This is a genomic window from Ardenticatenales bacterium (assembly GCA_020634515.1).
Classification (GTDB): Bacteria; Chloroflexota; Anaerolineae; order Promineifilales; family Promineifilaceae; genus JAGVTM01.
This window is the reverse complement of the sequence record JACKBL010000008.1, coordinates 230,685-288,355: the sequence shown is the minus strand read 5'-3', so window position 1 is coordinate 288,355 and position 57,671 is coordinate 230,685. Positions and strand designations below refer to the sequence as shown.

The following is a 57,671-nucleotide window of genomic DNA, read 5'->3' as shown; positions in this document are numbered from 1 at the left end:
TCATTAATTACTGTAAAATGGGTATGCTTTCGGCGGATGGTTACTGCAAAACATTCGACGCCGGCGCGGATGGCTTTGGCGTTGGTGAAGGGTGCGGCGTCGTCGTATTAAAGCGATGGTCTGACGCTGTAGCGGCGGGGGATCATGTGCTGGCATTGATCCGTGGTTCAGCCATCAACGAGGACGGGCGGAGCAACGGGCTGACTGCGCCAAATGGCCTATCGCAGCAAGCCGTTATCCGGAAAGCATTGGAAAATGCCGGCATCTCCCCCACTCAAATTAGCTACGTCGAAGCACATGGTTCTGGCACCCCGCTGGGCGATCCCATTGAGATAGAATCCATACAAGCCGCGCTGTGTCAAAGTCGCCCACCAGAACGCCCCCTCCTTGTTGGCACAGTCAAAACCAATCTGGGGCATCTCACAACCGCCGCGGGCATGGCCGGTTTGATCAAAACAGTCCTCAGCTTACAGCATCAGGCCATTCCTCCTCATCTGCATTTGCGCCAACCGAACCCTTACATCACCTGGAATGAACACCAATTCCAAGTGCCCACGCAACTTACCCCCTGGAAGCCTATCAATGGCCGTCGTCTCGCCGGCGTCAGCTCATTCGGCTGGGCCGGCACAAATGCTCATGTGGTTTTAGAAGAAGCCCCTACCCCGCAAGCAACGCCAGCCGACCCCCATTCACGCACGCCCTTTCTGCTTCCTTTGTCAGCCCGAACAGAAACAGCATTGGCCCACGCCACCGGCAATCTGGCTACCTATCTACAGACGCACCCAAACGCGCCGCTGTCCGATATAGCCTACACCTTGCAGGTTGGGCGTGCGGCTTTTGACTTCAGACGGATCGTGGTGTGCCACTCGGCACAAGAAGCCATAACGGGTTTGGAAAACCCAACAGCACGAAACGTCTTAAGCAGCGTCGTTTCGTCTCACTCTCGCCCGATAACGTTCATGTTTCCAGGATTGGGGGACCAGTATATCAACATGGCGGCGGGTTTGTACCACAACGAACCCCTCTTCCGGCAAGTGATTGATCACTGTTGTGAGGTATTGCAGCCCTATCTGGGAGTTGATTTACGCCCTCTGCTATTTTCCCAGAATGGCGGCGGCAAAGAAACATCCGTCGGACAAATGGATCTGGATTTACGGCAGATGCTGGGGCGCGCCAATAAGAAAGACGTTTCAGGATCGCTCAAACAGACCTCACTGGCACAGCCCGCTTTATTTGTCTTGGAGTACGCGCTGGCGCAACTGTGGATGTCCTGGGGAATTCAGCCACAGGCGATGATCGGGTACAGCCTCGGGGAATACGTGGCAGCCTGCCTGGCCGGCGTTTTTTCTCTTGAAGATGCGTTGCAACTGGTTGCGCGAAGAGCGCAAATGATTGATGCCCTGCCCGCGGGAAGCATGTTGGCCGTCGCTCTACCAGAAGAATCCATCGCCCCTCTGCTTTCTGAGGCCGTCTCGCTTTCCGGGATCAACGGCCCAACGATGGGCGTCGTAGCCGGATCACCCACGGCCATAGCAGACCTGGAACAAACGCTTATAGCCAGAGGGATTGCCTGTCGCCCGGTATCGACCACCCACGCTTTCCATTCGCGGGCAATGACACCAATCATGGACGAGCTGACCCAACTTGTCGCGCAATTCGAGCGGAGACCACCACAAATCCCCTATATTTCCAACGTAACGGGAACGTGGATTACTGACGAGCAGGCCGTTGACCCGCGTTATTGGGCTACCCATATGCGCCAACCTGTGCGCTTCGCGGATGGGGTTCGTGCGCTGTGGGAAAAGCCGGGAAATATCCTGGTCGAGGTGGGCGTAGGGCAGATGTTGGGTAGTATGGCTATGCAGCACCCGGCCAGGGCCAGCGCCAATGATCCAATTGTTCTGTCATCTCTACCCTCCGCGCACGACGCAACTTCAGACCAGGCGTTTATGGTGCGTTCGCTGGGTCAACTCTGGCTGAGCGGCTGCGCCATAGATTGGTCAGGCTTTCACACCCAGGCTTCTCGCCGCCGGCTTCCTCTTCCCACTTATCCCTTTGAACGTCAGCAGTACTGGACTCACCATTCTCGGCCGGCCAGCCCTGAGTTATCTCTGCCGCCAGCCCCGGCGCAAACGAGCATGGCGAAGCAAGAAATGGACGATTGGTTCCATCTGCCGACATGGCAGCGCGTCCCGCTGCTGCCCCCCAACAATGCCCCGGAAACGCGGCCGCAGAATTGGCTTTTGTTCGCGGACGCTTTGGGGGTAGGTACGGCACTGGCGACGCAATTGCGGCAGCGAGGGGATCAAGTCATCGTCGTCACGGCTGGCGACGCTTTCCAACGGCTCCAACAAGGATTCTATACGATTAATCCTCAACTGAGTCAGGAGTACGAAGACCTGCTGCACCATCTTTCTCTACTCAACCTTGCACCTGATCACATCGTTCATTTGTGGAATGTATGGACTAAGGAGAGGGTAGTGGTTGATGAAGACAGCGTTACCCAGGCGCAGGAACTTGGTTTTTATAGCTTGCTTTTTCTGGCGCAAGCTCTGGGAAAGCAGCAAACGACTACGCCCATTCAACTGCACGTTATTTCCAACAATATGCAGGACATGTCTGGCGGGGAAGCGACGTGTCCCGAAAAAGCAACGATGTTGGGAATGATCAGGGTTATTCCCCAGGAGTATCCCCACATCCGGTGTCAGAGCATTGACGTGGCGTTGCCGGCAGAATCCAGGGCCATCGCCATGCAACTTTTGCCAGAACTATCAGGCGATATTGCGGAAACCGTGGTTGCCTATCGCGGTCGTTCTCGGTGGGTACAGTCATTCGTGCCGGCAAAACTAACTCACAAGCAATCCGGTCTGGACTTGCTACGCCAACGCGGCGTTTACCTGATTACCGGCGGCTTTGGAGGCATCGGCTTTGCGCTGGCGCGATCTCTGGCGAAGAAATTTCAGGCCAGACTGATATTGGTCGGGCGGTCCCCCCTGCCGCCGCGCACGGCCTGGTCGTCACTGCTTGTGGACGAGAATGCGCCTGTTTCCACGCGGAACCGCATTCGCCAGATCCTGGCGTTGGAGGAGTCAGGGGCCGAAGTATTGGCTGCCACGGCGGATGCTGCGGACAAAGCACAAATGCAACAGGTCATCGCGGAAGCGCACGCCCGTTTCGGTCACATTCATGGCGTGTTTCATGTGGCCGGCGTGCCCGGAGAAGGATTGATCCAGGCCAAAGCGCCCGATGTAGCCGCACAAGTGCTGCGCCCCAAGGTGCAGGGTAGTGTCATGCTGCACAATATCCTGCGGCAAACACAACAAACCCTTGACTTCATCGTTTTGTATTCGTCCCTGGGGGCCGTTATGGGTGGGCTGGGAGAAGTAGACTATTGCGCGGCCAACGCTTTCCTCGGTGCGTTTTCCCACTATCTGCAAAGCCACCATGGAATCAACGCCGTCACCATTGATTGGGGGCTGTGGCAATGGGACACGTGGCAATCCAACATGGCAGCGGATGTTCCCGGCGTCTATGAGCAGATACGGCAAATACGCCAGACTTATGGGATTAGTTTTGCTGAAGGAGAGGAAGCACTCTGGCGTGTTTTGGCGACGCCGCTGCCCCAGGTGCTGGTATCTCCCCTGGATTTGCAGGCCACAATGGCGCGCCAATACTCGTTTACGATCACGGATTTTCTGCAAGATGTATCCCGAACACGGCAGCAAACAACCCACCCGCGCCCCAATCTACGCAATCCCTACGTGGCGCCCAGCAATGAAACAGAGAGGGCCATAGCCGCTATCTGGGCCGATGTGCTGGCCATGGACAGCGTGGGCATCCATGACCATTTCCTGGAATTGGGGGGCAACTCGTTGCTTGGCATGATGATCATCGCCCGTTTGAAGCAGGCGTTTGGCATCGCCCTCTCCGCGGCATCCTTATATGAAGGGCCTACAGTGAGCGAACTATACAAACTCATTTCCCCTAATGAGGAAACCGACAAAACGTTGTCGGCCAACAGAGAACGGGGGCAAAAACGCAAAGAACGACGTCAGAGACGAGGTCTCGCCCGTTCATAAGGGCGCATCCGTTTATAAGTCCGAAAGTGACGGATGCGCGGCAAGGGTTCTCACTTATCGGATAGTCCAAAGTTAATTGCGCGCGAACCCTGAGGCTCATTCTAAGAAAAACAACCCCGGTTTCTTCATGAAGGCCGGATAGTTCCAACAGGTAGGAACAGTGGAAAATCTAAAGATGCCTGATCTGAATCTTGACAATACAGCAAACGACATTGCCATTATTGGCATGGCCGGGCGCTTCCCTGGGGCAGCCGATATACGCCGGTTTTGGCAAAACTTACGCGATGGGGTGGAATCAATTACCCAATTCTCTGATGAGGATGTGCTGCGGGCCGGCGCCAATCCATCCGTGCTGAAGGACCCTAATTATGTCAAAGCTGGCGCCATTTTAGATGATATTGAGATGTTTGACGCTTCGTTTTTTGGCCTGACGCCGCGCGAAGCGCAAATCATGGATCCCCAGCAACGATTATTCGTGGAAGCGGCCTGGAACGTTCTGGAACACGCTGGCTATGATCCGGGACGTTATGCCGGCTCAATTGGCGTTTTTGCCGGCACGGGCATTAGTTCCTACTTGCTCAACAACCTGTATCCTAATCAAGAACTACAGGAATCCGTCGGCTTGTTGCCCCTCATTCTGGGCAACGACAAGGACTCCTTGACTACCCGCGTGGCCTATTTCTTGGATTTGACCGGGCCTTGCTACACCGTCCAAACATACTGCTCCACATCGCTAGTAGCCGTCAGCGTCGCTTGTGAGAATCTATTGTCTGGCGTTTGCGACATGGCTTTGGCCGGCGGGGTACATATCAGCGTCCCGCAAAAGATCGGCTACACCTATCAAGAAGGAGGAATTGCCTCGCCGGATGCGCGCTGTCGCGCCTTTGATGCTCGCGCCAAGGGGGCGCCGCTAGGAAATGGCGTCGGAGTCGTCCTATTGAAGCGCCTGACGGACGCCATTGCGGATGGGGACACGATACATGCCGTCATCAAAGGGTGGGCAGTCACCAATGATGGCGCGATGCGCGTCGGGTACACCGCCCCCGGCGTGCGCGGGCAGGCGGGCGTCATCCTGGAAGCACTGGCCAGCACGGACATCGATCCGGAAACCATCACCTATTTTGAAGCGCACGGAACCGGTACCGCTCTGGGAGATGCCGTTGAATTCGCGGCCATGACCAAAGCCTTCGCCGAATATACGGACAAGCGTGGTTTTTGCGCGGTTGGGTCCGTTAAAACAAACCTGGGCCATCTGGATCGGGCGGCGGGCATTACCGGGCTGATTAAGACGATCCTGGCGCTGCAACACAGACAAATCCCCGCAACCCTCCATTACGAACAACCTAATCCCGAAATTGACTTCGGCCAGACGCCTTTCTATGTGAACACCACCCTGCGCGATTGGGTTGTTGATGAAGATATGCCCCGGCGGGCGGGCATCAGTTCATTCGGCATGGGTGGCACAAATGCCCATGTCATTGTTGAAGAAGCGCCCCAAATTCCAACCAGCGCGCCGCGACGCCCCGCCTTTCTACTCCCCCTGTCCGCCAAGACGCCAACCGCCCTGACGACCCTGGCGCGGAATCTGGGGCGTTATTTGCACGAGGAGCAGGTAGAGAATCTGGCCGACGTCGCTTACACGCTGCAAATGGGACGCAGCGCCTTTGCCCATCGCGGGTTCCTGATTGCGCAAAACAGAGAAGAACTCCTGCGCCTGCTGGCCGAGGGCGGCGAACGGCTGTCCCGCGCCGTCAATCCAACCCAATCACGCCCTGTTACATTCATGTTTGCCGGCATTGGCGATCATTACCCCAACCTGGCTCGTGAACTGTATGAGGTGGAACCTGTTTTCCGCCAGACAGTAGATACCTGTTGCGACCTTTTACAGCCCATTTTGCAGTTTGACCTGCGCCAGCAACTGTTTACGGGAGAAGCTCCCGCCCCCGCGGAAAAGGGCTTTAGTTTACGCCAGATGCTGGATCGCAACAGACTTCAGGAGAATGCCCGGCTCAACCGCACGGATGTGTCCCAGCCGGCCGTTTTTGTCGTTGACTACGCCCTGGCTCAACTTTTGCTGTCATGGGGTATCGCACCAGACAGTTTGATCGGACACAGTCTGGGCGAATACGTGGCTGCTTGCGTCGCTGGCGTACTTTCATTGAAAGATGCGTTGACGCTGGTAGCGCGTCGGGCGCAGATGATCCAGAACTTGCCGGGCGGGCGTATGCTGGCAGTTTCCCTGTCCGTGGCGGACGTACAGCCTTTCTTAAGCAGCGCTGTTTCTCTGGCATTGGTTAATACAGCGGAAACCTGCGTGCTGGCGGGCAACCCAGAGGCAATCGCGCAGATTGAGGCGAAGTTAGCGGAGAAGGAAGTGGCAACGCGCCTTTTGGAGACGACGCACGCTTTCCACTCCCATATGATGCGCTCACTGGTAGATGATTTTACGGTGCTTCTGCGGCAATTCACCCTTAAGCCTCCCCAGATTCCTTACCTCTCAAACGTGACCGGTACGTGGATTACAGATGAAGAAGCGACCGATCCTGCCTACTGGGTGCGTCATCTATGTGAAACAGTGCGGTTCGATAAAGGTTTAGCCGCGCTACTGCCCGATAAGAATCGCATCTTGCTGGAGATCGGCCCTGGGCAATCGCTCAGTTCTTTTGCCAAACAACACCCTTTATGTCAACGAGAGCAGTTGTCGTTAATCCTGCCCACGTTGCGCGCCGCTTTCGACACCCGTTCCGATGTGGCTTTCCTTTTGGAAACAATCGGTAAGTTGTGGCTGACGGGCTATGCGTTTGAGTGGCAACATCTCTACAAGGAAGAACGCCGTCAGCGTATCCCGCTGCCTACCTATCCGTTTGAGCGTGAGCATTATTGGATTGAGCCGCTACCTAATAGTTTTGCCTCCCCGGCAAAGCAGGAAGATCCACGTAACGGCAAACGAGACGAGCCTGCCGACTGGTTTTATGAGGAGGTGTGGGAGGAGTGGCCTTTGCTCAATGCAAGCAATGCGGAAATGGCCGATCCCTGGCTGCTCTTTGTGGACAAGGTGGGTTTGGGAGCCGCGCTGCAACAGCAACTGCGACAACGGGATGTTACTGTTTTTTGCGTGGAGGCGGGCGAGACATTCGCGCAAATAGATGATTTCACATTTGTGGCGCGCCCTGATGAACGAGCAGACTATGAGCTTGTTTTGGCGAAATGCCGGCAGCAATCAGGCGCCATCCCCTCTCGTATTGTGCATATGTGGAGCGTGGACCAGACAGAAATCGACCTGAGTAACCGTAACCATTTCCAGGAAGCGCAGCGGCGCGGGTTTAACAGCCTGCTTTATCTGGTGCAGGGGCTAGGCGAGCAACGGGATGCCCAGGCAGTTGAGCTGACGGTCATGACCAACCAGGCGCAACCGGTGGCCGGCTATCCACTCAATCCGGCTCAGTCACCGGTCTTGGGCTTGTGTCGCGTTATTCCCCAGGAATACCAAAACATTCGCTGCCGCGTGGTAGACGTAAGCGCCGGACCATCTGTGCCGGCAAATCCACAAACCGTTGTCCAACCACTCTTAGCCGAACTATGCGCTCCACTGACAGAAGTTGCCGTCGCCTTTCGTGGCGACGCGCGCTACGTGCAACGGTATATCCCCAAACGGCTTACAACCTCAATCGTTGATGCCCCCCTGCGCCCCCATGGCGTCTATTTGCTGACGGGCGGCTTGGGTCACATTGGACTGACCCTTGCCTTAGAACTGGCGCGGCGCACACAGGGAAAACTTGTTTTGACCAGTCGCTCTGCTTTGCCGCCTCGTGATGTCTGGAACGACTGGCTGCGGCACCAACCGCCCGATGATCGCACCAGCCAGCGAATTCGACAGGTGCTGGCTATTGAAGCAGCCGGCGCCGAAGTCATGGTAGCGCTGGCGGATACGGCCGATGAAGCGGCCATGCGCGCCTTAATAGACGACATTTATCAACGTTTTGGGCAACTAAACGGCATTATTCATACGGCTGGCGTCACGACGCCTGATGTATTAAAGGGGTTGCAGGATACAAATGAACACGTTTATTCCACCCATTTCGGGGCGAAGGTTGATGGCGTCTACGCTCTGCACAATATCCTGACGGACAAAGCGATTGATTTCTGCTTCTTGTTCTCCTCACTTTCCGCGGTATTAGGCGGCCTAAGTTTTGGCGCTTATGCGGCGGCGAACGCATTCATGGATAGCTTTGCCCAGGCGCAAAACAACCAGGGGGGCGCCACGCGGTGGAGCAGTGTCAATTGGGATACCTGGCAGTTTTCGGCTATGTCGGCGGTTGATACGCCTTTTGCCACTACGACCGTCTCGCAGTTCGAGATGTCACCCGCGGAAGGCACAACCGCTTTCCTGCTGGCGCTCTCCAGTGGTGAGGCTCACCTGATTAACTCAACGGGGGACCTGGAAGAGCGCTTCCGGCAATGGGTGGCGCTGGAAGCCTTGTTACCGCCACCCGGCAGCGTACATACAATCCATACACGGCCTGAACTGACAACTTCCTATGTTTCGGCTACCAATGAGTATGAAAAGCGTATTGCCGCAATCTGGGAAAATGTCCTCGGTATTGAAGGAATTGGCATCCACGATAATTTCTTTGATCTGGGCGGCAATTCCCTGATCGGTCTGCAAGTCATCCGGCAGATGCAAAAAGCATTGGACATTCAAGTGCCGGCAGTGGCTCTGTTTGAAGCGCCCACCGTGAGCGCCATGGCGCGATATTTGCGGCCGGTTGGACCAACCTTGCAAGAGGACCACGAAAAGGCGGCGCTAACGGAACGGCGCAAGCAAGCGCGCAAACACATTGAGCATGACGGTATTGCCATTGTCAGTATGCATGGCCGCTTCCCTGGCGCGCGAAATATCGCTGAGTTCTGGGACAATTTGTGCAATGGCGTGGAAACCATCTCCTTTTTCAGCGATGAAGAGCTGATCGCTGCCGGCACAAACCCCAAGCTGTTGGAAGCCTCCAACTTCGTCGCGGCGCGCCCCATTCTGGATGATATTGACCTGTTTGATGCCGCCTTCTTTGGGTACAGTCCCAGAGATGCGGAAATGATGGATCCGCAGCACCGCCTATTCCTGGAATGCGCCTGGGAATCGTTGGAGTTAGCCGGGTATGCCCCAGATAAATACAAAGGATTGGTGGGCGTTTTTGCGGGAGCCAACATCAGCACCTATTTGCTTTCCTGGTATCACAATCCCGATATTCAAGAGACAGTCGATCTCTACCAGATGGTCATTGGTGGAGACAAGGATGCCTTACCCACGACAGTTTCGTACAAACTAAACCTGAAGGGGCCTAGCTTTGCCGTCCAGACGTTTTGCTCCACTTCCCTGGTAGCAACGCACCTCGCCTGTCAGAGTCTGCGCAGTGGTGAATGCGACATCGCCCTGGCGGGCGGCGTTTCCATCCGGGTACCCGCGAAACAAGGGTATCTCTTTCAAGAAGGGGGAATGGGGTCCTCTGATGGGCACTGCCGCACGTTTGATGCGCGCGCCAATGGGACATTGTTCGGAGATGGCGTGGCAATCGTTGTGCTTAAACGCCTGGAAGATGCTTTAGCAGACGGCGACCAGATTTACGCCGTTATCAAGGGGTCCGCCGTTAACAATGACGGCTCGCTGAAGGTAGGTTATACGGCTCCCAGCGTAGCGGGTCAGGTAGAAGTGATTGCCGCGGCTTTGGAGAATGCCGGCATTCATCCGGAAACCATCGGCTACGTTGAAGCGCACGGAACGGCCACCAAACTGGGTGATCCTATTGAAGTCACTTCACTAACCAAAGCTTTTCAGCGCCAGACAAACAAGAAACATTATTGCGCGCTCGGCTCTGTAAAGACCCATGTCGGCCACCTTGACCGTGCTGCCGGCGTCACCGGCTTGATCAAGGCCGCTCTCTCCGTCAAAAACGGCGTCATACCGCCTAACCTCCATTTTGAAACGCCCAATCCCGAAATAGACTTTGAAAACAGCCCCTTCTTCGTGGTGACGCAATTGACACCGTGGCAACGAGAAAACAGTGCGCCGCGTCGCGCCAGCGTCAACTCCTTAGGATTGGGCGGCACTAATGTGCACCTGATTATTGAAGAACCGCCGCCGGCAAAGCATTCCGAACCAACCAGACCCTGGCAGTTAATTCCGCTGTCGGCGCGAACGGAGACCGCTTTAGAACAGAGTACGACCAACCTGGCCCACTACCTGCGGCAAAACCCTGGAGCCGACCTGGCTGACACAGCCTACACGCTGCAAACAGGACGTTATAGCCTGGAATATCGACGCATGTTGGTCTGCCAGAATGTGTCAGACGCGACCCAAATCCTGGAATCAGGCGATCCAACTCAACTCTTCACCCGTCACCAACCAGACGTGAACCGTTCCGTCGCCTTCATGTTTGCCGGTGTGGGCGATCAATACGCCAATATCGCCCGCGAGCTATACGTGGCGGAACCGGCTTTTCGGGAAGTCATCAATCATTGCGCCGGGTTCTTGCGCCCGATTCTTGGCCTTGACCTGCGCGAAATTCTCTACCCAGCCGCTACGGATAACGGGACGGCAAACACGGGCGTTGATCTGCGCCGGATGCTCAAACGTGCGGGAAATGCACCGACGGACTCAGAAGCGCCACTCAATCGCACCGACATCGCCCAGCCCGCCGTGTTTGTGATTGAGTACGCTCTGGCCCAATTGCTTTTGCAATGGGGAGTCAGGCCGGAGATGCTGGTTGGTTATAGCCTGGGCGAGTATGTCGCTGCTTGCGTTGCTGGCGTGTTGACGCTAGAAGACGCGCTTACGCTGGTCGCCCGTCGCGCCCAAATGATCCAGGAATTGCCGGCAGGATGTATGGTCGCGGTATCCATTTCGGAAGCGGCGGTACAACCTTTTCTGCACGATGAGATTGCCTTAGCCGCCGTGAATGGGCCACAAAACTGTGTTCTGGCCGGTCCGCCAGCAGCCATTAGCGATCTGGAACAGCAGCTCGGCCAGCGCGGCTACACCTATCGCCGCCTGGAAACGACTCACGCATTTCACTCAACGATGATGGCCGCGATATTGCCGGCATTTACCAGGCTGGTAGCTACCGTCAAGTTGCATCCTCCCCAAATCCCCTATCTTTCTAACGTCACCGGGCAATGGATCACGCCCGAAGAGGCCACCGATCCCGAATACTGGGGACGCCATTTGTGCCAGACAGTACGGTTTGGGGATAGCCTTTCAATTCTGCTGCGGCAGGACGATCTGTTCTTGCTCGAAATCGGGCCAGGGCAGTCGCTAGGCTCTTTTGCCAAACAACATCCAGATAGCCAGCGCAAACACCTGAACGTCATTGCCCCTACCTTGCGCCACGCCTATGACCGCCATTCCGACATCGCTTATCTGCTTAAGAGCCTGGGGCGCTTATGGCTGAGCGGGTACGAACTGGATTGGACGGCCTTGCATGGACACACCTATCGACGCAGGTTAGCGCTTCCCACCTACCCGTTTGAAAGGCAACGGTTCTGGATTGACCCTGAACCGGGGTTGCTGGCGGCCGGACCGCAACCGACGGTCGCCACCCAAAGAAAGGAAAACATTGCAGACTGGTTCTATTTGCCGGCATGGACGGAAACCCCGTTAGCGACACAAAACAAACGGGCCGTGGAAACCTGTCTTCTCTTTGAAGATAGCGTGGGGCTGGGTTCTGACCTGGGAACACACTTACAACGGCAGCAAAAGCGGGTCATTCGAGTCACGGCTGGAGAACAGTTTGCGCAGCAAGCCGCGGACCGGTTCTCACTCCGCCCTGACATAACGGCGGATTATCAGGCGTTGTTTGCCGCCCTACAACGCGCTAATGCGCTACCGGACACTATCATACACGCCTGGAGCGTCACCCCACTGTCCCCCCCCGCTGCTCAAATCGACCAATTCCAGGCCGCACAGAAAAATGGTTTCTACAGTTTGTTGGCATTGACAAAAGCGATGACGGAGGCGATGGACGTCTTCGCGCAACCGCAGATCTTCGTGCTGTCCAACAACATGCAGCCGGTTGCCGGCACGTTCCCTCTCTACGCCGAAAAATCGACTATCCTGGGGCCTTGTCGCGTTATTCCCCAGGAGATTCGCTCGGTTCGCTGCCGCGCCATAGATATGGTAATGCCGGCAAATGGCCTGGAGACCGAGGCACTGATTAACCAGTTGCTTGCCGAAATAAACACATCCGTTCCAGACGTGACCATTGCCTACCGTGGGCAGACGCGATACGTGCAAACATTCACCCCGGAAACCCTTGTCGCAAAACCAACCGAGAAGCAAATACGTCCTGGAGGCGTCTACTTAATCACCGGCGGTTTGGGCGGGATCGGACTGGCCCTGGCGGACTATCTTGTCAGACAATATCAGGCTCGATTGGTGTTGACCAGCCGGTCAGGATTGCCAGCGCCAGATACCTGGGATACGTGGCTGGCGGCACGGGGCAAGGATGATCCGACCAGCCGCAAGATTCAAAAGGTGCGGGCGCTAAAAGCTTTGGGCGGTGAGGTACTCGTGTTGGGCGCTGATGTGAGCGATGAGGCGCAAATGCAAGCCGTCATTGACCGGACCCGTACCCATTTTGGGGCATTGAATGGCGTGGTTCATGGCGCGGGTCTGGTCAGTCTGGATGCGGTTAAGGTGATCCAGAACATGGACACCGCGACGTGCGAAGCGCACTTCCGTCCTAAGGCGCACGGCTTGTATGTGTTGGACAAGGTGTTGGCGGATTGCGACCTGGACTTTTGTGTTTTGCTCTCGTCTGTTTCCTCCGTTCTGGGCGGGTTGGGATTTGTGGCATACACCGCCGCCAACATATTCATGGACACCTATGCACACGCCCGTGATTATGCCGGCAAAAACAGATGGACAAGCGTCAACTGGGATACCTGGCGCGTTGGACTGCATGATTCAGAACTATTTGCCAACGCCACCGTAGCCGTTTTTGAAATGACGCCCGAAGAGGGCACGGAAGCCTTTGCCCGCGCCATCGCCAGCAGCAAAACGCAACTGGTTAATTCTACGGGCGATCTGCAAGCCAGGATCCGACAATGGGTTCTCTTTAGCGACAACGCCCACAAATCATCAGGCAAACGACGCAGTTACGCCCGCCCAACGCTGGCTACCGGCTACGTTGCCGTCACCAATGAATACGAAAAACGAATCGCGGCCATTTGGGAAGACGTATTAGGCATCAACCAGATTGGGATACACGACAACTTTTTTGATCTGGGCGGGAACTCCCTGATTGGCCTGGATGTGGTAGCACGGCTGCAAAAAGAGTTTCAGACACAAATCTCACCCGTGGCTCTTTTTGAAGCCCCCACCATCAACGCCCTGGCGCGCTACTTGCAACCCGCTCATGCGGTCGCCGAACCCCATGCCGAGGCGGAAATACTCCAGGATCGGCGGCGCAAAGCTCGTCAAACCATAGACAACCAGGGCATCGCCGTGATTGCCCTGAATGGTCGCTTCCCTGGCGCCCAAAGCGTCGGGCAATTCTGGGAAAATCTGTGCAATGGCGTTGACTCCATATCCCGGTTTACCGATGAAGAATTACAGGAATCAGGCATAGACCCGACGCTGTTCAGCAAACCTAACTACATCAAAGCGCGCCCCATTATTGCCGAGGCAGATCTATTTGATGCCGGGTTCTTTGGTTACAGCCCCCGTGAGGCGGAGTTGTTGGATCCGCAATACCGCGTTTTTCTGCAATGCGCCTGGGAATCGCTGGAGTTGGCTGGCTATGATTCCGATCGCTACGGAGGTCTGATAGGCGTTTTCGCAGGCTCCAACATCAGCACCTATCTGCTGGGCTGGTATAGCGATCCAGAACTTTCCGCCTCTATCAACGACTCACAAATGGTCATTTCCGGGGACAAAGATTCCCTGACGACCATTGTCTCCTACAAACTCAATCTGCGCGGCCCCAGCTTTGCCGTGCAAACATTCTGCTCTACCGCATTGGTCGCCACGCACCTGGCCTGCCAAAGTCTGCTGCATGGCGAATGTGATATGGCTTTGGCCGGCGGCGTGGCCATTCGCGCGCCACAAAAACAAGGCTATTTATATGAAGAAGGTGGACAGGAATCCCCCGACGGGTATTGCCGTACCTTCGATGCGCAGGCAAAAGGCACCCTTTTTGGCGACGGCGTGGGCGTAGTCGTTCTTAAACGGCTGACGGATGCTCTCGAAGACGGGGATACTATCCACGCGGTCATCCGGGGATCGGCCATCAACAACGATGGTTCCCTAAAGGTGGGATATACCGCCCCTAGTGTAGCGGGGCAGGCGGCGGCCGTAATCACGGCGCTGGAAAATGCCGGCATTGATCCCGAGACCGTCGGTTACATTGAAGCGCATGGGACGGCCACCGAATTAGGCGATCCCATCGAGATTGCCTCATTAACACAAGCCTATCGCCAATTCACCGATAAGAAAGGCTTCTGCGCCATTGGTTCGGTGAAAACCAACGTGGGGCATCTTGATCGCGCCGCGGGCGTGGTCGGATTGATCAAGACAGTCATGACCGTGAAAAACGGGCTGATCCCCCCCTCTCTATACTTCCAACAAGCAAACCCGGCTATTGATTTTGACAACAGCCCCTTCTTCGTCAACACAACGCTTAACCCCTGGCCCACGCAGGAAGGAAACCCTCGCCGCGCCGGCCTGAACTCCTTAGGCATGGGGGGCACCAATGCGCACGTCATCGTTGAGGAACCACCCGCGCAGCCACCTTCCGGCCCAACCCGTCCGTGGCAACTGCTGCTACTGTCAGCTCGCACCGAATCCGCATTGGACACGGCAACGATGAACCTCGCTCATTACCTGAGGCAACATCCTGAAACAAACCTGGCCGACGCCGCCTTCACGCTGCAATCAGGTCGAAGAGCCTTTGCCTGTCGTCGGATGGTCGTGTGCCGTGATACGGCTGACGCTCTGGAGGCATTGGAATCTCTTTCCCCGCAACGAGTCTGGAGCGGTTACCAACCGGACATCAGTCGCCCGATCGCCTTTATGTTCGCGGGAGTCGGCGATCATTATTTGCGGATGGCCCAGGAGTTGTACCAGGAAGAATCCGTTTTTTACGATGCCGTGGAGGCGTGCTGTCGTGTACTCTATCCATTCCTGGGCGTAAAGGTACGCGATTGGCTATACCCGCCGGACCAGGCGGCGCCGAGCAAAACAAACGGAACGGGCATTGATCTGCGGAGCATGTTAGGACGGAATGGGGCGCGCGGCGACACAAGCCAGCCAACCGCATCGAGTCGGCTCCATGAAACATCCGTGGCACAGCCCATTGTCTTCGTAATCGAATACGCCATGGCCCGCCTGCTCATGTCGTGGGGCATACAGCCCCAGGCGCTCATTGGGTACAGTCTGGGCGAATATGTTGCTGCCTGCCTGGCCGGCGTGCTCTCCCTCGGAGATGCGCTTACCCTCGTGGCCACGCGCGCCCAAATGATCCAGGGATTGGATGCTGGCGCGATGCTGTCCGTATCCGCCTCATTGACGGAAATACAGCCATTCTTATCGGAAGAAGTCTCCCTGGCCGCGCATGTTGGTCGAAAAATGTGCGTATTGGCGGGTTCTCCGGCAGCCATTGAGCAAGTAAAGCCGCAACTGACGCAGCAAGAGATTTCCTTCCGTCAAGTAGACTCCAGCCATGCTTTTCACTCCACTATGATGAACCCGTTGCGGGAAAGCCTGACCGAACTGGTCCAAAGCATACAACTTCACCCGCCGCGCATTCCGTACATCTCTAACGTAACCGGCGACTGGATTACGGATGAACAAGCGACAGACCCTGGCTATTGGGCCAGACACATGACACAACCTGTACGGTTCTTTGATGCCCTGACAACGCTCCTGCAAACCAAGGAGCAGGTGATAATTGAAGTAGGCCCTGGTCAGGCATTAGGTTCGTTTGCCAAACAGCACCCGTCATGCAATCGGGAACAGGCCGGTTTGATCCTGAGCACCATGCGGGCTTCCTATGACCAACAGTCTGATATTGCCTACATCCTGAACACGCTGGGAAAATCATGGCTTTTGGGACTATCCCCAGATTGGTCAAGCTTCTATGGGCAGGAAAAGCGGCGGCGCATACCTCTGCCCACCTACCCGTTTGAGCGCCAAAGTTATTGGCTAAAACCGACGCCGCGTCATCTACAGGCAAAGGCGGGAACCAGAAAAGCGCGTACCCTGGAAGAGTCCATGACCGCCCTACCCCGTCAAGAGATAGATGGGTGGTTCTACATGCCTGTTTGGAACCAAAAAGCGGCGCTGATTCCCGCCAACACAGACAAGGAAACAGCACAAAATGAATGCTGGTTGCTGTTTGCGGACAAGACGGGCATGGCGGCAAAGGTGGCAACCTGGCTGCAAGCGCGCCATCACCCGGTTGTTTCGGTGACGGTTGGATCTGCTTTCTCGCGGACCGGCGATGGCCAGTACGTAGTACGTCCCGATTCACGGGATGATTATGTCAGCTTGCTGGGCGAGTTACAGGGACGCGGACTGACAGTAACCCATATCGTGCATATGTGGGGTGTCACGGCCAATGACCAGGCTCTGTCTGGTTATGACTTTCTAACAAGCAAACTTGATCTCGGTTTCAATAGCCTGTTCAGCCTGACGCAGGCAATAGGGGAATCAGATCTCGCTGACTGTCAATTGTCTATTGTCACCTCTGATGTCTATCCGGTGACGGGAGACGAAAATCTCTGTCCTGAAAAAACGCTGGTCGCCGGCGCCTACAAAGTCATCCCTCAGGAATATCCGCGGATAGCTTGCCGCTTAATCGATGTGGCGCTTCTGCCAGATTGGGATCGAAATGCCGGCAAACTCTTCCAAAATCTGCTAGGCGAGTTGACGGCCCCCGTTGTGGAGGACGCGATTGCCTTGCGCCGCCAGCAGCGCTGGGTGCAGGCATTTGACCAAGTTCAGCTCCCCCCTCTCCCGGAAACAGGCCCCCCCTGGCTTCGTCCTGGGGGAACATACCTGATAACGGGTGGGTTGGGAGGTATTGGCCTGGCAATGGCTAACCACCTGGCCCAACAAACGAATGTTAACCTGATCCTGATAAGCCGTTCTGGATTACCTCCCCGTGCCGAATGGGATGCTATCCTGAAACGGGAAGGGACCGAACGGGGTACAGGACGAAAGATACATGGGGTGCGGGAATTAGAGGCAACGGGCGCCAATTTACTCATTATGGGGGCGGATGTCGCCAATGAGCAGCAGATGCAGGCCGTGGTACAGGAAAGCATAACGCGGTTTGGCCGGATTCATGGGGTGCTGCATACGGCGGGCATGCCTGGCAACGGCTTGATTCAGTTGAAGACGCCGGAGATGGCTTCGTCCGTGTTAATGCCCAAAGTGATGGGCACGCTGGTTTTGGATCGCGTGCTTAAAGATGTTGAACTTGACTTTTTCGCCTGTTTTTCATCCATGAACGCTGTCACAGGGGGAGGCCCTGGACAGTTTGATTACGCGGCGGCAAACGCTTTCCTTGATGGCTATGCGCATTATTACGCCGATCATGAGCGCGTCGTCACGGCCATGGATTGGGGCGAATGGCTGTGGGATGCGTGGCAAGAAGGATTGGAGGGATTCAATCCCGATGTACGGGCCGCGCTGGTCGCCCATCGTCAAAAGTATGGCATCAGCTTTGCGGAAGGATACGACGGGTTGTCCCGCATTATCACCCACGGGCTGCCACACGTGGTTATCTCCACAAGGGATTTCCACGAAGTTGTTGCCGGCAGAAAAACGTTCAACATTGACGCTATCCTGGCTTATGGTCGCGGTGACCAGGAATCCCGGGCTAGATATCCTCGTCCGTCGTTGCGCAACTCCTATGTGGCCCCGCGCAACGAGATAGAGCAGAAAATCGCCGCGCTTTGGGGAGATATTCTGGGAATCGAAGAGATTGGCGTGATGGATAACTTCTTCGATTTGGGCGGGAACTCGCTGGTCGGTCTAGACATGGTGGCGCGGTTGAAGAAAGTGTTCCAGATGGACAAAGTGCCGGCACACGTCATCTACGAAGCGCCATCAGTCAGCGAATTAGCCAAATTCTTGCAGGCAGATCAAGGGGCAAAGGAAATTTCCATTGCCCAGCGCCTGGCGCGTGGCGAAAAGAGACGTGAAAAGAACCTGGAAAAGCGTAACAGGTATAAGAGGTAAGAAGTCATGCTAGATGCTAACTATTCAGTTCCAGATGGCGCCGTTGCCATTATTGGCATGGCCGGACAGTTCCCAGGTGCGCGCACGGTCGGTGAGTTCTGGCGCAACCTGACGCGCGGCGTCAAGTCAATCCAGACCCTTTCCGACGAAGAACTGGCAGCGGTAGGCGTACCGCTGGAACTGCAAAATAACCCGGATTACGTCAAAAAGGCAAGCGTGCTGGCAGACATAGAACTGTTTGATGCCGCGTTTTTTGGCTTTACGCCGCGCGAGGCGGAAAGCGTCGATCCACAAACACGTCTGTTTCTCCAGTGCGCCTGGACGGCGTTGGAAGATGCCGGCCATAACCCGGAAACCTATGGCGGGTTAATTGGCACATTTGCCGGCAAGGGGTTTCCCCTCTACATGTGGCGCAACCTGACGACGAATCCTGAGTTCGTGCAGCTAGTCGGTGAATTACAGGTAAACATTCACAATGAAAACGACTCGCTGGCCCCTATCGTTGCCTATCGCATGGATTTGAAGGGTCCCAGTGTTTCCGTGCAATCCTTCTGCTCCACCTCGATGCTGGCCATCCATCTGGCCTACCAAAGCCTGTCCGCCTTTGAATGCGATATGGCCATTGCTGGCGGCGCGGCCATCACCTCCCTGCCACAAGGCGCCGGCTATCTTTATCAAGAAGGCGGGATTGTATCCCCTGACGGGGAGTGTCGTTCTTTTGATGCAGATGCCAACGGCAGCATTATGGGCAGCGGCGTCGGCGCCGTGGTGCTAAAACGATTAGAAGACGCATTGGAAGATAAAGACCATATTTATGCCGTCATTCGCGGGTCGGCAACGAACAACGACGGTATCATGCGCGTGGGGTACACGGCGCCAGGCTTAAATGGACAGGCGGCTGTTATTTCCGAAGCGATGGGAGTTGCCGGCACGAAAGCGGAAACCATCAGCTACATCGAGACGCATGGAACCGGCACACCCCTAGGAGATTCCATTGAACTGGCGGCCATGATGCAGGCTTTTGCCCTGCAAACCGATCAGAAGGGTTTTTGCGCGATTGGTTCGGTCAAGCCAAATGTCGGGCATCTGGATCGCGCCTCTGGCGTGGCCAATTTGATCAAAGCAACCCTGGCACTGCATCACAAACTATTGCCCCCCAGCCTGAATTTTGAAAAGCCAAATCCAGAAATCGAACTGGAGAACAGCCCTTTCTACGTAAATACAACGCTGCAACCCTGGCGATCAAACGGAAATTGGCCGCGGCGCGCCGGCGTCAGCTCTTTCGGACTGGGCGGGACGAATGTTCATCTGGTCTTGGAAGAAGCGCCACCGCCGCCCCCGCCCGGCGCCGCGCGCCCTTACCAACCACTCTTGTTTTCGGCCAAGACAGAGGGCGCGCTGGAGGTAACGACCTCCAACCTGGTTGACTACTTGCAGCAAAACCCGGAAAGCAGTCTGGCCGACATTGCCTTCACGTTGCAGGTGGGACGAGTCGCCTTTAATCATAGACGCATGGTGGTTTGCGCCGACAGCCAGGATGGCGCTCGCGCTTTATCGCTGGCCGATCCGCAGCGCGTACTAACGGCTAACCAGACTTTTCGTGACCGCCCCGTCGTCTTCATGTTCCCCGGAGTCGGCGACCACTATGTGGGTATGGGGCAGGAACTGTATCAAACGGAGCCAGTTTTTAGAGAATGGGTTGATACTTGCTGCGACATCTTACAATCTTTTTTGGAGATTGACCTGCGCGAGGTGCTCTATCCCCAGCGAGACAAACCGATCCGGAAGCAGTCCTTAGCCCAGGTAAAGCCCAATTTACGCGGTATGCTAAGTCAGCAATACCAGGACATCCAGGCGAATCCCCTTTCGCGGACGGTTTTAGCCCAGCCCGCTATGTTTGTGGTCGAATACGCGCTGGCGCAGTTGTTAATGAGCTGGGGGATACAACCGGCAGCCATGATTGGTTACAGCCTCGGCGAATACACGGCGGCCTGTCTGGCGGATGTGCTGTCGCTGCCAGATGCGTTGATGCTGGTAGCGCGCCGGGCGCGGTTGATTGAGGCGCTGGACAAAGGCAGCATGTTGACGGCGGCGCTGCCATTCGCAGACATACGCCCATTCCTGGATGACGATATTTCCCTGGCAGGAGAACTTACGCCAACAACTTGCGTCCTCGCCGGCCCTCCCCAGGCAATCGCTGCGCTGCAGGAGCGTTTGACGGCAAAGGATATTGTATGCCGGCCGCTGCCGACCACACACGCTTTCCACTCGGCGATGATGACGCCTATCATTGGCGATCTGGCGGCCTTGTTGCAAACTGTCACGCTGAATCCTCCCCAAATCCCTTATGTGTCCAACGTCACGGGTGACTGGATTACGGACGCGGAGGCCACCGATCCTACCTACTGGACGCGCCATCTTTGCCAGCCCGTGCAATTTGCCGCGGGCACAAAAGCCCTGTTACAGACGTCAGAGCAGTTCTTCCTGGAATTGGGGCCAGGGCAGGCGTTGGGGTCTTTTGTCAAGCAGCATCCAGCCTGCAAACCAGAGCAGCGGCAACTTATGGCTTCCATGCTGCCGCACGCTTATGATAATATGCCGGCACTTGCCTTTGCTTTGTCCACTTTAGGGCGAATGTGGCTAAGCGGCGTGGAAGTAGACTGGAACGGCTTCTACCAACACGAAACGCGCCAGCGCCTCTCTTTACCGACTTATCCCTTTGCCCGGCTGCGATACTGGATTGAGGCGAAAGAGGGCGTATCTTTCAATGCCACGGGTGCATCCTCTCCGCCGGCGGTCGCCACCAAGAAAAAAGCAGACCTGGCCGATTGGTTTTACAAACCCGTCTGGCGTATCACTGAACTGCCGCCCATGCCAGCGCAACGAAAAATACCCACCCGCTGGTTGTTCTTCGATGCCGGCAACGGGCTAGGTGAACAGTTAGCTGCACGTGTGGCGCAAAAGGGGTCAATAGCCATCCGCGTAATAGCCGGGGAGCAGTTTGCCCAATTGTCAGACACTTTGTTCTCGATCCGTCCCAACCAACCAGCCGATTACTTCTCTCTGATTCGCACCCTGCGAACACGTAACCAGGTGCCGGAGAAGATCGTCCACCTGTGGAACACATCCCCCGATCATCCCCCTACCCTGCAAGGCGCAGCCCGGTTTGCCGCGGCCCAACCGTATGGTTTTTACAGCTTGATCTACCTGACGCAAGCGCTAAGCGAGCAAAACATCAATGATCCACTGGAAATCGTGGCTGTTTCCGCCAATGCACAGCCCGTAATGGACACTGAAGCCCCTTACCCAGAGCGAGCCACCATACTAGGCGCCTGCCGGGCCATCTTGCAAGAAGGGTTGACCATGACATGCCGCACAATTGATATTGATGAGGCATCCCTGCGCGCCACCTTGCCCGAAACAGCAGCCGCATTGTTCGTCGAATTGACGGCCCCATCAACCGACCTGGAAACAGCCTATCGCCGCGGAATACGTTTCACTCGCGAGCACGAACCCGTGCGCCTGGAAAAACAATCCCACAGCGCGTTACGCCATAAAGGAACTTATCTTATAACGGGCGGCCTCGGTGGTGTCGGCTTGATTCTTTCCGAATATCTGTCCCAAACCTATCAAGCTAACCTGGTACTGGTGGGGCACTCCCCGCTGCCACCGCGGGAAAAGTGGGCGAGCTGGCTAGACTCCCACAATAAAACAGACGTCACAAGCCACCGCATTCGCCGCATCCAGGCGATTGAAGCAAAAGGGGGGCGCGTTCTCTTCGCACAGGCGGATGTAGGCAACAAAGCCCAGATGGAACAGGTGATAACGGAGGCTGTCGCCCAGTTTGGCAAAATCGATGGGGTGTTACATGCTGCCGGCATTTCCCATAGCCGCGCTTTCGACAGCATCCAACGAATCCGTCCCCGCCAATGCGAATGGCACTTCCAGCCTAAAATATACGGCCTCTACGTGCTAGACGAACTCCTGTCCAACCAGAAACTTGATTTCTTCATGCTCTTTTCGTCCCTCTCCTCCGTTTTAGGCGGATTGACCTTCACGGCCTACACAGCCGCCAACATCTTCATGGACGCCTTCACCTACCAGCACAACCGCACCGCGCAGACCAAATGGATAAGCGTCAACTGGGATACGTGGCGCGTGTCCGCAAACCAGCATGAAATACTAGGCAAAACCGTCGCGGAGTATGAAATGTCTCCAGCGGAAGGCGCGGAGGCCTTCGAAAGAATCCTGGCAAATCAAGTAGATACACACATTATCGAATCCACCGGCGATTTAGACGAAAGAATTCGCCAATGGATAAAACTGGAATCATTAAGGAGTGAGCAAACAACCACGGCATCCGGCTCCGCCCGCCCCAATCTCGGCACCGCCTATCAACCGGCCTCCAATGAATATGAAGAGAAGATTACCCAAGTATGGCAATCGCTATTAGGCATTGACAAAATTGGCATTCATGACAACTTCTTTGACCTCGGCGGCAACTCACTCATTGGTTTGCAGGTTATTGCCAGGCTGAAAAAAGTCCTTGACATGCAAATACCCGTTGTAGCTCTATTCGAGGCCCCCACAGTCAGCACGCTAGCCAGATACCTACAACCAGAACAAAGCGAACCAGAAGAAGATTCACGGCAACTTCGGTTAACAGAGCGGCGCAAACAAGCACGGGTCACGATAGGCGATTCGGACATAGCCATTATTGGCATGGCTGGCAAGTTTCCAGGCGCCAACGACGTGCAAACTTTCTGGGACAACCTGTGCAATGGCGTGGAATCGGTAACATTTTTCTCTGACGAAGAGCTAAAGGCCTCCGGCATTCCCGAAACGGTTCTGCAAGATGAACGTTATGTGAAAGCACGTCCAATTCTGTCGGATCCCGGCTTGTTCGATGCCTCCTTTTTCGGCTATAGCCCCCGCGAAGCGGAGCTGACCGACCCACAACATCGGCTCTTCTTAGAGTGCGCCTGGCAGGCGCTGGAAGTAGCAGGATATGATCCTCTGAATTACCCCGGCCTTATTAGCGTATATGGCGGCACCAACGTCAGCTTCTATGTACGCCAGATCATGAACGACCCCACCATTATGGCGACGCTGGGAGAGTATGAATCTTCGTACCAGCTTGCCGTTGGCAACGACATTGACTCACTAACCACAACCGTTTCCTACAAGCTGAACTTAAAAGGCCCAAGCCTTTCGGTACAAACATTCTGCTCCACCTCATTGGTCGGCACGCATCTGGCCTGCCAAAGCTTGTTGCAGGGTGAATGTGACATGGCATTGGCTGGCGGCGTCTCCGTGCGCGTGCCGGTCAAAGCCGGACACATCTATGTAAAAGGGGGTATGGAATCCCCGGACGGACACTGCCGCACTTTTGACGCTCAGGCTGATGGCACGCTATTTGGCGATGCCGTGGGCATTGTCGTCCTCAAACGCCTGGAAGACGCCCTGGACGATGGCGACGTCATTTATGGCGTCATCAAGGGCACGGCCATCAATAACGATGGACTAATGAAGGTTGGCTACACCGCCCCCGGCGTGGAAGGTCAAACAAACGTAATTGCCACGGCCCTGGAAAACGCCGGCTTATCCGCTGAAGCTATTGGCTATATTGAGGCCCACGGCACAGCTACCCAACTAGGCGATCCCATTGAGGTAACTGCCTTGAGTAAGGCGTTCCGGCTGACGACGGAAAAACGACAGTACTGCCCTATTGGTTCACTAAAGACAAACATGGGGCATCTTGATCGGGCGTCTGGTGTTGCCGGCTTAATCAAAACAACCTTGATTGTGAAAAACGGCCTCATTCCGCCCAGTTTGCATTTCGAGAAGCCCAACCCAGAGATTGATTTTGCCAACAGCCCCTTCTATGTCAACACAAAGCTAACAAAGTGGCCGCGCAATGGCACGCCCCGCCGTGCCGGGGTCAGCTCCTTAGGCATGGGCGGCACAAATGCCCACGTGATTGTGGAAGAACCACCACACCCGACCATTTCCGGCCCTTCCCGCCCCTGGCAGCTACTGCTGCTATCGGCTCGCTCCGAAACCGCCCTCGACAAAGCCACCGCAAACCTGGCCAGCTATCTCCGCCAAAACCCGGACACAAACTTGCCAGACATGGCTTTCACCTTACACGTTGGGCGACATCCATTTGAACACCGCCGCATGGTTGTCGTCAAAGACGGCAACGATGCGCTGGAAATGTTGGAATCCCTGAACCCACGTCGGCTTTTCTCTCACTACCAGCCGGCCATTAACCGCCAGATAATCTTCATGTTCCCTGGCGTGGGCGACCACTATCCACAAATGGGGCGTGACCTCTACGAAGGCGAACCCCTGTTTCGCGAAATCGTCGAGCAGTGCAGTCAGATTCTGTACCCTTACCTGGGGGCTGAATTGGTTGACCTGCTATACCCGCCACGGGAACCAGATGACCCTTCACCCAATGGCGACCACGGCTATGATTTGCGCGCCATGTTGCGCCGTAACGGGCAACAGACATCTGTAGCAGCGCAGCGGCTTTATGAAACCGCGCTGGCCCAGCCAGTCACCTTTGTGATCGAATATGCGTTGGCGCGTCTGCTAATGTCTTGGGGGATTCAGCCACAAGCATTGATTGGTTATAGCTTAGGCGAATATGTCGCCGCTTGCCTGGCGGGCGTGTTGTCGTTGGATGATGCGCTGCGACTCGTGGCGGAACGGGCGCAAATGATACAGAACTTACCCTCTGGCCAGATGCTGGCCGTATCGTTGCCCAAAGAACAGATTCAGTCATTCCTAAATGAAGAGATTTCGTTGGCGGCGCATGTGGGGAAAGGCACTTGCGTGCTGGCAGGCGCGCCTGAAGCCATCGCCCGACTGCAAACACAATTGGGTGAGCAAGAGATAGCCGTTCGCCTGCTGGACACCACACATGCGTTCCATTCCCACATGATGCTGCCCCTGACCGGACGGTTAACGGACCTGGTCAATATGGTCGCCTTAAACCCGCCCCGCATCCCTTATTTATCCAATGTTACCGGGACCTGGATCACCGAAGACCAGGCGACCAGTCCAGATTATTGGGCGCGACATATGTGCCAGCCTGTTGCGTTCTTTGATTCGCTGACGGTAGCGCTCAAGAACAAAGATACGGTTTTACTGGAAGTGGGACCGGGGCAGGCGTTGGCCTCTTTTGTCAAACAACATCCAGACTGTAGCCGCGAGCAACTCTCGCTGGTGCTGCCCACCATGCCCAATGCCTACAACCACCAATCATCACTGCCCTTTTTATTGGGTACTGTTGGGAAACTGTGGTTGTTGGGGATTGAGCCAAATTGGAGCCATTTCTACAACGAAGAAACGCGCCGCCGTCTGGCGTTACCTACTTACCCCTTTGATTACCACATGTATTGGCTGGAAGGACGTCCTCAAACAGGGCAGGTTGCCGCAACCCAAACGGAGCGACAACCCCTGGAAGATTGGTTCTACCTGCCCACATGGAATCAAACGCCTCCCCATGACGCGGCGGCGCCTGCGCCCGATGCCTGCTGGCTTTTGTTCACGGACGCGCATGACTTGGGAGATCAATTGGCCGGCTGGCTGCGGGCGCGACAACACCCCGTGATTATTGTTGAAGCCGGCGACGCTTTCGCGCAACTAGATGAGCGTCACTTTGTACTCCAACCAGCCGCGTTCACGGATTACGGGAAACTGATCGGCCATTTGATAGAGCAGCAACTCACGCCCACAAATATCGTTCACATGTGGGGAGTTACGACCGAAAGTTTGGATGCCATTGACGTCAACGCGGCGGGATTGACCTTGCAGCACAGTTTATACAGCCTGATAGGGCTGGCCAAAGCGATGGGCGAAATGGATCTGTCGTCCTACCAGTTGTCTGTGATTGTGTCGCACGCTTTCCGTGTAACCGGGAATGATGCCGTGTCTGCCATTCAGGCTGCCCTTGTTGGCCCCTGCAAGGTGATCCCTCAGGAATACCCGCGCGTTTCTTGCCGTCTAATAGATGTCGCCGTGGAAGAGCCGGGCAGTTGGCAAGCACAGGCATTGTTTAACAATCTGCTGGGCGAGCTGACGGCGGCAGACTTCTCTGATAGGACGGTGGCGCTGAGAAATGATCAACGGTGGGTGCAAGCTTTTGCCGGCATGAAACTCCCCCCCCTCCCAGCCAACAAACCATCAAGACTGCGACCGCACGGCGTTTACTTGATCACAGGTGGCTTGGGCGGGATTGGGTTGGCAATGGCCGAGTATCTGGCCCAGAAAGCGCGGGCGCGCCTGGTGTTGTTGGGGCGGTCTCCGCTGCCAGAGCGGTCCGCTTGGCCCGACATTCTGGCCGCCAAAGGTCATGAAAGCGGCATTGGGCGCAAAATTGCCCAAGTGCAGCATTTGGAAGCCTTGGGCGCCGAAGTCATGGTTATTGCCGCCGATGTCTCCAATGAAACCGAAATGGCAGGCGCCATGCAACAAATCTTAACCCGCTTTGGTGAGATTCACGGCATTGTTCATGCCGCCGGCTTGCCCGGCATCGGCATCATGCAAGTCAAAACAATGGCCGCCATCGCCACCGTACTGGCTCCCAAAGTTATGGGAACCCTGGTGCTGGAGCGCGTCTGCAAAGACCTTGACCTGGATTTTCTGGCTCTGTTTTCCTCTATCAGTTCGGTAACCGGCGGCGGTCCCGGTCAAGTTGATTACGCCGCGGCTAATGCGTTTCTGGATGCGTACGCCTGGCAGCAAGTGGGGCGGCGGCAAAAGACGCTTTCCATTGGTTGGAATGAGTGGCAGTGGAATGCCTGGCAAGAGGGATTAGAAGGGTTTGGCGCGGAGGTGCAGCAAGCTTTTCAGGCCAACCGGCAAAAATATGGTATTTCATTTAGCGAAGGGCAAGAGGCATTTGCGCGTGTGCTGGCGCGAGGAATGCCCCACGTCATTGTGTCGCCGCCAGATTTCCACGATGTCATAAAAGGCAGTCTGACGTTCACCGTAGAGACAATCCTAGAGATGGGGCGGCAGGAACGGCAAGCGCGGGCCAAATATCCTCGCCCCGCCTTGGGCACATCCTACGCCGCGCCACGAAACGAAATGGAGCGGACTATTGCCGCCGTATGGGAAGACATTTTGGGCATTTCCGAGATTGGCATTAACGACAACTTCTTTGACCTGGGCGGCAATTCGTTGGTGGGGATCGATCTGGCCAATCGCCTTAAAAAGGAGTTGAACATCGCCAAGATTCCCGCTCACGTTTTGTATGAAGCGCCTTCTATCGGGGAACTGGCCAAATACCTGGACCAGGATCGCGAAGAAAAGAACATCTCATTCACCGAACGACTGGAGCGCGGCGGCAAACGACGGCAGGCCGCTCAACGACGGGCACGCAAATAGAAGAAAGAGAAGCGCAATGAGTGAAGAAAGTTTGCAAGATACTACCTATGACGTATCTCTGGCCGTCATCGGCATGGCGGGGCAGTTTCCTGACGCCCCAGACATAAACGCTTTTTGGAATTTGCTGGTTAATGGAAAAAAGGCAACGCGCCACTTTTCGGATGAGGCGTTATTGCAGGCTGGCGTGATGCCTGAGATTTTGCGCAACCCCAACTACGTGAAGGCAGGCATGGTGCTGGATGGCATTGAGTTATTTGATGCTTCATTCTTTGGTTTTAACCCGCGCGAAGCGGAAGTGATGGACCCGCAATCTCGTCTATTTCTGCAAAATGCGTGGCACGCCCTGGAAGACGCCGGGCACATTCCCGGCAGGTCAAATAGCGTCATCGGCATTTTTGCCGGCAAACATCCCTCCAGCTATCACGGACTAAACCTGTACGCCAACCCCCAGATCGTCGAACTGGTCGGGATGCTGCAAATCGCCAGCGGCAACGACGCCGACGCGCTGGCAACCATGGTGTCCTACAAGCTAGACTTAAAAGGTCCCAGCCTGACCGTACAGACATTCTGTTCCACTTCCATGGTTGCCATTCATCTAGCCTGCCAGAGTTTGCTGGCATACGAATGCGATATGGCCCTGGCTGGCGGCGCGGCTATCCAACTGCCACACCGCACCGGCTACCTCTATGAAGAAGGCAGTATTCTATCTCCTGATGGTGAGTGCCGCTCCTTCGACGCCGCCGCCAGCGGCAGCATTTATGGCAGTGGCGTTGGCGTGGTGGCGCTGAAGCGGTTAACCGACGCATTGGCCGACGGAGACCACATTTACGCCATTATCCGGGGTTCAACCACAAACAATGACGGCATCACTCGCGTTGGCTACACAGCCCCTGGATTAAACGGTCAGGCGACTGTCATTCTGGAAGCCCTGGAAAACGCCGATGTTCACCCGGAATCTATCAGCTATATTGAAACGCATGGAACGGGCACGCCTTTGGGCGATTCAGTGGAGTTGGCGGCAATGACGCGGGCTTTCCGAATGCAAACAGACAAATGTGGTTTCTGCGCTATTGGTTCCGTCAAACCGAATATCGGACACCTGGATCGCGCTTCTGGTGTCACCAGCCTGATCAAAGCCTCACTTGCTCTGCATCACAAGCTGTTGCCCCCCAGCCTGAATTTCGAGAAGCCCCTTCCCGACTTCGACCTGGACAACAGCCCCTTCTTCGTCAACGCAAAACTCCGTAAATGGGCTTCTCCAAACGGCGACCCCTTACGGGCGGGCGTGAGTTCGTTTGGCCTGGGAGGCACCAATGTACATGTTGTATTGGAAGAAGCGCCGCCGCCGCTGCCGGCAACAGCCTCTCGCCCATGCCAATTACTACTGCTTTCCGCCAAAACAGCCGCGGCCCTGGAAATAACCTCGTCAAACTTGATTGACTACTTGCAGGCCGGATCAATCCATCTGCCAGACGTGGCGTATACGCTACAAGTAGGGCGCGCTGTGTTTAACCATCGGCGCATGGTCGTATGCACCGACGCCGAAGACGCAGCCACGGCCCTATCCATGGCCGATCCACGCCGTGTCTTCACCATCAAGCAAACCTATCAAGAGCGACCGGTTGTGTTTATGTTTCCTGGCGTGGGAGACCATTACCCGGGTATGGGGCAAGAGTTGTACCAGACAGAACCTACTTTTCGCCATTGGGTGGATGAAGGCGCTCGTCTACTGCAACCCTACCTGTCTACTGATTTACGCCAGCTTCTTTATCCCAACCACACGGAATCCATCCGAAATCCGTCACCACAGCCTTTGGATTTGCGTCGTATGCTGGCATCAACGGACGAGGTAGCGGCGCAAACGGGGCCTTTGCGGCAAACGGTTCTGGCCCAACCTGCTGTTTTTGTCGTGGAGTATGCCCTGGCGCAACTCCTGATGGAATGGGGACTGAAACCCCAGGCTTTAATTGGCTACAGCCTGGGTGAATATACGGCAGCTTGCCTGTCAGGCGTGCTTTCTTTTCCAGATGCCATCAAACTTGTAGCGGAGCGGGCGCGGCTCATTGATTCTACGGATCCGGGGGCCATGTTAACGGTGGCACTGTCTGAAAAAGAGATACAGCCGTATCTGAATGAAAACATATGCCTGGCCGGCGTACTCACGTCTTCGATCTCTGTTTTGTCTGGGCCGCTCCCCTTGATCGTAGAGCTAAAGCAACTCCTGGATCAGAGAGACATCGCTTGCCGTCGGCTGCCAACTACGCAGGCGTTCCACTCCTCAATGATGGAGACGGTGGCCAGTGACCTGGAAGCGCTGGCCCAAACCGTGACGTTACACGCGCCACAAATTCCCTATCTTTCCAACCTGACGGGAACCTGGATCCGCGAGAGTGAAGCAACGGATCCCGCTTATTGGGTGCGGCACATGTGTCAGCCAGTACGTTTTGCCGACAGTCTGGTTGAACTGCTAAAAGACAAAGACCGGCTGCTATTGGAAGTAGGGCCGGGTCAGAGTTTGGGGGCGTTTGTGCGCCAGCATTCCGCATGTGAAATGGCCCAGGCGGCTATGATTCTGCCGACACTTCCCTATCATTACGATGAACAGTCAAGTAGCGCTTTCTTGCTGACGACGCTGGGAAAAGCGTGGCTGGCAGGCGCAACGATTGACTGGGAGGGTTTTTACGCTCATGAGTTTCGTCACCGACTGTCGCTACCCACCTATCCATTTGAACGTCAACGCTACTGGCTAGAACCCAATACCAGCACGCTGCCTGTCCCCGCTGCGCTACCAGAAGGCAAGAAAGCCGACATCGGCGAGTGGTTCTATCAATCAACCTGGAAACAAAGAGAAATCAACGGGGAGATGGGGAAAGACGTGCTGCCGGACGGCGCGCTCTGGCTCCTCTTCGAAGATGCGGCGGGATTAGGAAATCTGCTGGCCGAGAAGCTGGTGGCGGCAGGGCAATCGGTGGCGCGGGTACGGGCCGGGTCGCAGTTCCGTGCCGTGGCGTCTGACCTGTTCACTATCAATCCACAGGAACCCCGTCATTATCGTGATCTGCTACGCACCTTGCCGGGCACGCCAACACAGGTTGTGCATTTATGGGGAATCGAGGATCTTTCTGGCATCATGGATACGGGAGTCAGGTTTGCGCAAGCTCAGGAGACAGGTTTTTACAGCCTGCTCAACCTGGTGAAGGCCATCGAAAGACAACCGGACTCATTGCATATTTGGGTAGTCACCAGCCAGGCGCAGGCAGTAACGGGTATTGAACAGTTGGAACCGGCGAAGGGCACAATTGCCGGCATTTGCCGTGTCATTGCCCAGGAAAATCTCAGCATTTTTACCCATACCATTGACATTATCCACCCGCTTGACGGCGTCTTGCCGCAAGCACGCCTGACGGATCGGCTCATGGCTGAATTTACCCATGGCCCCAATGAACTGGCGGTGGCCTACCGGGGAAATAAACGATGGGTTCAAGTTTTCGAACCTATCTATCTGGACAAACCTCAGTCCCGTCCAACCTGGCGGCAACAAGGCGTCTACCTGATTGTCGGGGGACTCGGAGCGGTAGGGATGACCATTGGGCAGCACCTGGCCCAAACCTGGCAGGCGAAATTGATTCTGACCACACGCTCTCCCTACCCTGCCCGTCACGAATGGGATAACTGGCTAAAAACCCATGATGAAATGGACCGCACCAGCCAACAAATCCGCCAATTTATGACCTGGGAATCATTGGGAGCTGAAGTGTGGGTTGCCCAGGCTGACGCCGGCGACGCCACGCAGGTTTTGCATCTATTGACCCAGGTAGATGCCCGATACGAAAAACTGCATGGCGTCTTGTACGCTGCCGGCATTTCCGGTGATGCTTTTTTCACGTCTGTTCACGAAATCACCCGCGCCGCCTGCGAAGCACATTTCCGCTCCAAAGCGCATGGCTTATACGTGCTAGAAACAGCGCTGGCGGATCGGACGCTTGACTTTTGCCTCCTCTTCTCTTCTATATCCTCCGTATTAGGCGGGCTGGGATTTGCCGGCTATGCGGCTGCCAACAACTTCATTGACCTGTTCACACACCAACACAACCGCCACCACAGCCAGTGGTGGACAGCCGTAAACTGGGACACCTGGCGCACGCGCGCCGACCTGCACGATGGCATGGGGGCCACCGTGGCAATCTATGATATGCCACCCGCGGCAGCACTGGAAGCGCTTGAGCGCATCATTGCTTCTCAATTCCTAACGCAGATTGTCAATTCCACTGGCAGCCTGGAGACACGTATTGACCAATGGGTACGCATGTTATCCATTCACCAGGCTGCCGCGGAAAGCAACGAAACAATCGTGGCCCACCCCAGGCCAGAATTGATGACTGCTTACGCGCCGCCGACAAATGAAACAGAAAGGCTCATCGTGGAGATATGGCAACCACTCCTGGGTATTGAGCCGATCGGCATTCACGATAACTTTCTTGAGCTGGGGGGACACTCCTTGCTGGCAATACAAGTCATATCCCGGTTACGGCAAACTTTCCAGGTACATATCCCTTTGGCTTTGATTCTGTCGTCGCCCACCGTTTCCAACCTGGCTGTAGCGGTCGAACTGGCGATTATTGAAGAACTAGAAAACATGCCCGACGATGCGGCGACGTAACGACCAACGCTATCTGGAGATTGGGCCAATTTCACGCGCTCAATGGCCATTCTCACCAGAGAGAATTGCTCCAATCTGGCTTAGTCGTTACGCAACAACAACCTACACTTGAAGTATTAGGAGGTGTAACCTTGAAAATTGAACATGTAGGCGTAATTGGCGCCGGCGTGATGGGCGTCGGCGTTGCCCAAAACCTGGCGGACACAGGTCACTTCGTCACGCTCATTGACAATTCCGCGACTGCCCTGGAAAACGCAAGAGTCCAGCTTCGCAACAACTTTCGCATGGCCCGTCTGCTGCGGCAATCAGTCAGCCAGGCTTCTCTTGATGAACTCCTGGAACGCATCACCTTGACAACTGAATACGATCTGCTTGCAAATGCCGATTTTGTTGTCGAAAACATCATTGAGAAACCAGAAGCCAAGCAACCTGTTTATGTAAAACTTGATTCCGTATGCCCAGATCGGTGCGTTTTCGCCGCGAATACATCCTGCATTTCCATTACCCGTATCGGTTCCTGGACCAACCGCCCTGACCGCATCATTGGAATGCACTTCATGAATCCGGTCCCCATGAAGGATGTCGCTGAAGTTATTCGTGGCTATCACACATCTGAAGAAACAGTAGCCACCGCCAAAGCGTTTCTGGCCGGCATGAACAAAACGTGTGTAGTCGTGAACGACATGCCCGGATTCGTGTCAAACAGGGTCTTGATGTTAACCGTGAATGAAGCTGCCTATGTCGTCCAGGATCAGGTTGCCAGCGCCGCGGATGTAGACGAGATATTCCGCAGTTGCTTTGGGCATAAGATGGGGCCACTGGAAACAGCGGATCTCATTGGTCTGGATACCATCCTGTACTCCATCGAAGTACTATACGAAAGCTACAACGATAGCAAGTATCGCCCTTGCCCGTTGCTGAAAAAGATGGTAGATGCCGGCCTATATGGGCGCAAGAATGGAAAAGGTTTCTACACCTATTGATCTGGATAACTGCCAAGCCAGATTGGACCAGTTTTCTCTGGTGAAGATGACCAAATTGGTCCATTCTCCAGAGAGCGTTAGTAGTCAGCCAAAACAATCAAAAAAACGGAGATTCAAGCATGGAAGTTCAATCTGAAGTAAAAAAATTTCTCTCCCGGCATTTCAAAAACCACGACCTGAAAAATGACGAGGACATCTTTGCTCTTGGTTTTGTGAATTCGCTATTTGCCATGCAGTTAGTCGTCTTCATAGAGCAACAGTTTGCCATCACTGTTGAAAATGAAGATTTGGAACTCGACAATTTTCGTACCATCAATGCGCTAACCAGCTTCGTGGAACGAAAGCTGGCCGTCAAGCCCATGTAAGTGGGGCAGCAAAACCAGAGAACAGGCTATGAGACTGGCATTAACAGAACAACAACAAGCTAGCAAGGCTGCTTTTCGAGCGTTCGTTGATCAGGAAGTTTTCCCCTACGCCGCGGAATTTGACCGCCAGGAAATGCTTCCTCAAGAGATGATCCAAAAACTGGCGCAAAAGAAATATCTGGGCGCGATTATTCCTGACGAAATGGGAGGGATGGGCACCGACCTGATCACATTCGGCGTGCTAAACGAAGAGTTAGGACGAGGCTGTTCTTCCGTGCGCAGTCTGCTGACTGTACACAGTATGCTCTCGTACGCTATTCTGCGATGGGGGACCGCCGCGCAAAAAGAAAGCTGGTTGCCCAAACTCGCTACAGGCGAAAAGATTGGCGCCTTTGCGCTCAGCGAACCCAACGTCGGAAGCGACGCCAAAAGCATTGAAACGACGGCCGTGCCTAAAGGGGAGTCTTATCTTCTGAACGGATGCAAGAAGTGGATTACATTTGCGCAAATAGCCGATCTATTCGTGGTTTTTGCCCAATGTGAGGGCAAGCCCACCGCTTTCCTCGTAGAACGGGATACCCCAGGTTTGTCCATTACGCCCATTCGCGGACTGTTAGGCACACGGGCGTCTATGTTAGCCGAACTGCGCTTTGAGCAGTGTGAAGTCCCGAAGACAAACCTGATTGGCGGCAAGGGATTCGGCTTCTTGACAGTTGCTCTCTCGGCTCTGGATATCGGGCGCTACAGCGTGGCGACAGGCTCAGTTGGAATTGGGCAGGCATGCCTTGAAGCATCTCAGGCATATAGCCAGACGCGGCAGCAATTTGGCACGCAACTCAAGAATCACCAGCTAATTCGCCAGATGATGACAAACATGATCACCCATGTTCAGGCGGCAAGATTGCTATGTTACCAGGCTGGCTATCAAAAAGAGATCGAAGACAAAGACGCGACGACCAGCATTCTGATTGCAAAGTATTTTGCTTCGACAATGGCGGTACAGGCCGCCAGCGATGCTGTCCAGATTCATGGAGCAAACGGGTGCAGCGCGGACTATCCGGTGCAGCGGTATCTGAGAGATGCAAAAGTCATGGAAATCATCGAAGGCAGCACACAAATCCAACAAATCATGATTGCTAAGAATGCTTATGGCTAATTGCCATGCGTCACAACGTCGTGTAATCGGTTTGCCCGTCTAATGGGTTATGAACCGTCAAGAAATCGGGTAGTAACTGCCAAGCCAGATTGGACCAATTTGCTCTGGTGAAGTTGGGCCAATCTCCAGAGCGCATTAGTAATTACAAACCCTGGAGGTTTATCCATGTTGAAAAACGAACAAATTTCGAAAGCGCGGAAGGAAAAACAGTCCATCAAATGCGTGGTATGGGATTTGGATAACACGCTTTGGGATGGGATATTGCTGGAAGACAGCAATGTCACTTTACGAGAAAACGCCCTGCGAACACTGCAAACGCTGGATGAAAGAGGTATCTTGCTTTCGATAGCCAGCCGCAACGATCATGACACAGCCGTGGCGAAATTGGGTGAATTGGGTATTCAAGACTATTTCCTATACCCAGAAATCAACTGGAATGCTAAATCCAGCTCCATTGAAAACATCGCCCGGAACCTAAACATAGGTTTAGACACATTTGCCTTTATTGATGATCAACCGTTCGAACGAGAAGAAGTCAACCACGCGTTGCCGCAGGTCTTGTGCATTGATGCCGTTGATGTGGGCGCTATTGTGGACATGCCTATGATGAAGCCCCGTTTTATAACGCCTGAGTCGAGGTTGCGTCGCCAGATGTACCAGGGCGACATTAGACGGAATGAAGCGGAACATTCCTTCACAGGCCCCAGCGAATCCTTCCTTGCCCAATTAGGAATGGTTTTCAAGATAAAACGGGCGCGCGAAGAAGATTTACAGCGGGCTGAAGAACTGACCATACGTACCCATCAGTTGAACACCACAGGCTACACTTACTCCTATGATGAATTGGATGCGCTGCGCCAGAGTGATGATCACCTTCTCCTCGTTGCCAGTCTGGACGACAAGTATGGAACCTATGGCACAATCGGCCTGGCTCTGGTGGATAAAGGAGCCGCGTTCTGGACTGTAAAACTCTTGTTGATGTCGTGCCGCGTCATGTCTCGTGGCGTCGGCACGATTATGATGACCTATGTCATGGAACAGGCAAAAGCCGCAGGCGCCCGGCTGCGGGCGGAGTTTGTTCCCAATGGTCGTAATCGGATGATGTATGTAACGTACAAGTTTGGCGGCTTTGTAGAAGCGCATCAGGATGAAGATCTGATCATTTTTGAGAATGACTTGTCGCAAATTCAACCGTTCCCGGAGTACATTGACATCCATGTCCCGTAACTTGTCCGACAGAAACGACGCAATTTGCGACAATCTGCCGGCATCAATCCGTTGCATGAACAGCGATACGAGCAACTTCAGAGCGGAAATGTGTGGACAGCGGCTATCCTCGATAGCTTGGCAGTAACCGTCCGTAAAAAGTGTGACGTTGTTTTCGGACGGTTACTAAGTGCAGACTGTAAATCTGATGGTGATGATGACAGAAGCAACAAAAAAAACAGACAAATGGTTTTTGATTCCCCGTCCTAATCCGAACTGCAAACTGCGCCTGTTTTGTTTTCCTTATGCCGGCGCTGGAGCGACAGTTTTCCGTGAATGGTCGAAGTATCTGCCCGGCGACATAGAGATTTGCGCCGTGCAGCCGCCGGGACGGGAGTCTCGTGTCCGAGAAGCGCCTTATACTCAGGTGGAACCCCTGGTGGCAAGCTTGCTGGAGACAATGCCGGCACGACTAGACAAACCTTTTGCTTTTTTCGGGCACAGCCTGGGGGCTTTGGTTGCTTTCGTCCTGACACGAGAATTGCGTCGGAAACACAACATCCTGCCAAAACACCTTTTCGTATCCGCGCGTAGCGCCCCCCAATCATCCAGGCGCGAAAGCCCTTTTTACGCTTTGCCAGATGCCGCATTCTTAGAAAAGGTGCGGCAACTCGGCGGTATGGATGCGAGCATTCTGGAAAACGCCGAATTGATGGAACTGATCACGCCTATCTTGCGTGCAGATTTCCAGATGAACGAGACCTACACCTATGTGACGGAACATCCACTGGCCTGCCCGATCTCTGCCTTCCGCGGGGCCAAAGACGATTTAATGACCTATGACGAAGTAGCGGCCTGGAGCGAACAAACAACGGGCAAGTTTCGACTGCGAACGCTCCCTGGCGGCCATTTTTTCATTAACGGTGAGCAGAATGCCTTTTGGCAGGTCCTGGCTTACGACCTGGAGCAAATTTCGCGCCAGGTTTAGACGGGGAGTGTGCCAGTTATGCGCACTCCTCCTTTTCTGGTAACTATTCACCACCATTTCCCGGAAGTTGTCTTGATGCTAAGGGCTGACGATGAAATAAAGTACGGCATTGCATCGTCAATCCCAAATGACTCGAACAATGTGACGATTGGGGTCCGAAGTTGAGCTTCCGTGAAGGTTCGTTGGTCCGTGTGCCCCGGAGGCTGAATAGTTACCTTATCTATTGATCGATCTAATCTGTATGATCAGCGGTAAAGTGGGGTTAAGTACGTGAGCAGCGAGGAAATCCTCCAACAGAAACGAGCAAACCTGTCCGCCGAGAAGCTGGCATTATTACAAAAACGGTTACGGGGCGAAGGGGATAAGCGTGTTCCCGACATCATTCCCCAACGTCCGGATCCATCCATGGCACCGCTATCGTTTGCTCAGGCGCGCCTATGGTTCCTCTTTGAATGGGAACCAGATAGCCCCGCCTACAATGAGTCACACGGTATTCAGATCAAGGGGCGGCTTGTGTTCGCTGCCCTTGAGCAGGCGTTTTTGGAAATGGCTCGCCGACACGAGATTTTACGCACACGCTACGCGGTCGTCGATGACGAGCCGGTACAGATCATTGCCCCATCAATTGACTGGTCACTATCGCAGGTTGACCTAAGTGGGCTGGCAGAAGAAAAGCGCGATGAAGAGTTGCGGAAATTAGCCAAAATAGAAGCGGAATGCCCTATTGACTTGCGGCGCGATTTGCCGTGGCGGGCGGTACTCATCCGCCTGGCGGCAGATGAGCACATTACCGTTTTCACGCAGCATCACATCTCTTGCGATGGGTGGTCTATTACCATACGGCAAAACGAGCTAACGGCGCTTTACCAGGCTTTCGCTGCCGGCAATCCCTCCCCGCTGCCGGCATTACCTATCCAATATGGTGATTTTGCGTACTGGCAACAACAACGACTGCTCGGCCAGTCACCAGACAAATTGCTGGCTTATTGGCGACAAAAACTGGCGGATGCAACTCTGCTGCAACTGCCCGTTGACCGGCCCCGACACCCGACACCCTATGCCAAAGGCGTGATGCGTTCCCGGGCACTGCCGGCAAATTTCACATCATCCTTACAGCTTCTGGCGCAACAAGAAAAAGTCACCGGATTCATCGTTGGCCTGGCCACCTTCAAAGTATTGTTAGGACGGTATGCCAACCAGCACGACATTATCATTGGTTCCATTACCACCAACCGGGAACGACCTGAATTAGAGAAGCTAATTGGATTCTTTGTTGACACCATTATCTTACGCACCGATCTGTCCGGCAATCCGCCCTTTCGAGAATTGCTGCACCGCGTTCAAGAAGTTGTACTCTCCGCTCAAACACACAAAGACCTGCCGGTTGATCACATTATTGCGGCACTTCACCCGCGGCGAGACGTCATGAACCGTAATCCATTCTTCCAGGTTTTATTCGCCTGGCAAGATTGGCAAGAGATGTTCCCAGATACAGAAGGCTACCACGGCACCTCTATTGCCAGCCTGGGGCGCACCGCCACAGATACGACTAAATTTGATCTGACGCTGTCAATGGAAAAAAACAACGGGGTCATTGAATGCTCCTGGGAATACAACACAGACCTCTACGAAGACGAAACCATCGTCAGGCTGGCCGCGCAGTTTGAAACGCTGCTCGGCGCGGCGCTGGCCGACCCCGACCAACCCATCGGGTATCTGCCCCTGCTAACGCCCGATACAGAAGCCCAAATCCTCCGTGCCTGGAATCCTCCCCCCACCCCACGACCAGCCTTCCACAGCGTCCACGCCCGCTTCGCCGCTCAAGCGGCGGCCACCCCAGACGCCATCGCCATCGCCTATCAAGACACCTGCCTCAGCTACGCCGCTTTGGAACAACGCGCCAACCAACTGGCTCGCTACCTGCGCCAGCAAGGCGTCGGCGCGGAAACGGTCGTCGGCATTTGCCTGGAACGCACCCCGGAACTGCTGGTCGCTCTCCTGGCGACCCTGAAAGCGGGCGGCGCGTACCTGCCATTAGACCCGCTCTACCCCGCCAGCCGCCGCGAATTCATGCTGCGCGATGCCGGCGCAGCCGTGCTGCTCACCCACAGCCAACTGCTGGCGCAACCCCCCGCCTTCGACGGACACACCCTCTGCCTGGACGCCTGCGCCGACCGGCTGGCGCAACAAGAGACAACCCCTCCCCGCGTCGCTATCCACCCCCAGCAGAACGCCTACATCATCTACACCTCTGGCTCCACCGGCCTGCCCAAAGGCGTGGCCATCTCCAACGGCGCGCTGGCGGATTACACCACCACCGCCATCGAAAACTTCCAGGTGACGGCCACGGACCGCGTACTCCAGTTTGCCTCCATCAGCTTTGACACCGCCGCCGAAGAAATCTACCCCTGCCTCGCCTCTGGCGCGACCCTGCTGCTACGTACCGATGATATGCTCGGCCCAGCCGCTCACTTCTTGCGCATCTGCCGGCAGCAGGCCATTACCTTCCTCGACCTGCCCACTGCCTACTGGCACGAATTGACTCGGGGCATGGTGGCCGAAACCCTCCTCTGGCCAGAAACGGTCCGCCTGGTCATTATTGGCGGGGAACGGGCACTGCCGGAACGGTGGCGGCAATGGCGCACGTTGGTCAGCCCCCAGGTCCAGTTGGTCAACACCTATGGCCCAACCGAAGGCACCATCGTGGCTATCAGCGACAATCTGAGCCAACGCGAAGCCGACCACGAGTACGAAGTCCCGCTCGGTCGCCCTATTCCCCATGTGCAGGCTTACATTCTCGACCCTTACTTGCACCCCACGCCGGTGGGCATTCCGGGCGAATTGCACATTGCCGGCGCCGGACTGGCGCGGGGGTATTTGCGCCACCCCAGCCTGACCGCCGCCCGTTTCATCCCCCATCCTTACAGCGACCGCCCGGGGGCGCGCCTGTACAAAACGGGCGACCTGGCTCGCTATCGACCAGATGGCACCATTGAGTTCGTGGGGCGGGGGGACAACCAGGTGAAGATTCGCGGCTTCCGCGTCGAACCCGGTGAAATTGAGACTGTTTTAGGAAAACATCCCGCTGTAGCTCAAGGCATCATCCTGACTCAAGATATAGAAAAGGACCCGGACAATAAACTACTGGTTGCCTACGTCGTACTCAAAGATGAAGCGAAAAACACGCCGATCAGCGACCTGCGCCAGTTCCTGCGGCAGAACCTGCCAGATTACATGGTTCCCGCGTTATTTGTTTCGTTGGAAGCCTTTCCTCTGACAGTAAGCGGCAAAGTAGATCGTCAGGCGTTGCCCAAACCAGAAGGAGAGAGGCCAGACTTGGCGGAAGCATATGCCCCGCCGCGAACGATCACCGAGGAGTCTTTGGCGGCCATCTGGGCGGATGTTTTGCAAGTGCAGCAAGTCGGCGTCCACGACAACTTCTTTGATTTGGGCGGCCATTCCCTGCTGGCTGTACAAATTGTGTCACGAGTGCGCAAAGTGTTCCAGGTGGAACTGCCGCTGCCGCAGTTGTTCAATACGCCGACGATTGCTGATTTGTCCGCTTTTATTGATGACGCCCTGCGCCTGGAACAGGGGCTATCGCTGGCCCCGATTGTATCCGTGCCGCGCAATGGCCGTCTGCCCCTTTCTTTTGCGCAACAGCGGCTCTGGTTCCTGGAACAATGGGATCCTGATAGCGCGGCTTACAATATGTCGGAAATGACTCGCACCAGAGGGGCGCTGTATCCTGAGGCGTTGTCAGCGGCCATTCTGGAGATTGTGCGCCGCCATGAAGTAATGCGCACGATATATGAAGTTGTTGATGGGGAACCTTTCCAGGTCGTAGAACCTGTGCCGGCATGGTCATTACCCCTGATCGATCTGGCCGACCTGTCTGAAAGAGCGCGCGAAGCCGAAATGATGCGGCTGGCATCCGCCCAGGCCCAACGCCCCTTTCATTTACAGCGGGAACAGCCCTGGCGGGCAGTCCTCATTCGTCTGGCGGCAGACGAGCACGTTACCGTTTTCACGCAACATCATATCTCTTGCGATGGCTGGTCCATTCAACTACGCAAGAATGAGTTGACATCCCTCTATGAGGCATTGGCGATCGGCGATCCCTCGTCGCTGCCGGCATTGCCTATCCAGTATGCTGATTTTGCTCACTGGCAGCGGGAACGGTTGCAGGGAGAGGCGCTAGAACGTTTGCAAGACTATTGGCGACAAAAGTTAGCGAATTTTACGCCACTGCAACTACCAACCGACCGGCCACATCCCCCTGTCCAAACCGATAACGGAGCAACGCGGACTGTCAGGTTGTCTCCTTCATTGAACGCGGGATTGGATGCGCTTTGCCGGCAAGAATCGGTAACCGGTTTCATGATCAGCATGGCCGTACTCAAAATACTGCTGTCGCGTATGACCGGGCAGACAGACATTACAGTCGGGTCTTCTTTCGCCAATCGAGATCGACCTGAGCTAGAAAAGTTGATTGGCTTCTTTGTGGACACCATTGTGCTGCGCACGGACCTGTCTGGTAACCCAACGTTTCGCGCGTTATTGCAGCGCACGCGCCAGGTCGTCTTAGAGGCACACTTGCACAAAGACCTACCTGTTGAGCATATTATCGCCAGTCTACAAACGCGGCGCGATATGAGCCGTAACGTGTTGGTCCAGTTCTTGTTTGAATGGCAGGATTGGCGGCACATGGCGGCAACAGAGGGTACGGCAGACACAACAGCAGAGGATGATGTGGTTGGCGTCTCGACCAATGCCGCCAAATTTGACCTGGCGCTGTTTGCTGAAGCGCAGAATGCCGGCATCATTTGCTCTTGGGAATACAACACAGACCTCTACGAAGACGAAACCATCGTCAGGTTGGCCGCGCAGTTTGAAACACTGCTCGGCGCGGCGCTGGCCGACCCCGACCAACCCATCGGGTATCTGCCCCTGCTAACGCCCGATACAGAAGCCCAAATCCTCCGTGCCTGGAATCCTCCCCCCACCCCACGACCAGCCTTCCACAGCGTCCACGCCCGCTTCGCCGCTCAAGCGGCGGCCACCCCAGACGCCATCGCCATCGCCTATCAAGACACCTGTCTCAGCTACGCCGCTTTGGAACAACGCGCCAACCAACTGGCTCGCTACCTGCGCCAGCAAGGCGTCGGCGCGGAAACGGTCGTCGGCATTTGCCTGGAACGCACCCCGGAACTGCTGGTCGCTCTCCTGGCGACCCTGAAAGCGGGCGGCGCGTACCTGCCATTAGACCCGCTCTACCCCGCCAGCCGCCGCGAATTCATGCTGCGCGATGCCGGCGCAGCCGTGCTGCTCACCCACAGCCAACTGCTGGCGCAACCCCCCGCCTTCGACGGACACACCCTCTGCCTGGACGCCTGCGCCGACCGGCTGGCGCAACAAGAGACAACCCCTCCCCGCGTCGCTATCCACCCCCAGCAGAACGCCTACATCATCTACACCTCTGGCTCCACCGGCCTGCCCAAAGGCGTGGCCATCTCCAACGGCGCGCTGGCGGATTACACCACCACCGCCATCGAAAACTTCCAGGTGACGGCCACGGACCGCGTACTCCAGTTTGCCTCCATCAGCTTTGACACCGCCGCCGAAGAAATCTACCCCTGCCTCGCCTCTGGCGCGACCCTGCTGCTACGTACCGATGATATGCTCGGCCCAGCCGCTCACTTCTTGCGCATCTGCCGGCAGCAGGCCATTACCTTCCTCGACCTGCCCACTGCCTACTGGCACGAATTGACTCGGGGCATGGTGGCCGAAACCCTCCTCTGGCCAGAAACGGTCCGCCTGGTCATTATTGGCGGGGAACGGGCACTGCCGGAACGGTGGCGGCAATGGCGCACGTTGGTCAGCCCCCAGGTCCAGTTGGTCAACACCTATGGCCCAACCGAAGGCACCATCGTGGCTATCAGCGACAATCTGAGCCAACGCGAAGCCGACCACGAGTACGAAGTCCCGCTCGGTCGCCCTATTCCCCATGTGCAGGCTTACATTCTCGACCCTTACTTGCACCCCACGCCGGTGGGCATTCCGGGCGAATTGCACATTGCCGGCGCCGGACTGGCGCGGGGGTATTTGCGCCACCCCAGCCTGACCGCCGCCCGTTTCATCCCCCATCCTTACAGCGACCGCCCGGGGGCGCGCCTGTACAAAACGGGCGACCTGGCTCGCTATCGACCAGATGGCACCATTGAGTTCGTGGGGCGGGGGGACAACCAGGTGAAGATTCGCGGCTTCCGCATCGAACCCGGTGAAATTGAGGCCAGATTAACGGAGCACCCCCAAGTAGGACAGGCAGCCGTTATCGCGCGCGAGGATACCCCCGGAAACAGTTATCTCACAGCCTATGTTGTGGGCATTGAAGACCATGCGCTGAACGTTAATGAGATTCGGGCTTTTCTGCAAGAGAAATTGCCCGATTACATGATTCCTACCTCCATAGTCATGCTCGAAGCAATGCCTTTGACGACTAGTGGGAAACTTGACCGCCGGATGCTGCCGACGCCGGAGCGAGTGCGTCCTGAATTGGATGGGGGATATGTGGCACCGCGCACGCTTTCCGAGGAAATGCTGACGGAATTGTGGGCGGAAACGTTGGGAATTGAACAGCCGGGCATCTATGACAATTTCTTTGAACTGGGCGGCCATTCCATGCTGGTCATCCAGCTGATGGCCAAAGTTCAGGATGTTTTTCAGGTCGAACTATCCCTGCGCCTTTTCTTCGAGCAACCCACGATTGCCGAGTTGGCCCTGGCTCTGGATGAAATCCTGCTGACGGAGATTGAAGGGTTGTCTGAAGAGGAAGTCATGGCTCTGCTGGAGGACGAAGAAGCCCTCTCCACAGGTGGTAAATATGCTGAAGGCACATGACCAGCCGCCCGCGGCGTCGGCAATTACCCAAACAATACCTGAGATGTTCCGCCGGCAGGCGGTGGGGAGTCCAGATGCAGTGGCCCTGGTCGGTGGAGACCAACACCTGACCTATGACGTCCTGAATAGACGCGCCAACCAACTCGCGCACTACTTGTGCGAGCAAGGGGTTCGTCCCGAAGAGTTGGTAGGCGTCTACCTGGATCGTTCGGTGGAAATGGCGGTGGCCCTGCTGGGCGTCCTTAAAGCAGGTGGGGGGTACGTGCCGCTTGATCCGGCCTATCCTGCCGACCGCCTTAAGTACGTGTTGCAGGACGCGGGGATAAACGTGGTCGTAACCGCTCACGCCCACCGGCACGATGTTGATGACCGTGACATAAAGGTTGTCTGCCTTAGCAGAGACCGTGCCGCCATCGCTACGAAACCTGACGTTGCTCCGCCTGTCTTGATTGACCCCGCGAACCTGGCCTATGTCCTCTATACCTCTGGCTCCACCGGTCAACCGAAAGGCGTTATGGTGACGCACCGGTCGCTGGTGAACCACAGTCACGCCGTCATGGTCGCTTATGACCTGACTGCGCGAGATCGGGTATTGCAGTTTGCCTCCATGAATTTTGACGTGGCCGCGGAAGAACTGTACCCAACCTGGCTGGCCGGCGGTCTCGTTTTTCTGCGAATGGAGCACCTGCTTTCTCTGGAAGCGTTTGGGCAATCTGTGACGGAGGCGGCGCTAACGGTTCTTAATCTGCCGGCATCTTACTGGCATGAATGGGTCACTCACCTGGCGCGGCATCAAGAAAAACCCTCCCCCTGGCTACGAGCCGTCATTGCCGGCAGCGAAATAGTCTTACCAGAGCGGTTGCGTCAATGGCGGGAAATAGCCGCCGGCCATATTCGCTGGTGGAATGCTTATGGCCCAACAGAAGCGACCATTACCACAACTGTGTATGAACACTGCGCCGACGCCGTCACGACAATTCCGATTGGGCGCCCGCTGGACAACATGACGACCCACCTACTTGATGAATGGGGCCGGCCCGTAGCGCCGGGCGTTTCTGGCGAACTGTGTATCGGCGGAATCGGGGTGGCTCGTGGTTATCTGCACCGACCGGGGTTGACGGCGGAGAAGTTCGTTCCCGATCCTTTCAGCTTACTGCCAGGAGGTAGATTGTATCGCACCGGCGACCTGGCTCGCCGTATGCCCGATGGGCAAATCGAATATCTTGACCGGATCGATCGTCAGGTGAAAATTCGCGGATTCCGCGTCGAGTTGGGCGAAATAGAAGCAGCGCTGCGACAACATCCCGCGGTACATGAGGCGGCGGTAGTGGTGCAGCCAGTCGCCGGCTCCACGCATCTGACAGCCTATCTTGTGCGCGAAGATAATCAAGAACTATCTGAAAAAATGGCGCAAGCATTCGTGCAAGCACATTTGCCAGATTATATGATACCGGCCAGGTATGTCCTGGTCCCATCGCTGCCGCTGATGCCCAATGGAAAGATAGACCGGCGCGCCTTAAGCGCAGCCACCGCGGAACTGTCGGCAACAGACGTCGGCTTTCCGCGCACGCCTCTGGAAGATAGTCTGGCTGCTATCTGGCGTCAGGTATTGGCGGTCGCGCCAATCGGCATACACGATGATTTTTTTGAGCTAGGGGGAAACTCGCTCACGGCTTTGCAAGCGATTTCGCGCATCAATGCTGCCTTGCGGACGCCATTGACCATGCCGGCATTCTTTGAAAACCCCACCATCGCGCAACTAGCTCTATGGCTTAGCAACAACGAGACAGCTCTTGATCCTCCCCGTCTACCGCCTATCCGGCCATATGTCCTGGGCGCAAACACACCCATTCCTCTTTCCTGGGGGCAACAACAACTGTGGCTCGTTGAGCAATTGTATCCTGGGAACACTGCTTATAATATCCTTTTCTCGCTGCGCCTGTCTGGTTCCCTGGATATACCCCTCTTGACAAAATGCCTCAACCAGATTTTGGCGCGACATGAAGCAATCCGGACAGCCATCATCATGGTTGACGGCCAGCCGACGCAGCGAATAATGCCGGCATCAACCATCCCCCTCCCCCTCATAGATATACACCAACTGCCCCAGGCAGAGGCAGAAGCAGAAGCCGTTCAAGCAGCCCGTGTCTTTGGGCAGCGTGCCTTTCAAATGTCGCAAGCGCCGCTGCTGCACGCGGGCCTCATCCGTATAGCGGACCAAAATCATCTATTGCTCTTATCCATGCACCATATCATCACCGATGGCTGGTCCCTCGTCGTCATGACCAATGAACTGGCCGCGCTCTATGGCGCTGGGGCGGAAAAGAAGGAACCCACCCTGTCCCCACTCCCCATTCAGTACAAAGATGTCGCCCTTTGGCAGCGACGCTGGCTGCAGCCAGCCATCCTGGCGGATCAGATAGCCTACTGGCAAACCCAGTTGGCAAGCTTGCCCCCTCCCCTAACGCTTCCTTGTGACCACCCCAAACCTGCCAGGTACACCTTCGCCGGCGCCCGCCAATGGTTTGTCTTGCCCAAAGTCTTGAGCGACGCTCTATACGCCGCCGGCCAACAAGCCAAAGCCACCCTCTTCATGACGCTGCTGGCATCCTATGGCGCGCTCCTCCACCGTTACACAGGACAACCAGAGATGATTATCGGCGCGCCCATTGCTGGCCGACACCAACGTGAAACAGAGCCTCTCATTGGTTATTTTGTGAATGTTCTTGCTTTACGACTCAATTTCCAAAGCGCCCCCTCGTTTCAGGCATTGGTGCGGCAGACACGCGAAGTTGTGTTGGAAGCCTATACTCATCAAGACGTGCCGATAGAACGTCTGGTGGAAATGTGTCGCCCGCAACGCATCTCTGACCAAAACCCGCTGTTTCAAACAACGTTCACGCTGCAAAACATGCCCCAGACAGCATTTGAAGCAGGCGGCATCCAGGCCAGGCCGCTGGAACTGGATACCGGCACAGCTTTGTTTGATCTACGCCTGGAGTTTTCCGTCCAACCGCAAAACCGTTTAGCAGGCTTCATTGAGTACAACACAGCCTTATTTGAACGGGAAACCATCACCCAACTCCTGGGGCATTATGTTGCCTTGCTGCAAAGCGTGACGGCTCACCCCGATCAGGCGCTGTCTACTCTCCTGTCTTTCATCCACGCCAGGCCCCAAGAGATGCCGCCGACGCCGCTCCAGGCAGCCGAAGACAGGTTAGCGCAACGGCGAGCCAGTTTATCGGCCCGGCGCACAAAGTTATCCGCGGACCAGTTAGCTCTGTTTGAGAAACATCTGCGAGGAAATAAAGAATGACGACCAGAGATGAAATAGCCCAACGCCGCGCGCAATTGTCTTCGCGGCGAAACAGGCTTTCACCCGAACAGAAAAAGGCGTTTGAAGCACAGTTGGCCGGTAAGGCCGCGGCCAGGGCGGAACAACTCCCTCGTCGCGCCGTGTTCAGCCCCGCGCCACTCTCTTTGAATCAGCAGCGTCTCTGGTTTCTTTACCAGTGGGAACCAGAAAGCCACGCTTATAACATCTTCCAGGTCACCAGGCTGCATACGGCACTCAATATGGATGCGCTTCAGCGCAGTTTTGATGAGGTGGTGCGGCGGCACGAAGTCTTACGAACGACCTTTAACTTTGTGGAGGGCCAACCCGCTCAATTGATTGCCCATGAGTTGTCGTTGTTTGTGCCGGTCATTGATTTACGCCACATCCCTATGCCGGCACGCGACACAGAAGCCCGGCGACTCTCTGACGCCGAATCCAAACAGCCATTTGACCTGACAAAAGGACCGCTCATTCGGCTGACGGCTTTATGGCTGGATGACGACGACCAGGTGCTGTTATTAACAATGCACCATATTATTTCTGATGGGTGGTCTGTGAGCATCTTCGTAGAAGAGGCCTACAAACTGTATCAGGCTTATTCAACCGGTCGGGCCATTTCGCTGCCGGCATTGCCCATTCAATACGCCGATTTTGCCGTCTGGCAGCGCCAACAGTTGACGGGAGAGCCTTTACAAGAACAACTTCGCTATTGGAAAAAAGAACTGGCCGGAGCGCCATCGCTGCTGGCATTGCCGATTGATTATCCACGCCCACCGGTGCAATCCTTTCGTGGGAAATCGCTCATTTTTCAACTTGACCCAGAACTTTCGCAACAAATCAAGCAAATCAGCCAACAAGCCAACACTACTTTGTTCATGACGATGCTGGCGTCGTTTTCTCTTCTGCTTTCTCGCTACAGTCGCCAGGAACACATCGTAATCGGCACACCCGTGGGCAACCGGCATTATCGGGAAATTGAACCCCTGATTGGTTTCTTCGTAAACACGTTGGTGCTTTGCACCCATTTATCCGGCAACCCCACGTTTTGGGAGCTATTGGAGCGGGTGCGGCAAATGGCGTTGAGCGCCCATGAACACCGCGATTTTCCCTTTGAGATGCTCGTGCAGGAACTACAGCGGGATCGGGATGTCAGCCACAATCCCTTGTTCCAGGTGATGCTGTTGCTGGATGGAATGACCCGCCGTGACATGATGCAAATTGCCGAGGAGGCGCAGGAAGAGGTTCGCCCTGATTCCTGGGAAATGGATAACGATATTGCCTTATTCGATTTGCTGATTGGCCTGGAGGATAAAGGAACTCATTTTCATTGCTCCCTCACCTATAACACGGGCATTTTTGAACGAGCTACCGTTTCGCGCATGGTCGGCCATTTTCAGACGCTCCTGGCAAACTTAATGAGCGATCCGACACAACGAGTCCTCGACGTGCCTCTCTTAACAGCGGAAGAATCTGAACGATTGGTGCTGGCGTCATCCTGGCAGCCTATTCAGGAAATGCGCCAGGAAACGGCGGAGACGGCGCTGGTGCACACTCTTATCGCCGCACGAGCAGAGCAGTCGCCGGATGCAATTGCAATCGTGACGCAAGAGGAGCATATTACCTACCGTGAATTAAATGAACGCGCCAACCGCCTGGCCCACTATCTTCTTTCGTGTGGGGTAGGGCCGGACACGCCAGTAGCGATTTGGTTGGATTATCCAGAAAATGGCGCGCTGGCCATGTTGGCTGTGTTGAAGGCAGGCGGCTGTGTGCTGCCTTTCGCCGATGTTGCTGAACTGGCACAAATGCCGGCATCCTTCCGCCACACCAGCATCCCCTTTCTCATTACAGAACAACACCAGACACCCCATTTGCCGGCAGAGAACTGGCAAATAATCTGCCTGGACCGGGATTGGCGCATGATTGCGCCTAACCGCGCCGATACCCCTACGCTCCATCTGACATCCGCGAATCTGGCCTGTGCAATTCCCGCCACAGATGCCCAACCCGCGCGGCTGTTAACGCATCGGGAGATCAATCTGGCAATGACAACGCAGCTATCGGTGACGCCTATTGACCAGCACAGCCGGGTATTCACACCTGCGTGCCGGACAAGCAACGCCCTATTGGCCGCCGTTTTGCCTGGCTTGCAAATGGGAGCAACTTTATGTTTATATCCTCAAACCAGCTTGTCTCCAAAGGTCAACCTGGACCATTTTGTAACGGAACAAGTCGTCTCCACCCTCGTTCTGTCTTCCTTGCAGTTAAACGAACTGTCTATAGAAAGCAGTCCCACCATAAAGCACATAATCACGACAGATAGGGTGTGTCCCCTCCATGTTTTACGCCGTTGGCTCCCTGGTCATTCAATCTATAATGCCGGCAGAATAGGCAGCGCCGCATGGGGAGCGCGGATTGATTCCGACCACAGCAACAACGAACGCCCCATCATCGGTCACCCCATTCCAGGAAGACAGGCTTATCTACTGGACGCACGGATGCAACCCGTTCCTGTCGGTGTGCCTGCGGAACTCTACATCGAAGCAGACAGCATGACGCGCGGGTATGCCCAATCCCCGCGCCAGACAGCCTCCCATTTTGTTCCCCATCCTTTTGCCCATAAGCCCGGCAGTCGCCTATTCAAAACGGGTGAAATTGCCTGCCGCCGCGCGGATGGCATCCTGGAATTCGTGGCTCAAACAACGGATCTGCAAGAAATTCGTGGGCGGCGCGTAGAACCCGGTCAGATCGAATCCATACTGGGACAACATCCAGATATAAAGGCGGTTCATGTACGCATACAGTCTGGTTCCTCGGCCCATCATGGCGAAAATACGGCAGGCGATCCCCGCCTGGTTGCTTACGTGGTGCTGCAACCAGGTGCGGCAGCGCCAGTTAGCGCCTTTCGCGCTTTCCTCAAGGAACGACTTCCCGTCTACATGCATCCTGCCGTCTTCATTCTGCTAGATGCCCTGCCATTGGCGTATGATGGGCAGGTCGCTCGCACGCTTCTGCCATCGCCAGACACAACTCAAGATGAATCTGACACCGCTTCTCAATCGCTAGACCAAAGCGATGTCAAGAGCGAAGTCTCGCAGCAGCGCGCCAAACTCTCTGTTCGTGAATCTGAATTGTCAGAAGCAAAAAAAGCATTGCTATTGAAAAGGCTAAGTAGGACAAATGCAAAAAGAAAATGATGCGCGGCAACAGCGCGATGATTTGTCCGAGCGACAAGAAAAACTCTCTGTTGCCAGGCGACTCTTGCTAGAAAAACGGCTGCGCGGGCAGCTCAAAAACAAAGAATGGACGATTCCGCGTCGGGAACAGAGCGGGCCGGCGCCTCTTTCCTATGCCCAACAACGGCTCTGGTTCCTGTCCCAGCTAATGCCCGACAGCCCCTTCTACAACGTCCCCATCATCACCAGATTAAGAGGCTCCCTGCATATTGCGCTGCTGCAACAAGCCGTAGACCAGATTGTTAAACGGCATGAGACTTTGCGTACGACCTTTGCACTGCTAGAACAACAGCCTGTGCAGGTTATACATCCCCCTGGTACAACGCGGCTGCCCGTTGTGGATTTGTGTCATTTACCCGCAACCTGCCGGCAAGCAACAGCGCAACAACTGGTAACGCAAGAAGTCAAAACTCCCTTCAACTTAACGCAAGGTCCCTTGTTGCGCCCGCTACTGCTGCGCCTGGACGGAGATGAGCACATTCTCGTTCTGAACATGCATCACATCATTACCGATGCCTGGTCAGTTCGCGTCTTTATTGATGAACTCAGAACACTCTATGCGGCGTTTCTTGACAATCATCTCTCCCCCTTGCCAGAACTCCCCATCCAATATGCGGATTTTGCGAGCTGGCAACAGCAGTGGCTCCAGGGAGAGCGTTTAGATAAGCAACTCGATTATTGGCGGCGAAAATTGTCAGGCGCTTCTTTCATTCTGGACCTGCCCACCGACTACCCCCGACCGGTCGCTCAATCTTTCCGCGGCGCTGCTATTCCGTTTGAAATGCCGGTAGAACTCAGTCAGGCGCTGAAAAACCTGAGTCGCCAGACCGGAAACAATCTGTTCAACACGTTATTGGCCCTATTCAACTTGCTGCTGAGCCGATACACCAATCAGTCGGATATTCTTGTGGGTATCCCCATCGCCGGACGGCACCGTTCCGAAGTCAAGGGGCTGATTGGCTTCTTTGTGAACACACTGGTTATACGCACTCAACTTTCCCGCCACCTGAATGTTCAGGAACTGCTGGCGCAGATACGAGAAACAACGCTGGAAGCCTATTCAAATCAAGATTTACCGCTGGAACTGCTGGTCAAAGACCTGCTGCCCGAACGCGACCCGGGCCGCAACCCTTTGTTTCAGGTTATGTTTGATTTCGACGAAGCCGTGGAGGAGGCAGCCACATCTGATGACAACGGGTTAGACCTGGACAAGACCGCCTATCTCACCGAAACAGACCTGGACCTGGAAACAGATAGCGGTACAGCCAAATTTGATCTAAGCCTGGCAATGTTTGACACAGGGCAAACATTGCGCGGAGAGATCGAATACAGCACCGAACTTTTCACGGCCGCCACAATCCAAAACCTGGCAAGTCATTTACAACAACTGGCAACTGAAATTGTATCTAACCCACAGCAGCCACTCTGGGCGTTATCAGTATTAACAACGACGGAATCAGACCAGATAGTGTACGCCTGGAACGAAACAACCCGCCCGTACGCTTCTTCGCTATGTATCCATCAACTGATAGAAGCGCAGGCCGCCGCCACGCCAGATCGGATAGCCCTTTCGTTTGGCGAAGAGCAACTGACCTACAGCGAACTTGACCGGCGGGCAAACCAGTTAGCCCACTATCTGCGTGGACTGGGCGTCGGACCGGAAACCCTCGTGGGCGTCTTCTTGAAGCGGTCAGTAAGCATGGTTGTTGCTCTGCTAGGCGTGTTGAAGGCAGGGGCAGGATATGTGCCCCTGGACCCGACATATCCGGCGGAACGCATTCGTTTCATTCTGTCAGACACGCAATCCCCCGTGCTGCTGACGGAAAAAGAACTGGCGGCTGCCTGGGAAAACGTGCTTGATAACGTCATTTGTCTGGACGAAGATGGCGGCGTCATAGCTGCCATGCCTGTTGCACCACCGCCGGCGCGGTGTCACGCCGGAAATCTGGCCTACGTGATCTACACCTCTGGTTCCACGGGAAAACCCAAAGGGGTAGCCATCACCCATCAAAACGCCCTGGCTCTGATTAGCTGGGCGCATGGGGTGTTTGATGATACCGTGTTAGCCAGAACGCTCGCTGTCACTTCCATTTGCTTTGACCTATCCATATTTGAGTTGTTTGTCCCCCTGAGCCGTGGCGGAACCGTGGTGCTGGTGGAAACGGTCCTGGATGTTCCAGAGTCGGACGCGGCGCAAACCGTGAGCCTGATAAACACCGTGCCTTCCGCTATGAAAGAGCTGTTGCGCCAGCAAGGCTTGCCCGACGGTGTGCATGTCGTCAACCTTGCCGGAGAAATCTTGCCCACCGATCTGGTCCAACAAATCCACCAGCAGCGGCCAACCATACATTGCGTCTATGACCTGTACGGGCCATCAGAGGACACCACCTACTCGACTTATGCCCGGCGAGACCCTGCCGGCCCAATGACCATTGGGCGACCTATTGACAATACGCGGGTATACATCCTGGATGAGGCGCTACAACCCGTGCCCGTGGGCGTGCCCGGCGAGGTGTACATTGGCGGTGACGGCCTGGCCCGCGGTTATCTGCGCCGCCCCGGATTGACGGCCGAGCGGTTCCTGCCCCATCCCTTCAGCCGCACGCCCGGCGCGCGCCTGTACCGCACAGGCGACCTGGCGCGTTTCCGCCCCGATGGTCACATCGCCTTTATCGGGCGCATTGACCATCAGGTGAAGGTGCGTGGCTACCGCATTGAGTTGGGGGAAGTTGAGGCCGTGCTGCGGCAACAGTCGGCGGTGCGGGATGTGGTGGTGGTGGCTCGCACGCTGAGCGAACGAGACACGGCGGCGGAGAAGCAACTCGTGGCTTATGTAACCGCGCAGCCGGCAGCCACGTTATCACCGCCCGCCTTGCGCGAAGCGCTGCAAGCCGTTTTGCCCCCCTACATGGTTCCCGCCGCCTTTGTGCTGCTGGATAGCCTGCCCATGACCCCCAACGGCAAGGTCGACCGCCAGGCCCTGCCCGTCCCTGACAGCGCGGGGCTGGTCCGTGGCCGCGCTTTCACACCGCCGCGCACGCCTATTGAAGCGCTCGTGGCGGATACCTGGGCACAGGTATTAGGCTTAGACCAGATCAGCGTCCAGGATAACTTCTTTGAGGTCGGCGGTCACTCCCTGGTGGCCACCCAGGTTGTGTCCCGCCTGCGCGACACTTTTGCCATTGAGTTCCCCCTGCACCAACTCTTTGAGTCCCCTACCGTGGCCGGATTAGCTGGCTTCATCGAATCCAGCCGCGCGGTTCCTGATGCACCTTCTCTGCCTACTACTATCACGCCGGCCGAACGCAACGGGCCGTTGCCCCTTTCCTTCGCACAGCAACGGCTCTGGTTCCTGGATATGTTGGCCCCTGATAGCTCGTTCTATAACATCCCCGCCGCCATGTATTTACGCGGGTCGTTGTCCGTGACCACGGTCGCCCGCAGCCTCAATGAGATTGTCCGTCGCCACGAAACATTACGCACGACTTTTGCTCTCGTCGATGATGAACCGGTACAGGTCATTGCCCCTTACCGGCCGCGACCACTGCCGGTGGTGGACTTGCAAGGGCTGCCCCCCGCCCGACGCCAGGCCGCGGCGCAACAGTTGGTGGATGAAGAAGCGGCGCGCCCGTTTGTGTTGAGCCAGGGTCCCCTGATACGTTTTGCCTGGCTGCGCATTGCACCCACGGAACAAGTCCTGCTGGTGAATATGCACCACATCATTTCAGATGGCTGGTCAGTAACGTTGTTTGAACGTGAGTTGGATGCCCTTTATCATGCTTATGAGCAGGGGCAGCCTTCGCCGCTGCCGGAACTCCCCATCCAGTACGCTGACTTTGCCCTCTGGCAGCAGCAGTGGTTGCAGGGCGCGGGGTTGGCGCATCAAATGCAGTATTGGCGCACGCAGTTAGCCGACCTCCCTACCCTCGCCTTGCCCACCGACTATCCTCGTCCCCCGGCGCAAACTTTCCGCGGCGCGGCGCACAGCTTCGTCATACCTACGGAAACCGCCGCCGCCCTGCGCGCCGTGGCTCGCGCCGAAGGCGTCACGCTGTTCATGCTTTTGCTGACCGCTTTTCAAATCCTGCTGGCGCGTTACAGCGGACAAGAAGATGTGGTAGTGGGAACCCCTATTGCCAACCGTAACCGGTTTGAGACGGAAGGATTGATTGGCTTCTTTGTCAATACGCTGGTGCTGCGCACGGACCTGTCAGGACACCCCTCTTTCCGCCAATTGTTGCGGCGGGTGCGCGCCATGACCCTCGCGGCCTATGACCACCAGGACTTGCCCTTTGAAAAGCTGGTCCAGGAACTCCAACCCGAACGTGACCTCAGCCGTAATCCGTTGTTCCAGGTGATGTTTACTTTTGACCTGGGCTATGGCAACGGCGGCGAAACCCGCGCCGAAGTGACGACGGACCCCGTCGCCGTGGACTTGCACGTCACCAAGTTTGACCTGACGCTGGCCATGGGCGATGATGCTGGCGTATTGGTGGGGGACATAGAGTATAACATAGACCTGTTTGCCGCGGACACCATTGCCCGTATGGTTGACCATTGGCAACATCTCCTGACAGCCATTGTGGAGCAACCCCATGCGCCCTTTACCCAACTCCCTCTGCTGCCTCCGGCGGAAACGCAGCAAATTCTGTTTGCCTGGAACGAAACAGACGCCCCTTGCGAGCTGACCGGGTGCATTCACGACATCGTCTCCGCCCATGCCCAGCGCACGCCCGACGCCCTCGCCGTTGTGGATGGCGACCTGCACCTCACATATCACGCACTCAACGGGCGCGCTAACCAACTGGCTCACTATCTGCAACAGCGGGGCGTTGGCTCAGAAGTAACAGTGGGGGTGCTGCTAGACCGTTCGGCCGCCATGATTGTGGCCCAACTGGCCGTGCTGAAGGCTGGCGGCAGCTACGTGCCGCTGGACCCCACGCATCCGCCGGACAGATTGGCGTTCATTGCTCAGGACTTACAATTCCCAGCCCTGTTGACGCAACAAGACCTGCAATCCCACTTGACCGGCATAACGGCGGACGTCATCTGCCTGGATGCCGATTGGGCGGCAGTGTCCCAAATGCCTGACCAGACGCCCGCTGTGCAGGTCGCCGCCGAAAATCTCGCTTATGTCATCTACACTTCCGGCTCTACCGGAAAACCTAAAGGGGTAGGCGTCCCCCATCGGGGTCTCTTGAACCTGATTAACTGGCACAAACACACCAGCGAGATAACGCCTCATGACCGGGCGTCGGTTATCGCCAGCCCTTCTTTTGATGCTTCGGCGTGGGAAGTATGGGCAAATCTCGGTTTTGGCGCCAGTCTCCACATACCTGACACCCGCATACGCGCCGTCCCCACGCAGCTTGTCGCCTGGTTCGTTGCGCAGGCTGTCACGGTGGCTTTCTGCCCCACCCCATTAGCCGAAGCCGTTTTGTTGGAACCCTGGCCCACTGATGTCTCCCTGCGTCTGCTGCATACGGGCGGCGACAAGTTGAATCGCGCGCCCAAACCCGGTTCTCCTTTTGCGCTGATTAACAACTACGGCCCAACGGAAAACAGTGTCATTTCAACCTGGACCCCGGTTCCACCAGATGCCGCTCACGACATCACCTTGATTGGGCGACCTATTGACAATACGCGGGTATACATCCTGGATGAGGAGCTACAACCCGTGCCCGTGGGCGTGCCCGGCGAGGTGTACATTGGCGGTGACGGCCTGGCCCGCGGTTATCTGCGCCGCCCCGGATTGACGGCCGAGCGGTTCCTGCCCCATCCCTTCAGCCGCACGCCCGGCGCGCGCCTGTACCGCACAGGCGACCTGGCGCGTTTCCGCCCCGATGGTCACATCGCCTTTATCGGGCGCATTGACCATCAGGTGAAGGTGCGTGGCTACCGCATTGAGTTGGGGGAAGTTGAGGCCGTGCTGCGGCAGCAGTCGGCGGTGCGGGATGTGGTGGTCGTGGCTCGCACGCTGAGCGAACGAGACACGGCGGCGGAGAAGCAACTCGTGGCTTATGTAACCGCGCAGCCGGCAGCCACGTTATCACCGCCCGCCTTGCGCGAAGCGCTGCAAGCCGTTTTGCCCCCCTACATGGTTCCCGCCGCCTTTGTGCTGCTGGATAGCCTGCCCATGACCCCCAACGGCAAGGTCGACCGCCAGGCCCTGCCCGTCCCTGACAGCGCGGGGCTGGTCCGTGGCCGCGCTTTCACACCGCCGCGCACGCCTATTGAAGCGCTCGTGGCGGATACCTGGGCACAGGTATTAGGCTTAGACCAGATCAGCGTCCAGGATAACTTCTTTGAGGTCGGCGGTCACTCCCTGGTGGCCACCCAGGTTGTGTCCCGCCTGCGCGACACTTTTGCCATTGAGTTCCCCCTGCACCAACTCTTTGAGTCCCCTACCGTGGCCGGATTAGCTGGCTTCATCGAATCCAGCCGCGCGGTTCCTGATGCACCTTCTCTGCCTACTACTATCACGCCGGCCGAACGCAACGGGCCGTTGCCCCTTTCCTTCGCACAGCAACGGCTCTGGTTCCTGGATATGTTGGCCCCTGATAGCTCGTTCTATAACATCCCCGCCGCCATGTATTTACGCGGGTCGTTGTCCGTGACCACGGTCGCCCGCAGCCTCAATGAGATTGTCCGTCGCCACGAAACATTACGCACGACTTTTGCTCTCGTCGATGATGAACCGGTACAGGTCATTGCCCCTTACCGGCCGCGACCACTGCCGGTGGTGGACTTGCAAGGGCTGCCCCCCGCCCGACGCCAGGCCGCGGCGCAACAGTTGGTGGATGAAGAAGCGGCGCGCCCGTTTGTGTTGAGCCAGGGTCCCCTGATACGTTTTGCCTGGCTGCGCATTGCACCCACGGAACAAGTCCTGCTGGTGAATATGCACCACATCATTTCAGATGGCTGGTCAGTAACGTTGTTTGAACGTGAGTTGGATGCCCTTTATCATGCTTATGAGCAGGGGCAGCCTTCGCCGCTGCCGGAACTCCCCATCCAGTACGCTGACTTTGCCCTCTGGCAGCAGCAGTGGTTGCAGGGCGCGGGGTTGGCGCATCAAATGCAGTATTGGCGCACGCAGTTAGCCGACCTCCCTACCCTCGCCTTGCCC

13 protein-coding genes (2 of these 13 cut by a window edge) are annotated in these 57,671 nt (G+C 55.8%); all 13 read left to right on the top strand.

Going from position 1 to position 57,671, the window contains the following annotated elements; translation table 11 throughout:
* Window positions 1–4,079 carry the 3' portion of an SDR family NAD(P)-dependent oxidoreductase gene (locus H6650_19995; GenBank protein MCB8954294.1) on the top strand. It extends 742 nt beyond the left edge of the window, so 4,079 of the gene's 4,821 nt are visible here — the last part of the coding sequence; its start codon lies beyond the left edge, outside the window; the stop codon is at window positions 4,077–4,079.
* 175 nt (window positions 4,080–4,254) lie between these two features.
* Window positions 4,255–18,315, top strand: a complete 14,061-nt coding sequence (locus H6650_19990; GenBank protein ID MCB8954293.1) for an SDR family NAD(P)-dependent oxidoreductase — start codon at window positions 4,255–4,257, stop codon at window positions 18,313–18,315.
* Between the two features lie 6 nt (window positions 18,316–18,321).
* Window positions 18,322–27,714: an SDR family NAD(P)-dependent oxidoreductase gene (locus H6650_19985; protein ID MCB8954292.1), complete on the top strand. Its 9,393-nt coding sequence runs from the start codon at window positions 18,322–18,324 to the stop codon at window positions 27,712–27,714.
* A 16-nt stretch (window positions 27,715–27,730) separates the two neighbouring features.
* Window positions 27,731–32,374, top strand: a complete 4,644-nt coding sequence (locus H6650_19980; protein ID MCB8954291.1) for an acyltransferase domain-containing protein — start codon at window positions 27,731–27,733, stop codon at window positions 32,372–32,374.
* 137 nt (window positions 32,375–32,511) lie between these two features.
* Window positions 32,512–33,357 carry a 3-hydroxyacyl-CoA dehydrogenase family protein gene (locus H6650_19975; GenBank protein ID MCB8954290.1) on the top strand — a complete coding sequence of 282 codons (846 nt, stop codon included), beginning with the start codon at window positions 32,512–32,514 and terminating at the stop codon, window positions 33,355–33,357.
* A gap of 119 nt (window positions 33,358–33,476) precedes the next feature.
* Window positions 33,477–33,722, top strand: coding sequence for an acyl carrier protein (locus H6650_19970; GenBank protein MCB8954289.1), 246 nt, complete (start codon window positions 33,477–33,479; stop codon window positions 33,720–33,722).
* Between the two features lie 28 nt (window positions 33,723–33,750).
* A complete protein-coding gene (locus tag H6650_19965; protein ID MCB8954288.1) occupies window positions 33,751–34,878 on the top strand; it encodes an acyl-CoA dehydrogenase family protein in 1,128 nt (375 codons plus the stop codon).
* Between the two features lie 165 nt (window positions 34,879–35,043).
* Window positions 35,044–36,105 (top strand): HAD-IIIC family phosphatase, encoded by a 1,062-nt coding sequence (locus H6650_19960; GenBank protein ID MCB8954287.1) that lies wholly within the window; start codon window positions 35,044–35,046, stop codon window positions 36,103–36,105.
* 193 nt (window positions 36,106–36,298) lie between these two features.
* Window positions 36,299–37,072 carry a thioesterase gene (locus tag H6650_19955; protein MCB8954286.1) on the top strand — a complete coding sequence of 258 codons (774 nt, stop codon included), beginning with the start codon at window positions 36,299–36,301 and terminating at the stop codon, window positions 37,070–37,072.
* A gap of 405 nt (window positions 37,073–37,477) precedes the next feature.
* Window positions 37,478–43,972, top strand: coding sequence for an amino acid adenylation domain-containing protein (locus tag H6650_19950; GenBank protein ID MCB8954285.1), 6,495 nt, complete (start codon window positions 37,478–37,480; stop codon window positions 43,970–43,972).
* Entirely contained in the window at window positions 43,956–47,288 is a 3,333-nt protein-coding gene (locus H6650_19945; GenBank protein ID MCB8954284.1) for an amino acid adenylation domain-containing protein, read from the top strand. The genes H6650_19950 and H6650_19945 overlap by 17 nt, the downstream gene beginning before the upstream one ends.
* Window positions 47,285–50,506: an AMP-binding protein gene (locus tag H6650_19940; GenBank protein MCB8954283.1), complete on the top strand. Its 3,222-nt coding sequence runs from the start codon at window positions 47,285–47,287 to the stop codon at window positions 50,504–50,506. The genes H6650_19945 and H6650_19940 overlap by 4 nt, the downstream gene beginning before the upstream one ends.
* Window positions 50,490–57,671, top strand: the 5' portion of a protein-coding gene (locus H6650_19935) for an amino acid adenylation domain-containing protein (GenBank protein ID MCB8954282.1). Its footprint extends 3,324 nt past the window's final position; 7,182 of the gene's 10,506 nt are visible here — the first part of the coding sequence; its start codon is at window positions 50,490–50,492; the stop codon falls past the right edge of the window. The genes H6650_19940 and H6650_19935 overlap by 17 nt, the downstream gene beginning before the upstream one ends.

Coding starts and splice junctions, on each gene's coding strand:
- H6650_19990 (MCB8954293.1), top strand. CDS start 4,255: ATGCCTGATCTGAATCTTGACAATACAGCAAACGACATTGCCATTATT.
- H6650_19985 (MCB8954292.1), top strand. CDS start 18,322: ATGCTAGATGCTAACTATTCAGTTCCAGATGGCGCCGTTGCCATTATT.
- H6650_19980 (MCB8954291.1), top strand. CDS start 27,731: ATGAGTGAAGAAAGTTTGCAAGATACTACCTATGACGTATCTCTGGCC.
- H6650_19970 (MCB8954289.1), top strand. CDS start 33,477: ATGGAAGTTCAATCTGAAGTAAAAAAATTTCTCTCCCGGCATTTCAAA.
- H6650_19965 (MCB8954288.1), top strand. CDS start 33,751: ATGAGACTGGCATTAACAGAACAACAACAAGCTAGCAAGGCTGCTTTT.
- H6650_19960 (MCB8954287.1), top strand. CDS start 35,044: ATGTTGAAAAACGAACAAATTTCGAAAGCGCGGAAGGAAAAACAGTCC.
- H6650_19955 (MCB8954286.1), top strand. CDS start 36,299: ATGATGACAGAAGCAACAAAAAAAACAGACAAATGGTTTTTGATTCCC.
- H6650_19950 (MCB8954285.1), top strand. CDS start 37,478: ATGGCACCGCTATCGTTTGCTCAGGCGCGCCTATGGTTCCTCTTTGAA.
- H6650_19945 (MCB8954284.1), top strand. CDS start 43,956: ATGCTGAAGGCACATGACCAGCCGCCCGCGGCGTCGGCAATTACCCAA.
- H6650_19940 (MCB8954283.1), top strand. CDS start 47,285: ATGACGACCAGAGATGAAATAGCCCAACGCCGCGCGCAATTGTCTTCG.